Source organism: Mesosutterella faecium, assembly GCF_022809315.2.
Classification (GTDB): domain Bacteria; phylum Pseudomonadota; class Gammaproteobacteria; order Burkholderiales; family Burkholderiaceae_F; genus Mesosutterella; species Mesosutterella faecium.
The window spans coordinates 1,244,741-1,302,411 of sequence record NZ_JAKZJU020000001.1; the positions used below are offsets into that span (position 1 = coordinate 1,244,741).

Here is a 57,671-nt window from a genome sequence, read left to right on the forward strand (position 1 = left end):
AAGGCCATGCGGGTCGCTTTGGGGATCGAGTACGACGGCCGGCCTTTCAACGGCTGGCAGGTGCAGCCGGATCTGCCGACGGTGCAGGCCGCCCTTGAGCGGGCGCTCTCGCGCTTCTGCGGAACGGGGCAGGCGGTTGCCACGATCTGCGCGGGCCGCACCGACACCGGGGTGCACGCCACGGGGCAGGTGGTTCACTTCGACGCCCCGGTCTCGCGCCCGATGAGCTCCTGGGTGCGGGGCACGAACGCCTTTCTGCCTGAAACGGTCGCGGTGCGCTGGGCGCGCGAGGTGCCGGAGGATTTTTCCGCCCGCTTCTCCGCCTCCGAGCGCACCTATGAATACTGGATTCTCAACGATCCGGTGCGCTCCCCGCTTCTGGCGGGCCGCGCCGGATGGTGCTTCCGGCCCTGCCGGGAGGAGCTCATGCGCGAGGCCGCGCGGCCGCTGCTCGGCCGGCACGACTTCACGAGCTTCCGGGCCGCGGAGTGCCAGGCGAAAAGCCCCGTGCGGACGCTGCGCGAAGTGACGATCGCGCGGCGGGGCCGGCTCATCGGCATCCGCCTTCGCGCCGACGGGTTCCTGCAGCACATGGTGCGCAACATCGTGGGCAGCCTCGTCTACGCGGGGATCGGGCGCGTGCCGCCCGAATGGGTGGGCGAGGTGCTCGAAGCCCGCGACCGCAGCAAGGCCGCCCCGACCTTTTCGCCCGCGGGGCTCTATCTCACCGGCGTGCTCTATCCGGGCCGCGGCCTGCCTGAAAAAGGCGAAAGTCCCTTCTGGCCGCTTTGACGGCCGGCCTCTTCGTTTCCTTTGAAAAAAATTACTGACTGGGCTTTCTTTTTAAGCGGGGAGTTCCCGCGCGAAAGCCCCTGGAGTGCATGATGCAGGGCAGCTTCTTAAAAAATTTGAGGGCCGGGCGCGTGCAGGTGAAGATCTGCGGATTCACCCGCCCGGAAAACGTGCGCGAGGCGGCGGCGCTTTCAGCCGACGCCTTCGGGTTCGTTCTTTTCAGGAAAAGCAGGCGCTTCGTTCCCGAGGAGGCCCTTGAGGCGCTGCTCGCGGAGGTCCCGCAGCGGATCACGCCGGTGCTGCTGCTCGTCGACCCCGAGCCGGAGCAGGTGCTGAGGCTTTCAAAAAAGTTTCCCCGCGTGATGCTCCAGTTCCACGGGGGCGAATCGAGGGCGCTTTGCGAGCTCTCGGGCCTTCCCTACATGAAGGCCGTGCATTTCAGACAGCCGGGCGACCTCGCGCGGGCCGCGCGGGACTATCCGACGGCCTCGGGGATTCTCGCCGACTGCCCGGCTCCGGACGCAGCGGCGGCCCCGGGCGGCAACGGCGCCGCCTTCGACTGGGAGGCGGCCCGCGCCGAGGCTGCGGGGCTTCCCCTCCCGCTCGTGCTCGCGGGGGGGCTCAACGCCTCGAACGCGCCGCGGGCCGTGCGGCTGCTGCGGCCCGCGGCGCTTGACGTGAGCAGCGGGGTGGAAAAATCTCCCGGAATTAAGGATATGATTAAGGTAGAACAATTTCTGGTTTCGGCCCGGAGCGCAGCGAACCTCGCGTGAGGCTTCAGGCCGTCCTGCCGGTCGGGAAAAAAGGAATTTCCGGCCGTATTTTTCAGTCGAAAGAGGAATCATCCATGTACAACATGCCGGACAAGAAGGGGCACTTCGGCCCCTATGGCGGCGTATTCGCTTCTGAAACGCTAATCAGCGCGCTCACCGAGCTCAAGCAGGCCTACGAGCGCTATCGCAATGATCCTGATTTCGACCGAGAGTGGCGCTACGAGCTTGAGCACTATGTGGGCCGCCCCTCCCCGATCTACTACTGCGAGCGGCTCTCCGAGATGACCGGCGGCGCTCAGATCTACCTCAAGCGCGAAGATCTCAACCACACCGGGGCCCACAAGGTGAACAACACCGTCGGGCAGGCGCTTCTCGCGAAGCGCATGGGCAAGAAGCGCGTGATCGCCGAGACGGGCGCGGGCCAGCACGGCGTGGCCGCGGCCACCGTGGCCGCCCGCTACGGCATGAAGTGCTGCGTCTACATGGGCGCGAAGGACGTCGAGCGCCAGGCCCCGAACGTGCTTCGCATGAAGCTGCTCGGCGCGGAGGTGCGCCCCGTGACGACGGGCTCCGGCACCCTGAAGGATGCCCTGAACGAGGCGATGCGCGACTGGGTGACGAATGTGGACGACACCTTCTACATCATCGGCACCGTGGCCGGCCCCGCTCCCTATCCGGAAATGGTCCGCAACTTCAACGCGATCGTCTCCGAGGAGACGGTGAAGCAGTTCCCGGCTATGACCGGCTCGGAGCCCGACTACGTGGTCGCCTGCGTGGGCGGCGGCAGCAACGCGATCGGAGCCTTCTACCACTGGATCGACCACAAGAACGTGAAGCTCGTGGGCGTCGAGGCCGCGGGCCGCGGCCTCGAGACGGGCGAGCACTGCGCCTCGCTCGAGCGCGGCACGACCGGCGTGCTGCACGGCAACCGCACGGCGCTTCTCATGGAAAACGAGGGCCAGATCAAGCCCGCCTATTCCATCTCCGCGGGCCTCGATTACCCGGGAGTGGGTCCCGAGCACGCGTACCTGCGCGACATCGGGCGCGCCCAGTACGTGGCGATCACCGACAAGGAGGCGCTCGACGCCTTCCACAAGCTCTGCCTGATCGAGGGCATCATCCCGGCGCTCGAGTCGAGCCACGCGCTTGCCTACGCGCTCAAGATCGCTCCGACGCTGCCGCGCGATAAGAAGATCCTCGTGAATCTTTCGGGCCGCGGCGACAAGGACCTGGAAGTTGTGCTGAAGACCATGGGCGAAAAGGAGTAAGAAGAAATGTCACGTCTGGAATCCAGTTTCAAAGAGCTCCGCGAGGCGGGCAGGAAAGCCCTGGTTCCCTACATCTGCGCGGGAGATCCGTCGCTTGAGGCGACGGTGCCCCTCATGCACGCGCTCGTCGCGGCCGGCGCCACGGCGATCGAGCTGGGCATGCCGTTTTCCGATCCGATGGCCGACGGCCCCGTGATCCAGCGCGCCTCCGAGCGCGCGATTGAAAACGGCGCGAACCTCGACTACGTCTTCGAGTGCCTGAGGAAGTTCCGCGAGACCGACAGCCGCACGCCTGTGGTGCTCATGGGCTACGCGAACCCCGTCGAATACCGCGGGCAGGAGAAGTTCATTGCGGACGCGAAGGCCGCGGGCGCGGACGGGATCCTCATCGTCGACTATCCCTACGACGAGGTTCCCGAGTTCTACGAAGCGGTGAAAAAAGCCGGGATGGATCCGATTTTCATGCTCGCGCCCACCTCTGCGGAGTCCCGCGTGAAGGAGGTCTGCGCCCTGGCGACCGGATACCTCTACTACGTGTCCCTCAAGGGCACCACGGGCGCGGGCACGCTCGACGTCGGCTCGGTGCGCGAGAATGTCGCGAGAATCGAGAAGTACGCGAAGTGCCCGGTGCTCGTGGGCTTTGGCATCAGCAGCGGCGAGACCGCCCGCGCGATCGCCCAGACCTGCAGCGGGGTCATCATCGGCTCGGCCCTGATCCGCTACGTGACCGCGCACCGCGAGGACGCCGTCGAGGCCGCCGGCAGCTGGATCTCCGAGATCCGGCGCGCCCTTGACGCGGCCTGATGCGGGCCTTCGGTTTTTTTGGGTAATGAAAACGGCCCGGGAGGAAAGCTTCCGGGCCGTTTCTGCTTTATCCTTACCACCTGACAGGATCAATCACGGAGTCACTGAAGATGAGCTGGATTGACCGGCTTCGCCCGAAAATCAAAACCGAGAACGTCCCCGCCCAGAGCCGGGTCCCCGAGGGACTGTGGAGCAAGTGCCCGAACTGCGAGCAGGTGATCTACAGCCACGAGCTCGAGGCCTCGCTCAACGTGTGCCCGAAATGCGGCTACCACATGCGCGTGGGGGCGCGCTCGAGGCTTGAGAATTTCCTCGACTACGAAGGGCCCCGCGTGGAGATCGGCCGCGAGATCGTCTCGAAGGATCCGCTGCATTTCGTCGACTCCAAGCCGTACCCGAAGCGCGAGGCCGACGCGATCGCGAAGACCACTGAAACGGAGGCCCTCGTGGTGATGGCCGGCGAGCTCAAGAGAAACCCGGTCGTGGCCGCCGCCTTTGAATTCGGGTTCATGGGCGGCTCCATGGGCTCGGCCGTGGGCGAGCGCTTCGCGCGCGGGGTCGGCTACTCCATCGACCACGGCTGCCCCTTCATCTGCTTTGCCGCCTCCGGCGGGGCCCGCATGCAGGAGGGGCTGCTCTCGCTCATGCAGATGGCGAAGACCTCGGCCGCCGTGGCGGAGCTTTCGAAGGCGGGCCAGCCTTTCATCTCGGTCCTGACCGATCCCACCATGGGCGGGGTGTCCGCTTCCTTTGCCTTCGCGGCCGACATCGTGATCGCAGAGCCCGGGGCGCTCATCGGCTTTGCAGGCCCGCGGGTGATCGAGCAGACGGTGCACGAGAAGCTCCCCGAGGGGTTCCAGCGCGCCGAGTTCCTGCTTGAAAAAGGCGCAATCGACATGATCGTGGACCGCCGCGACATGCGGAGCGTGATCGGGCGGATTCTCGCCATGCTCGCCGGCCGGCCCCCGAAGGGCTCGGCCGCCCGTGAGACGGCTCCGGCCGAATCCGAGGTGCAGGCGGCTCCCTGGTAGAGCGCCGGTTCTTAAAATGCACGGACGGCCCCGGAGTTGAGCAGGGCCGTCTTTTTCTTTCCTTTTTGTCAGAAGGCTGCGATGGCAGAAAAATCCCTTTCCGAGTGGCTCGCCTACATCGAGGACATGCACGGCGGCATGCAGGTGATCGACCTGGGGCTTGAGCGGATGCAGGAGATGATCCGGCGGCTCGGCATCCGCTTTTCGATTCCGGTTTTCACCGTTGCCGGCACAAACGGCAAGGGAAGCACCTGCGCGATGCTTGAGTCGGTGCTCAGAAGCGCGGGGCTTCGCGTCGGCATGCACACGTCGCCCCACATGCTGCGCTTCAACGAGCGGGCCTGGCTGCTCGGGCGCGAGGCGACCGACGACGAGCTCACTGCGGCCTTCGGCGAGGTCGAGGCCGCGCGCGGGGACCTGAAGCTTTCCTACTTCGAGTTCACGGGGCTTGCGATCCTGAGGCTTTTCCAGAAATCGCACCTTGACGCCCTCGTGCTTGAAATCGGGCTTGGCGCGCGGCTTGACGCGATCAACGCGATCGATCCCACGGTCTCGATCGTGACCACGGTGGGCATCGACCACACGGCTTTCCTCGGGCCCGACCGGGAGTCGATCGGGCGGGAAAAGTCTTTCGTCTACCGCGGGGGGCCGGGCCACGCGGCGGTCTGCGCAGACCGCGATCCGCCCGAGAGCCTGCTCGCGCACGCGCGCGAGATCGGGGCGGACCTGCGGGTGCTCGGGCGCGATTTCGACGTCGTCGAGCACGGCGACGGGACCTTCGACTACCGCGGCCCGCTTTGGGACCTGCGGGGGCTGCCGCGTCCCGCGCTCGCGGGCGAGATGCAGCTCTCGAACGCCGCCGGGGCGATCGCGATGCTCGAGGCTGCGGCGGGACTCCGGCTGGGGCTGCCCGTGACCCGGGCGGCGCTTGAAGAGGGGCTGCGGCGCGTGGCGATCACGGGGCGCTTCCAGACCGTCTCCGTTTCCCCGAGGATCATTCTCGACGCGGGCCACAACCCGCACGCGGCTCGCGAGCTGCTTCGCAATCTCCGGGACTCGGCTCCCCGCGAGGGTGGCCGCACCATTGCGGTGGCGGGGATGCTGCGCGACAAGGACCGCCGGCATGTGGCCGGCATCGTGAAGGACGAGATCGATCTCTGGCGGCTTGCCTCGCTCACCGGCCCGCGCGCGAGCACGGCGGCCGACCTTGCCGCCGAGTTCGAGGCCGCGGGCGTGCCCGCTTCCCGCGTGAAGCTTTTCGATGACGTGGCCTCGGCGCTTGATTTTTCAATCGGCGAGGCCTCGGGCGCTGATAGAATTATCGTATTCGGTTCATTTGTGACGGTTTCGGCCGCCATCGAGGCCCTTCGCGCCCGCGGCATCGCGGTGGCGGTGGTTCCTTAAAAAGAGAAAAGCCTCAAGGGCAGGAAGGCAGCAGAGCATGGGATTTGGTTTCTGGAAGAAAAAGGGCGAAGGGCCCGAGGACGAGAAGCGCCGGGCAACTCCTCCGCGCGAGGCGAAGTCTCCGCAGGAGAGCGACTTTCAGGTGCGGCTTCGCCGCATCGCGATCGGGGCCGCGGTCCTGCTCTCGGCCCTGGTGATCGCTGGTCCCTTTTTTGTGAGCCACCGGGCGATTGAGGCCGAATCCCCGGCGAAAACCGAGATTCCCCCGGCTCCTTCGGCCGCGGCTTCCGTTCCGAGCGAGGCGAGCGCGGTGGTGAAGGCTCCGGAAACAAGCGTTCCGGCGGCTCCCGCCGGGGCTCAGCCGATGGCGGGCTCCGGTCAGGGCGCTTCGCCCCAGGCGCAGGCACCGGCCGCCCAGCCCGCTCAGCCTGCTCAGCCCCAACCGGATGTGAAGAGCCCGAAGATCGCCTCGGCCGAAGATGCGGCCCGCGCAAAGGCGAAGGCTGATGCCGAGGCGAAGGCCCGGGCTGCGGAGATAGCCAGGCAGAACGAACGCGCGAAGGCCGCGCTCGACAAGAAGGCGAAAGAGGCTAAAAAGCAGTCCGAAGACCAGCTGGCGGCCGCGATTCAGCGCGAGTCGGGCCGCAAGGGCGCTGCGGCCGATGCCAGGGCTTCGAAGGACCAGAAGGCCGCGGGCGGCGCCTGGACGATGCCGCTGGGGGCCTTCTCGGATCCGGCCGCGGCGAAAAAAGTGGCGGCCACCGCGCGGGCGAACGGCGTGCCTGTGTCCGTTTCAACGGCTAAGAGCGGGGGCAAGGCCCTCACCCGCGTCACGGCCGGCCCCTTCAAGACGCGCGACCAGGCGGCCGCGGCCGAAGGGCGGCTTGCAATGGCGGGCCTGCGCGCCGGCGCGCCCCGCCAGTCGAAATAAGGAACAAGCGCACGGCCGACGGCCTTTCTCGAGCGGAGTAAACCCGGATGGATTTTTCTGCCTTTAACCAGATCGACTGGGTGATCGCGGCCGTGATGGGCCTCTCGGGCCTGCTCGGGCTGTGGCGCGGCGTGGTGCGCGAGGTCGTCTCCGTGGCCGGGTGGATCGCAGCCGTGATCCTGGTCTTCCGCTATGCGGCGGAGCTGGCCCCGCACCTCACGTTTTTCACGGCTTTCGGCGACATAGGCCGGGTGGCTGCGGCAGCCGCGGTGATTGCGTTTGCCACCGTGGCCGCCTTCGCTGTGGCCGGAGCGGTGCTCCGGCTTCTCATCAAGGCGGTCTCCGCAGGCCTGGGAGACAGCCTCCTGGGGCTGCTCTTTGGCTTTGCCCGGGGTTTTCTCATCGTGGCCCTCGGCGTTTTTGCCGCGAGCTTCACCTCAGCGCCCGAGGGGCTGTCCTGGCAGAAAAGCGCGCTGCTGCCCTACGTTGAAAAGGGGCTGTCGCTCATGCGCCCGCTCATGCCCGAGGCGCTTGTGCAGATGGAAGAGCTCGCGCAGCGCAGGCAGCGCGCGGCCCGCGCCGCCTGGGAGGCCAAGTTCAAGCTCTAGGGGCCGTTGCTTTCCAAAGGGCAGTCCCGCATGAAGGCGTCCAAATTTCAAAGGCCCGTCGCGCTTTTTAGTTAAAATGAGCGACGTTCGCTTTTTCTACCTTTTCGAGGACTCGACAAGTTATGTGCGGCATTGTGGGAATGGTTTCCGACTCTCCTGTCAACCAGCGTCTGTACGATGCGCTGCTTCTTCTGCAGCACCGGGGGCAGGACGCGGCGGGCATCGCGACTCTGGACGGGCTCACCTTCCACCATCACAAGGCTCTGGGGCTCGTGAACGAGGTGTTCCGAACCCGCAACATGCGCAACTTGAAGGGCAACGCGGGCATTGGCCACACGCGCTATCCCACCGCAGGCTGCTCCTCTTCTTCGGATGAGGCGCAGCCTTTTTATGTGAACGCGCCTTACGGCATCATGTTCGCGCACAACGGCAACCTGACCAACGCGACCGCGCTCAAGCAGGAGCTTTACGAAAAGGATCACCGCCACATCAACACCTCCAGCGACAGCGAGGCGCTTCTCAACGTGCTGGCCGACGAGATCAGCCGACTGGTGCAGGGCTCTTCGCTCACGGCCGACAAGGTGTTCGAGGCGGTGCGCGGCGTCCACCGCCGCATCCGCGGCGGCTACGCCTGCGTCGCGCTCATTGCCGGCAAGGGCCTGCTCGCCTTCCGCGATCCGAACGGCATCCGGCCGCTCTGCTACGGCTCCTACGTGAACGAGCGCGGCTTCACCGAATACATGGTCGCCTCCGAGTCCGTGGCGCTGATCGGCACGGGCTTCACGATGGACGGCGACATCGCCCCGGGCGAGGCGATCTGGATCGACATGCAGGGGCATATGTCGCGCTGCCAGTGCGCGGACAACCCGAAGCTCACGCCCTGCGCTTTCGAGCTCGTGTACTTCGCAAGGCCCGACAGCGTGATAGACGGCATCAGCGTGTACGGGGCGAGGCTGCGCCTGGGCGAGTATCTGGCCGATGAAGTGGCCCGCTCGATCAGCCTCAAGGACATCGACGTCGTCATCCCGATCCCGGATTCGGCCCGTCCCTGCGCGCAGCAGCTCGCTGCGAAGCTGGGGCTGCCCTACCGCGAGGGGATCATCAAGAACCGGTATGTGGGCCGCACGTTCATCATGCCGGGCCAGGCCGTGCGCAAAAAGAGCGTCCGCCAGAAGCTCAACGCCATGCCGGTCGAGTTCCGCGACAAAAACGTGCTGCTGGTCGACGACTCGATCGTGCGCGGGACGACGATGGGGGAAATTGTGGCGATGGTGCGAAGCGCGGGGGCGAAGAAGGTCTATGTTGCGTCCTCGGCTCCCCGCGTGTGCTTCCCCAATGTCTACGGCATTGACATGCCGACCCGCTCGGAGCTGCTTTGCGGCGACGGCAAGGGCGAGGACGAGGTGGCCCGCATCATCGGGGCGGACAAGGTGGTCTATCAGAGCGTCGACGGACTGCGCGGAGCGCTCTCGGACATGAATCCGTCGATCCCTGACTTCGACTGCTCCTGCTTCGACGGGCACTATGTCACAGGCGACATCGACGAGGCCTATCTCGAAAAGCTGGAAGCGGAAAAGCGGGCGGCCAAGGAAGCCGACAAGGCGCGGAAGGCTGAAGAGGACTGATATATCCGCGCCCCAGGCCTCGGGCACTGGCCCTTGCGCCTCTGAGCGCGGAGCGCCGCCCCAGGGGCGCGGCTTTCAGGGAGAAAAAAGAAGTGGAAAGCGAGCCTGAGAAACAGCGCCCGGCCGTCGTGGACAGCCTCGATCATCTGGTGCTTACGGTGGCGGATCCGGACGCGAGCGTGCGCTTTTACTGCCGGGTGCTCGGCATGAGGCGCATGGTCTTTGGAAACGGGCGGCTCGCCCTGGGCTTTGGCTGCCAGAAGATCAATCTCCATAAAAAGGGAGCGGAAATCGCCCCCTTTGCCGCGAAGCCCACGCCCGGCTCGGCCGATCTGTGCTTTCTCACGCGCTCGCCCCTGAAGCGCATCGAGGAAGCCCTTGAAGCCTGCGGCGGGAAGCTCGAGCTCGGGCCCGTGCGCCGAACGGGCGCGCAGGGGCCGTTGCTCTCGATTTATTTCCGGGACCCCGACGGCAACCTGATCGAGGTCTCGAACCCCCTTTGAAGAAAAGAGGCGCAGCCCGGCGGCTCATCGCCCGTTTGGGGCGCAAAGCGGCGGGCCGGAAGACGAGTCTGCCCGAAGCCTCCTTCGCAAGCGCCCGGAAAGGTGCTCTTTTGGGAAAGCCGTTTTTTTCGGTTTTCGCCGCCTTTAAAAGCAGCTTCTCTGAACGGATTGCCCGGCAAAGCCGCCGGGCCAGGCCCTCTCATAGCCCCCAGGTTTTCCGCGGCATTTTCCTTTTGCTCTGACAGTATTTGCTTTTTCATTGTTGGAAAGTGTATATTTTTAAACATTGGCTTTGACAAAAGCCATCCAGCGTCATCTTCCCGTCTTTACCGGGCCGGGCCGCGTTGACGAAGCTATTGGTGACATGACCGTTTTCTGGCCACAAGCCGGAAGCAGGTCCTCCAGTCAAATTCATTGTCCGAATTTGAAAGGAACGAATTCATGAACTCAAGCGAGCCGGCTCAGAGCCGGGCCGACGCCCCCATCACAGGGGCTGAAATCGTCTGTCGGGCTTTTGCGGCCGAAGGGGTGACCGAGGTGTTCGGTTATCCGGGCGGAGCGGTGATCCCGATCTACGACGAGATTTTCAAGCAGAACAAATTCCGGCACATCCTCACGGGCCACGAGCAGGGTGCGGCGCACGCCGCCGATGCCTACGCCCGGGCGACGGGACGCCCCGGCGTGCTGATCGTGACCTCGGGCCCCGGCGCGACGAACGCCGTCACAGGCATTTCCACCGCCTACAGCGACTCGATCCCCATGGTGATCATCACCGGCCAGGTGGGCACCGACATGATCGGCACCGACGCCTTTCAGGAGTGCGACACGGTGGGCATCACCCGCCCCTGCGTGAAGCACAACTTCCTCGTCCGCAGGGTCGAGGAGCTTGCCGAAACGATCAGGAAGGCCTTTTATATCGCGACCACGGGGCGGCCCGGTCCCGTGCTGATCGACATCCCGAAGAACATTCAGACGTCGCGCTGCGTGTTCCGCTACCCGGAACAGGTGAGTCTGCCCACCTACAAGCCTGTCGTGAAAGGGCACTCCGGGCAGATCAAGAAGGCGCTCGCCGCGCTTCTCGATGCCCAGCGGCCGCTCATTCTCGTGGGCGGCGGGGTGATTCTCTCAAACGCAGCGGATCTCATGAACCGCTTCGCCAACCTCACCGGCATGCCCGTGATCTCGACCCTCATGGGGCTCGGGGGCTTCCGCGGCACGGACCGCAAGTTCCTCGGCATGGCCGGCATGCACGGGACGCTCGAGGCGAACCTCGCGCTGCAGAACTGCGATGTCCTCATCAACTTCGGCTCCCGGCTGGAAGACCGGCTGATCTCGGACGTGAAGGATTTCGAGCGGCTGCCCCGCACGGTGATCCACATTGACGTGGATCCCTCTTCGATTTCAAAGCGCGTGACCGCGCACATCCCGATCGTGGGCGACGTGCGTTCGGTGCTCGCGGATATGGTGCGCCTGCTTGAGGAGGAAGACGTGCAGCCCGATACCGAGCAGCTCGCCCCCTGGTGGAACCAGATCGACGAGTGGCGCTCGCGCCGCAGCCTCGACTACCCGAAGACGGACGGGGTGATCATGCCCGAGGCCGTGGTGGAGCACACGCAGGCCGCCGCCCCCGAGGGCACCATTTACACGACCGACGTGGGCGAACACCAGATGTACGCGGCTCAGTACCTGAAGCTTGACCGCCCGCGCGAGCTCCTCACGAGCGGCGGCCAGGGCACGATGGGGTTCGGACTGCCCGCCGCGGTCGGAGCCTCGATCGCGAAGCCCGGCAGCCCCGTCGTCTGCTTCACCGGCGACGGTTCGATTCAGATGTGCATTCAGGAGCTCATCACCTGCAAGCGCTACGGGCTCGCCCCGAAGATCGTGATCTTCAACAACGGGTACCTTGGCATGGTCGCCGTCTGGCAGCGGCTGTACTGCGGCGGGCGGCTCTCGGAGACGACGCTCGACCCGCAGCCTGATTTCGTTGCGCTCGCCCGCGCCTACGGCCACGTGGGCTACCGCTGCAAAACCTACGAGGAGCTCGACGCGGCGCTCTCCGACGCGTTCGGCGCCCACAGGGACGACTGCTGCGTGCTTGACGTGCACATCAGCCGCGACGAGCCCGTGATCCCCATGGTGGGGCCGGGCGAAGGCCTCACAAGCATGATTCTGCGGGAGGGAGCCAAATGACCAGCGAACGCCATGTCCTATCCGTGCTCCTGGAAAACAAGGCGGGAGCGCTCTCGCGCGTGGTGGGGCTTTTCTCCGCCCGCGGCTACAACATCGACAGCCTTACGGTCGCGCCGACCGAAAGGCCCGATTTCTCGCGCATGACGATCGTGAGCCACGGCGACGCGGACCTGCTCGAGCAGATCACAAAGCACCTGAACAAGCTGATCGAAGTGCTCAAGGTGGTCGACCTCACCGAGGCTCCGTACGCCGAGCGCGACCTGATGCTCGTGAAGGTCCGGGCCTCGGGGCGGGAGCGCGACGAAATGATGCGGCTTGCGGACATCTTCCGCGGCCATATCGTCGACGTGACCGACAAGTCCTTCACGATCGAGATCACCGGCGACTCGGGCAAGCTCGACGCCTTCCTCGCGGCGATCGATCCCAAGCAGGTGCTGGAGACCGTCCGTTCGGGCGTCCTCGGCATCGGTCGGGGTGAGCATATTCTTAAAGTTTGACCGTTTTTTCTTTTCTTTTTTCGGGCCGGGGAACCGGACCATCTGGCGGGGGGCGCTGCGCCCCTTAGGAGATACTTACATGAAAGTCTATTACGACAAGGACTGCGACCTTTCGATCATCAAGGGAAAGAAAGTCGCCATCATCGGCTACGGCTCTCAGGGCCACGCACATGCCCAGAACCTCCATGACTCCGGAGTCGACGTCGTGGTGGGCGTGCGCGAGAACGGCGCTTCCTGGAAGAAGGCGACCGCCGCAGGCCTCAAGGTCGCTCCGGTCGAGGAAGCCGTCAAGGGCGCGGACGTCGTGATGATGCTGATCCCTGACGAGAACATCGCCAAGGTCTACCGCGAGCAGGTCGAGCCCAACATCAAGCAGGGCGCGGCTCTCGCTTTTGCGCACGGCTTCAACATCCACTACGGCCAGGTGATCCCCCGCGAGGACCTCGACGTCATCATGATCGCCCCGAAGGCCCCGGGCCACACGGTCCGCTCCACCTACAAGGCGGGCGGCGGCGTTCCGCAGCTGGTCGCCGTCTTCCAGGACAAGTCCGGCAAGGCCATGGATCTCGCGCTGTCCTACGCCAGCGCCAACGGCGCTGGAAAGGCCGGCATCATCGAGACCACCTTCCGCGAGGAGACTGAAACCGACCTCTTCGGCGAGCAGGCGGTGCTCTGCGGCGGCCTGGTGCAGCTCGTGAAGACCGGGTTCGAGACGCTGGTGAAGGCTGGCTACGCGCCTGAGATGGCCTACTTCGAGTGCTTCCACGAGATGAAGCTCATTGTCGACCTCATGTACGAGGGCGGCATCGCCAACATGGACTACTCGATCTCGAACAACGCCGAGTTCGGCCAGTACTGGACCGGCCCGAAGGTGGTGGGCCCCGAGGCCCGGGCTGCCATGGAAAAGTGCATTGCGGACATCCAGAGCGGCGTCTACGCCAAGGCCTTCCTTGAGGAGTGCGCCCTGGGCTACCCGGTGCTGCGCTCGATGCGCGCCCAGACTGCCCGCCATCCCATCGAGACCACGGGCGCGAAGCTGCGCGCCATGATGCCCTTTATCACGGCGCATCGCCTGGTCGACAAGAGCAAGAACTAAGTTTTTGAAAAAATGCGCTCCGGGGACCGCCTTCGGGCTCCCCGGACACGTTTTGTTTCAGGTCCGGGGGCCAGGCTTCCGGATCTTTTTGTTTTCCAGAGTAAAGTGTTCTCCTTATGAAGCGGGTCTCGAGCGCGCCGGGGGACGGCGCGGGACGCTTCCTTTTTGTTTTTTGGAGCACGAATATGGCCTGGAAGGCAAGTTTGATCGCGGCGGCCGCCGCTTTGTCGATTTCGCTGCCCGCTACGGCGCAGCCGGTTCTTACGCCCGCGCGCGGCGCTGAAATCTCCTGCTCGGTCACCGTCACCCGGCCGGTGGCAAACGACGAGGCGGTGATCACTCTCTCGCTGACCCGCCAGGCCAGGACGGCCCGCGAGGCTCAGGACAAGCTCCTTTCAGCGATGGCCCCCGCGATGCGCGCTATCCGGGGCTCCGTTCCGTCCTCGGAGGCCGAGTTCCAGACCGGGCAGCTTTACACGAACGCGAACTACAGCCAGAGAAAGCCTGGCGAAGCCTCGAAGATCGTTTCCTGGACCTCGCGCCAGAGCGTGACGGTAAGGCTCAGCAACCCCTCGCGGGCGGGCTCGCTCATTGAGGCGGCCACTCCGCACTTTGAATTCACGGGCCTCTCCTTCCAGGTTTCCAAGGGCGCGTCGCGCCAAAACCGCAGGGAGCTGATGGCTGACGCCCTGCGCGAGCTCGCCGACCGGGCCTCGGTCATCGCGCGCTCGATGAACCTGCCCGCTTCTGAAGTGAAGCTGCAGAAAGTGAACTTCGGGTCGACGGGAGGCCCCGTTCTCTATCGGCCGGTCCGAATGATGGCGATGGCGAAGGCCGAGGGCGCGGCCAATCCGGCGCCTGATCTCGCCCCGGGCCAGTCGGATGTCGAGCTCACGGCTTCGGCGGTCTTTTCGATCGGAGAGAAGACTGAGGTGCGGAAGTAGAACGGGTTTCCCGGAGCGGCCCGCCTGAATGTGCGCCCGCACCGGGGCTGTTAAAATGATCCCCCAACATTAGTGCTTTTTTGTCCTTGGAGTCTTTACATGGATAAGCGCATCTATCCCCATCCTTTCATCGCGAAGGAAGGCTGGCCCTTCATCGCGGGCACGGGTCTTGTCGCACTTGTCGTGACCGCTCTTGACTGGGATTTCCTGTCCCTGATCTGCTGGGCGCTTTTCGTTCTGGTGCTTCAGTTCTTCAGGGATCCCGCCCGTGAGATTCCGCAGGGCGAGAAGCTGGTGCTCTCGGTGGTCGACGGCCGGGTCCTCAAGGTGGAAAAAGCAGTCGACCCTTATACGGGGCAGGTCTCGCTTCTGATCGCCGTTTTCATGAATCTCTTTAACGTCCACAGCCAGAGGTTCCCGGTCAACGGCACGGTTCTGAAGAAGGTGTACCGGCCCGGAAAATACTTCAACGCATCGCTGGACAAGGCAAGCGCCGAAAACGAGCAGTGCGGGCTCGTGGTGCGCGCCTCCGATGGAAATCAGCTCACGTTTGTCCAGATTGCGGGGCTCGTCACGCACCGGATTCTCAACTACGTGAAGGAGGGCGACGTTCTCAAGGCCGGAGACCGCTACGGCTTCATCCGTTTTGGAAGCCGCGTGGACATGTATCTGCCGCTTAACGCCCATCCGAAAGTGGTGATCGGCGAAAAAGTCTGGGCGACAACCACCGTTCTCGCAGTGCTTGACGAGCCGGCAGGCGGCGAGCCCGCCCCCGAGCCGGAGGTGAGGATCACAGGCGGCGAGGAGGCAAAGCCCGAGGCCCCCGCCGAGACCATTGTGGTGGATGCGGGGAAAACCGAGGCTGCTTCGGCAGCGGCTGAGCCTGCCGCTGCCGGGGAAAGCGGCGCCTCCGGACAGAGCGCCGCTGCGGCCGTAGCAGAGGAGCCCGAAGCCGGGGCTGCCGCTTCTCCGGAGTCTCAGGAGCCGAAGGCCCCGAAGGACTCGGAGGTCCGCTAAGGCCGAGGCAGATCCGTCCCGCAGGCGGATTTCTACTGCGGGACTCTGATAGTGTTTTTTAAGTTTAATTTTTAGATTTAAAAGAATCTCAAGATGCCCAATGAACGTGTTCCAGGCCAGCGTGTCCCGTTGACTGAAATTGGCAAGCGCAACATCAATATGGTGCGGACCCGGGGGATTTATGTTTTGCCGAATCTCTTTACGACCGCATCGCTTTTCTGCGCTTTTTACGCCATTGTTCAGGCTTTGGGCGGGCACTATGACGTCGCCTCTCTCGCCATTTTCTTTTCCATGCTCTTTGACGGCTGCGACGGACGCGTCGCCCGCCTCACTCACACCGCAAGCGAGTTCGGCGTCCAGTACGACTCGATCGCGGACATGACGGCCTTTGGTGTGGCTCCCGCGATCGTGATCTACCAGTTTGCGCTCTCCGGACTTGGGAAAATCGGCTGGGCCGCGGCGTTCATCTACTGCCTGGGCGCCGGGTTGAGGCTGGCGCGCTTCAACACGAATGTCGGTGTTGTTGACAAGCGCTTTTTCCAGGGGCTTCCGAGCCCTGCGGCCGCAGCTCTCATCGCGGGGTTCGTCTGGCTCGCGGTGGACAACAGGCTGCCGCCCTGGATCGTGGACGCCCTGCCCTGGGTCGCGGCCTTCCTGTCGGTGTACGCGGGACTCACGATGGTCTGCAACGCGCCTTTTTTCTCCGGCAAGAACCTCGCCGTCGTAAAGACCGTGCCGTTCTGGTTCCTGCTTGTGGCCGCCGTCCTGTTCATTCTGATTTCGAGCAACACATCGCTTTCCGTCTTCATCATCTTCTGCATCTATTCGGTCTCGGGGTATGTCTACCAGGCCTGGCTGTGGTGGAGGGGAAAGCCGAACCCGGTGAGGCCCGAGCGCACTGAGTAAAAGCCGCGGCTTCGCGGGGAAAAGTTCTGACGCCGGATCTGTGCGCGGTTCCGGCGTTTTTCTTTCGCGCTGCAGCCGCTAAAATGCAGTTGTCTTCCTTGAGGAGTCTGCCATGCCGTTTCTTTTTGCACCGCCCGCTCAGGCCGTGCTGCCGATAGAAGGCGAAAAAGATCTGTATTTTCCCCTCCACCGCGTCTACCACATCGGACATAACTATGCGGAGCACAACAGGGAGCTTTCCGCTCCGGACGAACCGGTCATTTTTTTAAAGCCGGTGGACGCCGTGGTGCCGATGGTCTCAGGCCGGACGGCCGAAGTGCCGTATCCGCCGGAAACCAGCAATTTCCAGCATGAGATCGAGCTGGTCGCAGCACTGAAGGCGGGAGGCCGGAACCTGTCGGCGGAGGAGGCCCGGGCCTGCATCTATGGCTTTGGCGTCGGCATCGACTTCACCCGCCGCGACCTGCACCTCGCGCTGCGGGGAAAAGGACAGCCCTGGGAAAAGGGCAAGACGGTCGATGACGCGCTTCCCGTGACCGAGCTGCGCCCGATTGAGCGCACTCCGGAAATGGACAATCTGGAGATCTGGCTCTATGTCAACAATGAGAAGCGTCAGAGCGGATCGACCTCTCAGATGATGTTTCCGGTGCCGGAGCTTATAGCGCACCTCTCGAAGTACTGGGAGCTCAAGCCCGGCGACATCGTCTTTACGGGGACGCCGGCCGGTGTGGGTCCGGTGCAGAAAGGGGACGTCCTCAAGGGCGGGATTTCAGGAGTCGGGACTTTTGAGCTGAAGATTGTCTGAGCCGAATCTGCGGGGCCGGCCGCTGCGGGACGGTCATGACGCTGCCGAAGAGCTCTGCGCCATTTCCGAGGCCTCCTTGTCCATGGAGGCCGTTTCTATTTCCTGGGCCAGATCGGCAACGGCGCTCGCATAGAAATAGCTGCGGTTATAGGAAAGGATTGCTGCGAAATTGCGGGTTCCCAGGCGGTATTCCGTCATGAGGTTCCCGTCCGGATCCTTGGTGGGAAGATTGACGACAAGCAGCGGCTCGTCATCCGGAAGATCGATTTCTAGATCCGGGACAAAGCCGTTTTTGAGCACCTCGCCCAGCGTGGTGTTGGGCTGAATGCCTCCCTTCACGAGGCCCAGGTTCGCGCCGGTTTCGGGCGTGCAGGTAAAGTAGGCGGGCAGGCCCCGCACCCAGCCGCTGTTTGCCAGATAGTTCGCCACGGAGCCCACGGCGTCAGCCGGCGAATTCACCAGGTCGATCTTTCCGTCATGGTCGTAGTCGACCGCGAGCTTTCGCACCGATGAGGGCATGAACTGCACCATGCCGATGGCGCCGGCAAAGCTCCCGAGAACGGAGGTGGGATCCAGATTCTGTTCGCGGACCAGAAGAAGAAACTCGGTTAGTTCTTTGCGGAAATAGTCGGCCCGCCGTTTGTAGTCAAAAGACAGGGTACAGAGGGCGTCCAGCACCCGGAAGCCGCCCTGATTGCGCCCGTAGACCGTTTCGACGCCGATAATCGCGGCAACAAAATCGCGCGGCACTCCGAACTGGTCTTCCGCATCGGAGAAAGCCTGTTCGTTTTCATCCAGAAAGAGGCACCCGCCCTGGATCCTCGTCCGATTCACCATGCGGCGGCGGTACGCGGCCCAGTTGCTTCGTGGCGCGGCGCCCGACGCTTTGGGCTTCGGGGTCATCAGTTGCTCGACTCGCGGAGAGTAGGTGGCCAGATCCAGGGTGCCAGCGATGAAGTTTTTGGGCAGCTGGGTCGCGGCTGACGTTTCATCGATATAGGCCTGCACCTCTTCAAGGGAAGAGTAGGGAAGAGACTCGCTTGACTGCTGCGACTTGAGGCTCAAGTCCGACACCTGGGCGCAGACGATCGCTGGCAGCCCGGGTATCGCGGCTGTCAGGGCAAAAGTCAGCAGTTGCCGTCTGGTCAGAGTCATGCCTTAAAGTCGAAATCGTCAAGATATTTCAATTATAGAGTCGATTGACAGAACGATAAGCCCGTTCAGCTCACGGATAGAGCGTTCTGAATTTTTTTAAGAAAATTAGAAATTTCTAATCTGCCCCTACGAAGAACTAATTCAAAAATTCCATGTTTTTAAAGGATGTAGCCATATGCATAGAACAATGGCGTGACTGTTATTGATGGTACTTTGGGAATATCCCCAAAACCAAACGAAGCGAATTGAAACGGCAAATTAGCTGAAGTACTGGTTATGGAAAAAATTAAAGCTTGGTTATCTGAGATGAACCGCTTTATGTTGTGTAGATTTGATGACAGGCTATCTTGACAAAAGAAGAGAAATTGGTAAAATTTCAAATCTCATGCGGGAGTAGCTCAGTTGGTAGAGCGCAACCTTGCCAAGGTTGAGGTCGCGAGTTCGAGACTCGTCTCCCGCTCCACTTTCTAGAAATAGAAAGCAAGGACGGCGCGATAGCAAAGCGGCCATGCACCGGATTGCAAATCCGTAGACGGCGGTTCGACTCCGCCTCGCGCCTCCACATCAAATTGCGGGAGTAGCTCAGTTGGTAGAGCGCAACCTTGCCAAGGTTGAGGTCGCGAGTTCGAGACTCGTCTCCCGCTCCAATATTGGTTCGGGCATCTCCTCGTTGTGTAAACCTTTTTATCCAATTGCAGAGGCTTACTGATGGTGGGGGTTATTTTCAGCAACTAATGAAAGTTTTTTCCCATATTCGACCCCTGGCTGATCAAAAGGATTAATGCCAAACAAGGCTCCCAACATCGTAGTTTTGTGCTCATACATTGCCATCAGAGAGCCAAGCCTGCGTGGGGTTAGTTCATCAATTGCGATCGTTGTTACACCATTAAAGTATGGTGTTAGGGGGTCTCGAGCGACCAATGCCTCTGCTTGTGCTCTAGCGTTAGATAAAAGAACTTTATTCAGTACTGAATGATTGTGCCCTGGTTTTTCACACCAGATAATATCGACACTAGTCTTACCTGTTCCTTCCCTAAGCCACTGGAAAAAAGAGTGTTGAGACTCGTCGCCGTGTCCTCCCCACACGCCCTGTCCAGTACTACCAATCACTGGCATTCCGTTAGTTTGACGAGATTTACCAAGGCTTTCCATTTCTAGTTGTTGAACCCAAGAAACAAACATCCGAATGTTAGAGCAAAGGGAAAATGTCACATGCCAGCACAACGGGACTATGTCACACCCTAGCAAAGCGATTATGACACCAAAAATTCTCCGCCAAAGACAGAAATTGAGAGCCCCCTGGGGCCCTTTATCGTCTTCATGGAGAACACCCTGCCCACGCTCTGTCGGGCGCTCGCCTCAAATGGGCTGAAGCCCGTGCGGGCTGTGGGCAGGTTGGGAAAAAAGATCTTCTGAGAGCCTGTGTTGATTTCATTATTTGCCAGATCTGTTTTTCCGCTGCTTCAGCTTTTCTTCGAGTTCACGGGCCTTTTGGTCACGCTCTTTTCTCTGGGCCTGCCGTTGCTTCGCTTCAGCCATTTCGCATTCCAGCTTCATGACGAAGCCGTTGGGTCGCAAATCTTCCTTCTCAATGATTCGATCCAGGCATGCGTCTATGGTCTTCGATGACTCAAGGTATTCCGTGCGCTCGAGCGTTTTTCTTTTCCGGGCTTCAAAGCAGAGCAGATGTTCTTTGCCCCGTGCATCCCGGTAGACCATTTCCGGCGCACGGCCATCCGGGTACTCGATGACGCTGACTTTCTTGCCCATCAGCTCAAACTTCCGAGCGCTCGCATTCTTGAGCTGCAGGATCGACCCCCCGAAGGAGACGCTCAGAGATTTGCTCAGAACGCGTTCGTGCCACCAGGCGCATATGCGTTCAATCTCGGGCATACTTTCTTCAGCCACCGCACAGTTTGCGCTCAGGGGTTCTCTTGGGTCGATTCCAAACCGCTGATTGAAATCCCTGATCAGTTCGTCCATGCGCTGATTGGCGGTGGCCATGTCTTCGATTCCCATGACCCTGAACTCATGCGGCCAGCGCCCCTGCAGCGTCTTGAACAGGCGTTCTATCCGGCCTTTTGCCTGCGGGCTCTGAGCGAATATCTGCTCGATCTGAAGCTTGTCGCAGACTCTCTGAAACTGTGTGCCCTCTACATTTTTGGACCGGCCCTGAGCCAACGCGCGGAAAGTGCCGTGCCGATCGCTGTATAGCGCAAGGGGGATTCCGTGCGCCCTGATGTATTGGAGCAGCACGGTCATATAGCCCGCCGCGGTCTCCGAGGGAAAGAACCCGGCAGCGGCGATTCTGCCGGTCGCATCGTCAATGAACGCGATTAATGAGCACTCTTTCTGACCGGGGCCGAACCATCTGTGCGGGCTGCCGTCGATCTGAACCAGCTCGCCGAACCTTGACCTTCTGCGCCTCAGAAAATGACCGGCTCTTCTGAGCCCCTGCTCTGAGGCCTGAGGGCTGAGTTCTCTCAGAATCTTTCGAACAGTTTCCTTCGACACTTTGATCCCTTCGTTTTTCACAAGGTACTGAGTCAGGAGCGTCGGAGGGAAATCCTGATATTTTGTAACTGCCAGTTCTATGATTTTTAAACGAATATCGTCTGGCAGGCGGTTGCTCGGGGGCCGCCCTTTGTTGCCATGGGGCGGATCTGCGGCTTCGCCCCTTTTCCAGGCGGCCAGCCTGCGATAGAACTGGCGAATGCTCAGCTTCATCGCTTTGGCTGCCTCCGGCACCGAGAGCAGGCCGTAGGCGACCTGTTCGAAAATCTCCTCTGTGCCGGTCTGGGACTTCGGGGCTCTTTCAGGAAGCGAGTTTTTCATGTGCGACTCCTAAAAAACAGGCTCTCTGAAGTGATTGTGTGACAAAATCGCTTTGCCGGGGGCTGTCATGCAGATTGCCGGCTTATGACAGAGTCGCGTTGCCGGACCATGACATAGTCCCGTAGTTTTCCGTGACATTATCGCGTTGCTCTAACAAGAAACAAACATCCGAATGTTAGAGCAAAGGGAAAATGTCACATGCCAGCACAACGGGACTATGTCACACCCTAGCAAAGCGATTATGACACCAAAAATTCTCCGCCAAAGACAGAAATTGAGAGCCCCCTGGGGCCCTTTATCGTCTTCATGGAGAACACCCTGCCCACGCTCTGTCGGGCGCTCGCCTCAAATGGGCTGAAGCCCGTGCGGGCTGTGGGCAGGTTGGGAAAAAAGATCTTCTGAGAGCCTGTGTTGATTTCATTATTTGCCAGATCTGTTTTTCCGCTGCTTCAGCTTTTCTTCGAGTTCACGGGCCTTTTGGTCACGCTCTTTTCTCTGGGCCTGCCGTTGCTTCGCTTCAGCCATTTCGCATTCCAGCTTCATGACGAAGCCGTTGGGTCGCAAATCTTCCTTCTCAATGATTCGATCCAGGCATGCGTCTATGGTCTTCGATGACTCAAGGTATTCCGTGCGCTCGAGCGTTTTTCTTTTCCGGGCTTCAAAGCAGAGCAGATGTTCTTTGCCCCGTGCATCCCGGTAGACCATTTCCGGCGCACGGCCATCCGGGTACTCGATGACGCTGACTTTCTTGCCCATCAGCTCAAACTTCCGAGCGCTCGCATTCTTGAGCTGCAGGATCGACCCCCCGAAGGAGACGCTCAGAGATTTGCTCAGAACGCGTTCGTGCCACCAGGCGCATATGCGTTCAATCTCGGGCATACTTTCTTCAGCCACCGCACAGTTTGCGCTCAGGGGTTCTCTTGGGTCGATTCCAAACCGCTGATTGAAATCCCTGATCAGTTCGTCCATGCGCTGATTGGCGGTGGCCATGTCTTCGATTCCCATGACCCTGAACTCATGCGGCCAGCGCCCCTGCAGCGTCTTGAACAGGCGTTCTATCCGGCCTTTTGCCTGCGGGCTCTGAGCGAATATCTGCTCGATCTGAAGCTTGTCGCAGACTCTCTGAAACTGTGTGCCCTCTACATTTTTGGACCGGCCCTGAGCCAACGCGCGGAAAGTGCCGTGCCGATCGCTGTATAGCGCAAGGGGGATTCCGTGCGCCCTGATGTATTGGAGCAGCACGGTCATATAGCCCGCCGCGGTCTCCGAGGGAAAGAACCCGGCAGCGGCGATTCTGCCGGTCGCATCGTCAATGAACGCGATTAATGAGCACTCTTTCTGACCGGGGCCGAACCATCTGTGCGGGCTGCCGTCGATCTGAACCAGCTCGCCGAACCTTGACCTTCTGCGCCTCAGAAAATGACCGGCTCTTCTGAGCCCCTGCTCTGAGGCCTGAGGGCTGAGTTCTCTCAGAATCTTTCGAACAGTTTCCTTCGACACTTTGATCCCTTCGTTTTTCACAAGGTACTGAGTCAGGAGCGTCGGAGGGAAATCCTGATATTTTGTAACTGCCAGTTCTATGATTTTTAAACGAATATCGTCTGGCAGGCGGTTGCTCGGGGGCCGCCCTTTGTTGCCATGGGGCGGATCTGCGGCTTCGCCCCTTTTCCAGGCGGCCAGCCTGCGATAGAACTGGCGAATGCTCAGCTTCATCGCTTTGGCTGCCTCCGGCACCGAGAGCAGGCCGTAGGCGACCTGTTCGAAAATCTCCTCTGTGCCGGTCTGGGACTTCGGGGCTCTTTCAGGAAGCGAGTTTTTCATGTGCGACTCCTAAAAAACAGGCTCTCTGAAGTGATTGTGTGACAAAATCGCTTTGCCGGGGGCTGTCATGCAGATTGCCGGCTTATGACAGAGTCGCGTTGCCGGACCATGACATAGTCCCGTAGTTTTCCGTGACATTATCGCGTTGCTCTAACAAGAAACAAACATCCGAAGCCTTTCGTCATATGGCAAAATACATTGCAGCATAATCCCTAATCGAGTTGCATTCCAGTAAGAAATTAATGCTAAAAGGGCGGCAAAATTCCTGTTTAGGGGGGAATTAGCGACATGGCAGTCCATATCATATGCACCAGCTAGGAATTCGCTAAAAATTTCTGGCCCTAAAGCAATGACATCTGGAAGGCCGACAGATCCCCAGACTGAAAATCGTCCTCCCACCCAGTCCCACATAGGGAAAAGATTTTCTTTTGGTAAATTTAAAATATTTGGCGCCTTAGGATTAGCTGATACAACCACAATATGTTTAGCTCTGTCTGTTCCTTTAATACCAGATTCCTGAAGCCATTTATCTATTTCTGCGGCATTGACTAGAGTTTCTCTAGTTTTAAAGCTTTTACTAGAAACAATGATCAAAGTCTTGTAAGGGTTAACTGTACCAACGATTCTGTCAAAAATAATTCCATCTACACTGGATAGAAAATGAATCTGAATTTTAGGATTGACTTCATGAAATGCATGGTACAAAGCTTTCGGGCCCACCTCTGAACCGCCAATTCCAATATTAATAATGTCAGTAAAACTATCTCCTTTACAGCCTTTTAATTCTCCAGATCTAATTTTTTTGGCAAACAAAAACATTTTCTGTTTAGCTTGATTTATTTCTTGATAGTGAGGGGCATTGGCGGTTTGAGAACGTAATGCTGTATGAAGTGCTGCCCTATTTTCAGTACGGTTTACTAAATTACCATTCATCATAGATAAGAAATTTTCCATTAATTTCCTATCTTCAGCAAAAGAAATTAATCGGTTAAGGTCAGACATAGTTAGCCTTTGGCGACCAAAATCCAACCTTATTCCACAATCTTCAAAAGAGACAACTCCATCTCCATCTCTTAAGAAAGGAAGTACCGTTACGGGTGATGAGGACATTCTGTTAATTTTTCCTTTTTATTCGTATTCTAATTTCAATATTAGATATTTTACAATAACTAAAATTTTTAATTCTTGCAAATTTATTCATTGTAATTTCTTTGGTGCAAGATATGCAAGAAAAATTTTAGTAAACTATAAAAGAAAGCAGTTTATTTTATTTACGAATCAGAAAAATTCCCTTCAACAAATATAATTTATTAAATATGAAGTTTCTTATGATATCTATAACAAAACAAATAAAATAGATAGACACTGTTGCAAATACATACCATATAATAAAATAATTTTTATCAAAAAAATTTTCAGGGTTAAACAAACGCCTAAAAAATATTGGATAAAGCATGCCGCAGTGGATAAGATAAACGGGAAAAGATTTCTGTGATAGTAAGTCAATAAAAGATGGAAGTTTTGGCTTTAGTGTAATACAGATCGAAAATAACAATACAGTTAGAATGATGATAGGTGATTTCTCAACTGTCCATATAAAAAAATCTGGAGAAATGCTTTTTGTATATTTAGCAAAAAGGAACTCAGAAAATAAAATTAATGAAAAAATAAGGCAAGCTAAAAATATTAAAACTTTTCTATATTTTATAAGATATTCTATTTTTTGTTCATAAATATATATTCTTATAAATCCACCAACTAAATAAAGAAGAATGAAGATATCAATTTTGCTATTTATATTAAAGTAGTTTTGAAGAGTAAAGGTTGGAATAATAGAAGAAATACAAAAAATTAAGAGTATTAATTTTAATATTTTATCTTTAAAATTTAACAAAATACTGTTAATGAATGGAACGAAAATAATTAACAAAAAATATGTACTCATGAACCAATATTTAGCTGTTATTATTGGGAAAAATTGTGAAAAAAGTCCATGAGGAACAAATTTCAAGTGTGCGGAAATGTAATAAGAAAAAATAGAATAAAATAAAACAATTGAATAAAGAGAAAAAAGGTGACTTAAATTTAATTTGTTTTTTTTACAAAGCAAAAATCCTGAAATTAAAACAAAAACACAATTTCCAATTCCGCCTCCCATACGAGCAATCGCAAAAAACCACCAATTTAAACTAATAGAATGTAATGAATTAAAATCAACAGGACTATGATCTGTAAAATGAAAAGCGATTATTCCTAGCATAGCAAATATTCGCATATATTGAATCGATGTGATCTTGTCTTTTACCGAAGCCATTGTTATGATATTTAAAAATAATTTATATAAATATCAAATTCATATCATAATAAAAAATATGAACTGATATGGTTCACGAATAAGTGTTTAGCGCTTAATGGTAACACATAAAATGATATATAATATTTGAATATTATAAAACGATAGGTTCTTGTTATGAAGATATTTTTAACAGGCGGTGCAGGATTTATCGGTTCTCATACCGCAGTTGTGTTGCTAAAAGCTGGCTATGAAGTTGTTATTTATGACAATTTTTCAAATTCTCAACCATCAGTAATTGATCAAATAAGCAAAATTGCAGGGAAAAGACCAGAAACGATTGAAGGGGATATTAGAGATAAAGAAAAGCTACTGCAGGCTTTAGCTAATGTTGATGTTGTTATTCATTTTGCGGGTTTAAAAGCCGTAGCTGAGTCAGTCAAAGAACCACTTAAGTATTATGAGAACAATGTCAATGGAACTTTAGTATTATTAAGAGCAATGAATGAAAAAAAGATAAAAAGAATAATCTTTTCTTCTTCCTCTACTGTTTATGGTATTCCAGATAAATTGCCTTTAACAGAAAATTCACCTACTGGAGGTGTTTCAAATCCGTATGGGAGAACAAAACTTCAGATCGAAGAGATCTTAAAAGATATTTGCGCGGCAGATCATTTATTTAGTGCGGTATGTTTAAGATATTTTAACCCTATCGGTGCTCACGAATCTGGATTAATAGGTGAAAATCCAAATGGTATTCCTAATAATCTTTTGCCGTATGTAGCTAAAGTTGCGCATGGAATATTGCCTTATGTTCGAGTTTTTGGTTCAGATTATCCAACTTTAGATGGAACTGGGGTCCGAGATTATATTCATGTTATGGATTTAGCAGAAGGCCATGCTTTATCTATTCCTTACATAGTTAAAAATTTAGGATGGAAAGCCATTAATTTAGGCTGTGGTAAAGGATATAGTGTTCTAGATATTATTCATGCCTTTGAAAGAGCAAGTGGGAAAAAAATACCATATAAGTTTTTGCCAAGACGGCCTGGAGATATAGCAGCAAATTGGTGTGATCCATCCTTGGCCCATACTTTGTTACATTGGGTTGCGAAAAGGGATTTAAATGATATGTGTAGAGATTCTTGGAATTTTGAGCTTCAATATCAAAAAAAATAAATCTTCTTAAAAAAGTTTCAACGCATATAGCGTTGAAACTTTTTTTATTTAAAAATCAGATAGCTTTTGCATACGATTTAATTCTTAACAAGGGAATGTTAAAAATTCGTAAAGAACGTTCTTCTGGAGCTTTTCTCCATTCAATAATCTTGAATAAAGAAATAGTAAAAAATACTTTATTTGGAGTCAGATATTTTATGTAGAGAAAAGGTATACCTAAAATTTTTGTTTTAATACGAGTTTGTTCTATTTTTTTCGTAAAAATAGGTATTATTTTAAAAATACTGATGCGGAAAGTATCAACAATATTTTTGTTTAATGAGGTGTTAGATAAAGAAGGGTATTCATTTATTTTTTTATAATTATTTGCAATATCGAACCAAATTCCTACAGTTGAAATATTAGACCTGTCAAAATCAGTTCCTCCTAAAGCAAGCCATTCTAAATGATTTCTGAACCATTCCGGATATGATTGAAGCAGTAATTGATTATTCCATGGCTTTTGATTAGTACCAAAATGTACCATTTTAGCTAAAGGTGCATAGCCATGATGAGCGTGGCAGACGAATTCATTCCAAGAAAATTCGTTAGGTTTGATGTTTTTATCTTGGTAAAGCAGTTGAATAACAGCTTGGTCTAAATTTTTCAGATGATTAGCCCATTTCATAGATAGAGAATAGCAGTAAGCAGCTAAATCTTTATAGTTTGGGAGATCATCGTTGACGACCATTACGGCATTTATGTGGCTGTCCCGTACCATGTCATAACCAGGAACGGGTTTAATGAACTGATCACCAACTGTCCATACTGTATTCCAATTTAAGTCTTTTGCTTGTCCGATCGGTCCGTATTTCTCTAATTCAGATATGTCGCCTTGTACACATATATCACAATCAAGCCAAATGACTGTTTTATATTCATCTAGAAGATTAAAAATTTCAAAATGGGCCGCTGTTAGTAAAGAATTAGGATTAGTCCATCTACCGTTTTTTGGTAATCCTTTATCAGACAGCATAAATTTTTGGAAAGAAGGGTCGAAACTAAATTCCTTCAAAATTACGCGTGGAATTTTTTCTAATGCTTTTATATTTTGAGTTTGAAGTTTTGTATGATATATGACTATGTCAAACTCTTTATGTGGCATATACTTATTTAATCCTAATGCCACATTCCCTGCTGCAAAAATAATATTATCAGAGCAAATTAAAAAATAAGCTAATTTTTTTTTCATTTTCTCACCTTTTAATCAGTCTCTGTAAAAAGCTTGATCACACCATAGTGTAGCTTTTGAATGTAAAAAGTCTTCAAGTTTATTGGCAGGATTGGATTCGGCTATTTCTGTTTGAATAATATTAGAGCGTGTTGATAATTTATCAAAATTATTTTTTATAGCCTTAATAATGTCAGAACTTTTAATGTTTCGCACGCATTTGTAATTATAAAAACACGGTTGATGTTGAGGATCTCTTAAATTTTTTGCGCATAAATCACAATAGTCTATAGCTTTGACTAGTATATTATTTTTATAAAATGTACAACTGATAGGTTCTCCGGTTGACTGGAGAACTAGAGAATTACAATTTGCTGCCTTTGCTAAATGAATCAAGCCCCCTACACCACCAATAAAAAATAATGAATTCTTTAATAATCTTAAAGAGTCTAAAATATCTAAACCGCGGCAATCCTTTACAGATTTTAATAATCTATCTTTTTTCCCGCCGAGCTGAACGAAAGAAACTTTATCTGAAAAATAGTCTATGATAGGTTGCATAATTTCACAAGGAATAGCTTTATAGTTCTGGAGCCCGCCCGTCATAATACATATATATTGATCTTCTTTATTTTTTATTGGGAAACCGAAGTCTAATGGTATCTTTATTTCTATTTCTCCAGACAGCCCCATTCTTTCACAATATGTGGTAATCATATGTTTTCTTGGCCAACAAGTAACATTATTTTTAAAAGATGGAGCAAGATATTTATAACTGCTAGCAGTAATAAACGTTGGCTCTAAATCTTCAACCATAGCCTGTTCTATAAGCTTCGATCCTTCATTGCTGTTCAATTTATTGAAAGTAAACCAATCGATAGCTTCAACATAAGGGCATAGTTTAGTTAAGTTCTTAAAATTTGTACCAATGATAGCTTTTTCACCAGTTAGTTTAAAATAATTGTAGGCTGCGGCTAATAAGACAAGATTATCTCCCATGCCTGACCAAGTAAAAAATAATTTTTTCAATTTGAATTTCCTTGTCTTTTAGAAAAGTAACAATGTATTATACACGGCGAGAATTTGATGATAATCTGCAACTATATTAAAAAAGTAATTAATAGAGCAATTCATGCCGAAGGCTAACTCTGTTTTGCCGAACAACAGCTGAATTACTGATTAAAAATAGTTATACTACAGTATTATGTAAATAGCATATAGGTTGTTTGTATGGTTGATTTTACAATAATGCGACGAATGAATCGAAGGAGACGCGGACAAAAACCTAGATGTAATCGAGTATCATAATATGCCTGACCATTGCTTTCACACAGAAAGGGGATACGGACGTTTTTCTGGATTGTCAAGCGTATGTCGATTTGCCCCCCAGGGGAGGAGATGCGGACGTTTTTCTGGACCAAATTAATGTACTAAAACCCGCCTTTGACGGAACTCCAGGGGACTGAGTCCACCTAGTGAAACCTTGATTCGTTTTCGGCAGTACCAGCGCATGTACGCCTCGAGGTGATTGATAAAGTTTTCCAGCGTGACGCCTTCCCAGCTCCTGTTGTATACGTGGTCAGCCCAAACTGTTGAGGCGTAGTTTCCCTAACGGGGCATGCGCAAGCATGCCCCAACTTTAAAAATCTCAATTAAAAAGCTCAAATCGAAGAATCAGCATCGAGCCGCCGCACCAGTGCGCGCATGATCAACACTTGCGCGCACCCATTATTGCGGCGGCGAGCGTCGAATTTCATCTGCCGCCACAACCTGATTCCCATAACCATTCCTGCCGATGCACTTGTAGCGCCAGCTCTTCGTGTGATGAGGAGGCTTCACAGCAATACGTCCGCGGTCGTCATGAGGAAGGTTTTCTCTTCCTCGCCGCCTAGTGATATTCGGGTGCGGCGGGAGCGCACTATAAAAAACGCAGTTTCATAGACTTGAACTATTGCATTTTCCTGCGTTTTCCCGCCGCCTTGAGCCGGATCGTCACTACAACATTGGCCTTCGTGGTCCTGAGAAAATATTCTTAGCTGCTCTCCGACTTAAGCCGCAGCCCTCGATCTGCCGGCTTTGATAGGCTGAGGCCTGTATTCCATGCCTTTCTCACAGAGTATTCTCCAGGCGATGCGGGCGAGCTTTGCCGCGATGGCGCAGACCTTGACGCCGTATTTCTTTCCGGACGCCTTGATCTTCCGGACCCATTCGCCAAGAGTTCCCTCGAGCCTGTCAGCCATGATCATCAAAGCCGCGGCCCCCTGAACTAACATGGATCTGGGGTGTTTCGGCCCTCTCTTCGTAATGTGGCCCAGGGTGTCCCTGTCTCCGGTCGAGTTCTGGCGGGGCACAAGGCCGAGAGACGCCGCAAACTGCCGGCTGTCGCGGAAGCGGGAGGCTTCCCCGCAGTGCGTGAGGAGAGCGCCGGCGCATTTGGGGCCAATGCCCGGAATTGTCATCAGACGCTTCGAGTCCTCGTTTGCACGCACGAGTTCGTCATACTTCTGTCCGGCCTTTTTCTCCCATTCAGAGGCCTCGAGCCAGGAGTCCCGCAGCATCAGGAGGGCTTCCTCGGCCAAAGGCGTCAGATCTTTCGTATGCGTCTCTATGAACTCCGGCAGGTGTTCGGCTATGAACCGGCTGGTTTGAGGACTGCTTAAACCATATTCGAGCAGCAGGGCGTGAATTCGGTTTCCGAATTCTATGCGGGTCTTCATGTAGCCCTGATAGATGCGCTGCAGGGACTGGAGATCCTGCTGCGCCTGGGTTTTCGGGACCACAAAGCTGATGCCCGGAATGTACCAGGCCCAGGCGATGTAGGCGGCATCAAGCATGTTGTTCTTCTGATGTCCGCATCTGATCCGCTTCACATCCCCGGGGTTCAGGAGGCGTCCGTCGTGCCCCAGCGCTTTCACCTTGCGGACGAAGCAGTGGCTTCCGCCGCAGGCCTCCATCAGAACGGAGGCCCGGGGCATGTTCGCAAGCCTTTCCAGCAGCTTTTCCTTCGAAATGCGGGGCAGCTTCAGGGCTATCTTCCGATCTTTGTCAAAACCAACAACATCACAGTGAGTTTTGGCAAGGTCGATGCCGATGACAACAGCGGGATTGTTTGAGAGGGTAGAATTCATGGCGGAGCGCTCCTTGGTTTTGGATACCTCAGTTATAACCCCGGGCGGGGTTGTGTTCTGAGAAGCAAGGGCGCTCTTTTTGTTTTCAGCTACAGTTTTCATGATGGATGGTCACCGCGAGTAAGGCCCCGCCGTAGGGGGCTGACCATCTCATTAACATCTCGTTTTTCAGCCTCCCGAAAAAGCCTTCGCAGGCGGAATTGTCCGGGCTGCACCCCTTTCGGGACATGGATCGGACAAGGCCCGCGTGCTGGGTCAGAGAGATCCACTCAGGCCAGCGATAATGGCACCCACGATCCTAATGAATCACCGGGTGTTCTCCTGCCTTCAGAATTGAGATTGCTTTCTTAAGCATCAGGTTGGCCAGATCCGAGCTTGGGCTGGTTCCTATGGTCCAGGCCACTGGCATCCCGTCAAAGCAGTTGATAATCGGAGATAAATAGACCTTCCCTGCGGGAATTGCGAACTCAGTGATATCCGTCAGCCACAGTGCGTTTGGGGTGGAAGCGTGGAATTTCCTCTGCACGATGTTTGGGACTTCAGGCGTCAGTTCTCCGCGATAGGACGAATATTTCCTTTTCCTCGGCGTATACACGTAAAGTCGATCCTGCCGCATGATCCGACGAACTACTTTCTCAGAAAGACGGATGCCAGCCCGCTTCAGAAGCCACCACAGCCGCCTGTAGCCATAGCTGCGGTAATTCTCTGTGAACAGCTGAAAGATCAGACCTCTGGCCTCTTTGTACTTGTCCGGCTTGTCAACTGTGGCCTTCTGGTAGAAATAGCTGCTTTTCGAAAGGCCAAACGCTGCTAAAAGGGGGGTGCGGACGTTTTTCGGGACCACAAAGCTGAGGCCCGGATTTTACCAGGCCCAGGCGATGCAGGCGGCGTCAAGCATGTTGTTCTTCTGATGTCTGCGCACCGTATGCGCTTCACATCCTTGGGGATCGGAAGGCGTCCGTCGTGCCACAGCGCTTTCAATTTGCGGAAGCTGTGGTCCCCACCGAAGGCATGCATCAAAACGGAGCCCCGGGGCATGTTCGCAAGCCTTTCCAGCAGGTTTTCCTTCGAAATACGGAGCAGCCTCAGGTCTATTTTCCTGTTCTTGTAAAACCAACGATATCACAGTGAGTTTTGGCAAGGCCGATGCCGATGACAGCAGCGGGATTGTTTGTGAGGGTAAAATTCATGGCGGAGCGTTCCTTGGTAACGGATACCTCAGTTATAACCCCGGGCGGGGTTGTGTTCTGAGAAGCAGGGGCGCTCTTTTTGTTTTCCGCTACAGTTTTCATGCTGGATGGTCACCGCGAGTAAGGCCTCGCTGTACAGGGGCTGACCATCTCATTAATATCCAAGGCTCTACGAACAGTATTCGCTTAAGTAAGTAGTTGCTAAGCGAACTGATGAACATTCAGATGTTGTCCGGGGAGGGCATCACGCCTCTGCTCTCCGAAATCACGCAGAAGCACCTACAAATATTTGACTGCATGGTTGTGCCAAGGCACTCCATTTGACCTGCACAGTATATATTTCGCGGATTTCACATTGGTAATAATTACAGTTTTTTTGAAGGGGCAGGTCCATGTAGTTTTGGGAAAGGCGTGTTTGAGTGCACTTTTTTTATTCATACAACCTCGTATCCCCACCCTAGGAGGTTTATTCGTAGTACGCTCGGTTGTACTTAGTTTTATAATTGCTTTAAGACATACCATTATCATGAAATTTCAAATGTTAGAAACTACAAAAAGATATATTTATTTTTTCCTGAAATGCCAAATTCTATTATTAAAGATACTTCTGACGAGAAGTAAAACTAAACAACTCATTTTAGTAGATAATGTCAAGAATTTTATAAGCTTTTCTAGGAATTATCGTAAAATTAATTGCGACATTATTGCTGTAATTGCAGATGGAGGGGTAGGAGATTGCTTAATATACTTAAATTATATTTATCATTTATATTTAAAATTAAATAAAAAAGTATTAATAGATTTTTATTTCAAAAGCAAGAAAACGCCAATAAATTTGTATAAAGTAGATGAAAATTATATTCACACATTTTACGACAAAAAATTCATTAAGTTTTCTAAATTTATTTATCCTGTGATTATTCAGATGAAAGAGCGGTTTCCTAAGGTCATAAAGTGTGATAAATCATATATCAGAAGTGAACAATTAATAGATATATTAGAAAAATATAATAAATTTTATATAAATAATAGATTTTATTATGACTATTCACCTAGAATTGATGGTCTCTCTGCTCAATTTTCTCTGGCAGCGGGGTATAACAGAGTAACGCAACCAGACTTATTTCATTTGGTATCAATTAATGACATTGAAATTACAATTGGTGTAGAAAACGAAAGAAAAATTCTAGAAAAATTTAAGCTTTTGAACTCAAAATTTATAACTTTTAATAGATCGGTAGATGCTGATAATAATTCAGAAAATTCTACAAAATTATGGCCTAAATTTTATTACATTGAATTAATAAATAAAATAAAAAAATATTATCCTAATTTGACTATTGTTTTCCTAGGACCAAAATACGAGGATTTACCGCTTGAAGGCATAAAGAATTTGAGCGGAAGAACAGATTTTAATGAATTGAAAGTATTGCTAAAAAATGCGATAATTCACATCGGGCCTGAGGGGGGGATGATTCATTTACGACACGCTTTATCTAGAAAAGTTTCGTGTGTACTTTTCGGGCCAACATCAAAGTTGTTCTATGGTTACCAAGAAAATATTAATTTGCTAAATGAAAGTGTTTGTAAAGTTTCATGTGAATGGCTAATTGAAAATTGGCAAAGATTATGTTTAAATAATTGTACAAACGAATGCAATAAATTATTAAACCTTAAACCTGATTTCGTGTTTTCTAAAATAGATAATGCTATTAAATTAGCAGGTGTTAATTAACATAAAATTTGAAAATAACCTGTTATGATAAAAACAATAAAGCAATTTGTATTGTCAAAAATTGATCCCGATATTCGGAGGTTAATGGGTTATTTTCCCCCTTATAAGTGGCGTATTATATTTTCTGTCATATTCATGATATTGGCAGGACTGGGTTCTTCTTTAATTGCTAAATTATTAGGTTTACTTACAAATGTTGGTTTTTACGATCAGAAGGCATGGATAATTATTGCGGCTCCTATAGGCCTGATTTTCATAGCATTGCTCAATGGTGGAAGTATGTTTATGAGCAATTATTTGTTGGGAGAAGTCAGTCAGGCAGTCCTACAAACTATTAGAAGCCAGATTTTCCATAGAATTCTTCGCTGGCCTAGCTCTTTGTATCAGACAAATTCTACGGGGATGGTTAGTTCTAAATTTGTTTTTGAGGCGAATTTTGGACTGTCAAATGCAACAAAGGCTTTCATCGTTCTGGTTAGAGATTCTTGTCAGGTTTTTGCTCTTACATTAATGCTAGTTTGGCATAACGCACTTTTGTCTATAGTGTGTTTGATTATAGGGCCTATGGTTATTTATTTGTTGAGGTTTATATCTTCCAAATTGAAATCAATTATGGCTTCAAGCCAAATGTCTATAGCAGTGTTGCTAGTCCGCGTAAAAGAAGCTTATGAAGCTCACCAGTTGATCAAAGTTTCTGGAACTTATCCAGCTGAAATCGAAAAATTTTCAAAGATAAATAGAGAAATAAAAAATTTAAAATTAAGAATGACACGTGTGAGTTCTTTAGGAACTCCTGCTACTCAATTTATTTGTATGTTTGGAGTTGCTGTTGTTTTAACTATGGCAATGATTCAAACACAACTGGGCATGTTGACTTTGGGTGATTTCGTTACTTTTCTTGCTGCTTTGCTTTTGATAATGCCTCCCCTTAGACATTTGACAGGGCTCAACTCAAGCTTTGTCATGATGAAAGTAGCTGCAAATAGTATTTTTGATACCTTAGATCAACCTTTAGAGCCTGATAATGGTCAAATTTCGATTTCATCGGCTAAAGGAAATCTCGAGTTTAAACATGTATGCTTGAAGTATCCTAACTCTACTGATTACGCAGTCCATGATTTTAATTTAAAAGTTAATTCTGGAGATTGTATTGCATTGGTTGGTTTATCAGGCTCGGGGAAGTCTTCTGTAGTAAATTTAATACCTCGATTTTGGAATCCATCCTCTGGGAATATTTACCTGGATGGGATTGATACTCAGAATATTTCGTTGAAATCATTGAGAAATCAAATATCAATAGTATCTCAAGATGTAATACTATTTGATGACACAATTAGGGCAAATATTGTTTATGGATCTCCTAATGCTACTGAGGAAGAAATAAACGAAGCAGTAAGAGCCTCAGCACTAGAAGATTTTATTTCTTCCCTATCTTTAGGTCTCGATACACCAATAGGTGAAGCTGGTGATAGATTGTCTGGTGGACAAAAGCAACGTATTTCAATCGCTAGGGCCATTCTGAAAAAAGCTCCAATTTTAATTTTTGACGAAGCTACCAGTGCGTTAGATAGTGTGAGTGAAAACCAGATAAAAACTTCTTTATCTCGCCTAATGAAAGGAAAGACAACATTTGTTGTAGCACATCGTTTATCAACTATCGATATTGCAGATTATGTAGTAGTTATGTCTAAAGGAACTATTGCTGAATTTGGGAAACCTTCCGTTTTATTTAATAAGAATGGTCTGTTCACGCATCTGTGTAAGCTTCAAAATATTAAAATATTTTGATTATATAAAATGAATTTTATATTAAATAAAATAGATCCTGTTCTCATACGTCTTTTTAGGTATTTGATACCATATAAAAAGCAATTGGCTCTTTCCGTTATATTTTTAATAGGTAGCGCTAGTACTTCGTCTCTAACTGCTACTTTACTAGGAAAACTAACAGATTTGGGATTCTATCAACAAGAAAAGTGGGTTATTGTAGCTGCGCCCATTGCTTTGCTGATAGTTTCATTTTTATATGCTTTCTGTACAGTAATGAGTTCATATGTAATGACAGATATAAGTGAGTCTGTCCTTGTGGGTCTTCGAACAAATTTATTTTCTAATATTTTAAATTGGCCTTCTGTTGAATATCAAAATCATAGTACAGGACTTGTTAGTTCGAAGTTTGTAAATGAAGCGTCTATTGCTCTTGGTGGAGCAACAGAGTCTCTAATTATTTTAATTAGAGATTCTCTGCAGGTACTTTCATTGTTGTGTGTTTTATTTTGGTATAACTGGCAACTTACGCTTGTTACTTTTATTGTTGGCCCTGGTTTAGTTTTTATCCTAAGAAAAATATCTAAGCGTATGCGAAAAATTGTAAAAGAGAGTCAGTCAACTTTAGCCATAATGATTGGAAGGGTACAAGAATCTTATTCGTCGGAAAAATTAGTGAAAATCTCGAATACCTATGATGTTGAGGAAAATAAGTTTAAATTTATAAATGAAGGAATAAAAAAATGTGCTATTAAAACCATAAAAATGCAGAGTATAGGTACCCCCTTAACTCAAATATTAACTATGATTGCTGTTGCATTTGTTGTAGCCGTTGCTTTAACTGAAGCACATAACGGATTACTTTCTATCGGTGATTTTATAACCTTTTTATCAGCTATGCTTTTAATGAAGGCACCGATCCAACACCTCGCGGGTTTGAATGCAACCTTTGCAAGTATTTCTGTAGCAGCAAAAAGTATTTTTGAAATGTTGGATACAAAAACAGAAAGCGATGACGGAACGATCAATTTAAATAATTGCAAAGGTGAATTCTCTTTTGAACATGTTTTCTTAAGATATCCTGGCCAAACTGATTATGCTTTAAATGATATTAATTTAAAAGTTTCTTCTGGAGAGCACGTTGCACTTGTAGGTCTTTCTGGCTCTGGAAAATCTTCTTTTGTGAACTTGCTTCCTCGTTATTGGGACGTTTCTTCAGGTGAAATATTTTTAGATGGAAGAAACATTAAAGAATATACTTTAAAAAGTTTACGGAGTCAGATTGCAATTGTTTCTCAGGACGTTATTCTTTTCGACGATACAATTAGGAACAATATTACGTATGGATGTAATTCTGTCTCAACTGATACCCTGAATAAAGCTATTGATGGTGCTTCTTTAAGAGATTTTATTAATAGCCTGCCTCAAGGCTTAGACACACCTGTTGGCGAGGCTGGTCATTTATTATCCGGAGGTCAGAAACAGCGTATTTCTATTGCACGTGCTCTGCTCAAAGATGCCCCTATTCTTATTTTGGATGAAGCCACCAGTGCGCTTGATAGTGAAAATGAATATACCATCAAAAATGCATTAAAGCTCTTAACTAAAGGTAAAACTACTTTTACGGTGGCCCATCGATTATCTACAATTGACGATGCGGATAAGATTGTTGTTCTGTCAAATGGAAGGATTTCTCAAATTGGAACGAATGAAGAGCTATTACAAAATAAAGATGGTATTTATTGGCAATTATGTCATTTTCAAGGCCGTATTTAAATATGATTAATAAATTACAAAATTTTGAACTTTGGCTTTGTCAACTTTTAAAATATATTAATAAAAAGCGCTTATTCTTTTTTAGAAAAATTCGTCTATTTTTTTCAGATAATTTTCATAGAATCAATCACTCTTTTAAGGCGCCGGCCACTTCTGTTTTATTAATAACTGTTAATGAGCGCTTTGGTGATGAACTTTACGTTAAAGGTCTTGCATATTCACTTTCTAAATGTGGTATAGATGTTTCTATTGCTACATTATCTTCAGTCTCACCACGTTTTATTACGTTACCTTTTATTAGCTATGTTTTTGTTTTAGATTCTTTCAAAGATCTGAAATATTTAAAAACAAAAAAATTTTCTGTAGCTGTTGATTTAGAGTACATAAATTGCCGGCATTGGAGAGAAAGGCAACCGCTATTAAATAACTTAGATTGTTATACAATTACCACTTCAGAATTATGCTCGTCATTGAATTTATTTGATGATTTTATTTCTTATCGAGCGGTACCGCATATATCACAGCGATTAAACTTGATTTATAAAAGGCTGACTTTAGATCTATCTTTATCCAAAATCTCTCCCTATATAGATTTTTCTAGCGATGATTATTGCTGGGCTAAAAATTTTATAAAGAATATTAATTCCAAACGTGTTATTTATTTTAATACTGTAGCTGGTGATAATGATAGATGGTTTTCAATTCGTCAAATACATTCAATGATTCAATCAATTGCTAAATTTAATAATTATAATGTTATTTTAAATTCAAGTTTTTTTGATCAAAGAGAATTGCCAAAAAATTACTATTTATTGCCAAAGATTTCTTTTCCTAAATTGTGTGCATTAATTAAATTCTGCTCCGTTGTTATAACACCCGACACTAGTGTTACTCATATAGCCAACGCTTTTAATATACCTTCATTTGTTGTTTTCCCACCCAATGATAGAGATTATTTTCATGAATATTCCGCTGCACAAGCTTGGGGATCTTTTTCAGATCATTCAGTTACCTTGACTACTGATGATGATAATTTGATAATTGACCCATTTGGGTTTGGCTATCCTAACCGTAAAGCTAGACCCTTAAATACTGTTGATAGTACTTATCTATGCAGTAACTTAGAAAGATTTTTATCAAAAATAAATGAGGTATATGTTCATGAAAAAATTTGATTTTTCCAATGTTAAAGTATTGGTTTGCGGTGACGCAATGTTGGATCGATATTGGTTTGGTGATGCCGACCGTTTATCCCCGGAAGCACCGGTTCCGATTGTAAAAATTGTTAGAGAAGAAAAAAGATTAGGTGGAGCAGCAAATGTTGCGTTAAATATCGCTAAACTGGGGGCTAAATGTATTCTCCTTTCAGTTTGTGGCGAAGACAATGCAGGAAAAGAATTTCGTAATTTATTGAATGTTGATAACGTTACACCTTCTTTAATAGTAGATCACACTGTTCCAACGATTGAAAAACTTAGGATTATTGCCCGTCAACAGCAAATGCTTCGTGCTGATTTTGAGCAGTTGCCTTGCGAGGATGCTTTAATCGGGATAAGTCAAAATTTTAGAAAGCTAATATCCCAAGTTTCTATTGTTGTTTTATCGGATTATAGAAAAGGCGTTTTATCTAATGTTGCATCGATGATTACATCGTGCAAAGAAAAGAAAATACCGGTACTTATTGATCCCAAAGGAGATGATTGGTCAGCTTATAGAGGTGCAACTTTAATTACACCAAATAAAAGTGAACTAAAAAGAATTGTTGGGTCCTGGAGATCTGAAGCGGATTTGCGCTTAAGAACACAAAGACTCCGTGAGTCTCTTGAATTAGAGTACATCCTTCTGACTCGTTCAGAAGAAGGCATGACTCTTTTTTCTGCTGATGAAGAAATTAATTTCAAAGCTCAAGCACGTGAAGTATTTGATGTGTCTGGGGCTGGAGATACCGTTATTGCTGTTCTAGCCACTTTGCTCGGGGCAGGTGTTCCGTTGCATGAATCTGTGAGGCTTTCTAATAAAGCCGGTGGAATTGTTGTCGGGAAATTGGGTACAGCTGCTATAACCTTAGATGAATTGATGGCTGATGAGCCTGATACTTTGGGTGTTTAAAGTGTCTGTAAATTAAGTGTACAATGTTAAAAATTTATGCTTTTAAGCCGTGCGCCCCGTAAGCGAGAACTCCGTTTTTCTCCAACGGGACCGTTTTTTGTGGAGAATTAAGTGAGTTTGCTTATTCAGGACAGCCGCCCGCAAGCAGTTCTGGCTCTTGGCGATGGGACAACTTTTATTGGTCGTTCCATTGGTGCTCCTGGCAAAGTCATTGCGGAGGTTGTGTTCAACACCGCCATGACCGGATATCAGGAAATCTTGACAGATCCTTCCTACACCGGTCAAATTGTCAACCTGACGTACCCTCACATCGGCAATGTGGGCGTAAATTCAGAAGACGTTGAATCGTCTAGAGTTTATGCCTCCGGGCTTGTGATCGAGGCCTTGTCTCCTGTTGTTTCAAATTTCAGGGCGCAATCCTCTCTTTCCGACTATCTAAAAGCATCAGGCGTAGTCGGCATATCTGACATTGACAACAGGGCTCTCACACAGATCATTCGTGACAATGGCGCCCAGTCCGGCTGTATCCTTGTGGCTGCTAACGGCTCTTTGACTCAGGAAGAAATTGACGAAGCTGTCGATTCGGCGAAGAGCTACGGCGGAATGGTAGGTCAGGATCTTGCTCAGAAAGTGACGACGGATAAGCCTTACGACTGGACCGAAGGGACATGGCAGTTTAACAACAAGGACGGGTCTACGAGTTACAACCACCCGGAGCTTCCCCTTCACATCGTCGCCTACGATTTCGGCATCAAGACCAACATCCTTCGCCTTCTGGCAGACCAGGGCATGAAGGTTACGGTTGTTCCGGCCAAGACTTCGCCGGAGGACGCTCTGAAATACAATCCGGACGGCATTTTCTTCTCGAACGGTCCCGGTGATCCGGAACCCTGCACCTATGCCATTGAAGCCGCGAGAGTCTTCCTTAAAAAGAAAATCCCGTTTTTCGGCATCTGCCTCGGCCATCAGATTCTGGGACTGGCGCTGGGCGGCAAGACGGTCAAGATGAAGTGCGGGCATCACGGCGCCAATCATCCGGTTGTAGATCTCGAAAACAAGAGGGTTTACATCACCAGCCAGAATCACGGATTCGCCGTTGATGCGGACTCTCTGCCCTCCAATGTCAAAGTCACGCACAAGTCTTTGTTCGACGGAAGCCTGCAGGGCATTGAGGTGACGGACACCCCGGCTTTCAGCTTCCAGGGGCATCCGGAAGCGAGTCCTGGACCTCAGGACATCCGCCCGCTTTTCCAGAAATTCGGGCAGATGGTCAGAGAATACGCAGCCAACAAACAGGCTCAGCAGGGCTGAGGCCATTGAACAGGACAGTAAAAAATGCCAAAGCGTCAAGATATCCATTCCATCCTGATCATCGGTGCCGGCCCCATCGTGATCGGCCAGGCCTGTGAGTTCGATTATTCAGGAGCCCAGGCCTGCAAGGCCTTGAAGGAAGAGGGCTACAGGGTCATTCTGGTCAACTCCAACCCCGCCACGATCATGACGGATCCGGGGCTTGTGGACGCGACCTATATCGAGCCGATTACCTGGGAAGTGGTCGAGCGCATTATTGCCAAGGAGCGGCCCGACGTCATTCTCCCCACGATGGGCGGCCAGACGGCTCTGAACTGCGCGCTGGATCTTCGCAATCACGGAGTCTTGGACAAGTACCATGTCGAGCTGATCGGGGCTTCGCCTAAGGCGATCGAGAAGGCCGAAGACCGCAAGCTCTTTAAGGAGGCCATGCAGCGCATCGGCCTGGAGTGCGCCCGGTCCGGAATCGCCTACAGCATGTCCGAGGCTCTGGAGGTGCAGAAACATGTGGGCTTTCCGACGATCATCCGCCCGAGCTTCACGCTTGGCGGCTCCGGCGGCGGCATTGCCTACAACATGGAAGAGTTCATGCAGATCTGCCAGCGGGGCCTCAAGCTTTCGCCGACCCATGAGCTGCTGATTGAAGAGTCGCTGCTGGGCTGGAAGGAGTATGAGATGGAGGTAGTCCGCGACCATGCGGACAACTGCATCATCGTCTGCTCCATTGAGAACCTGGACCCGATGGGCATTCATACAGGCGACTCCATCACGATCGCCCCCGCCCAGACGCTGACCGACAAAGAGTATCAGATCATGAGGAACGCCTCGATCGCGATTCTGCGCGAGATTGGCGTTGACACGGGCGGCTCCAATGTTCAGTTCGCCGTCAATCCGAAGAACGGCCGCCTGATCGTGATCGAAATGAATCCGCGCGTTTCCCGCTCCTCGGCCCTTGCGTCCAAGGCCACGGGCTTCCCCATTGCCAAGGTGGCTGCGAAGCTTGCTGTCGGCTACACGCTCGACGAGCTGCGCAACGAGATCACGGGTGGAAAGACGCCGGCCTCCTTCGAGCCGACCATCGATTACGTGGTGACCAAAGTCCCGCGTTTTGCCTTTGAAAAATTCCCCCAGGCCGACGACCGTCTGACGACGCAGATGAAATCGGTGGGCGAAGTGATGGCGATCGGCCGCACTTTCCAGGAATCATTCCAGAAGGCTCTGCGCGGCCTGGAGACCGGGAAGGACGGCCTCAACAGCAAGACCACGGACCGCGAGCAGATCCTCTATGAGATTTCGGAAGCCGGCCCCGAGCGGATTTTCTATGTGGGCGACGCCTTCAGAATCGGGATGTCGCTTAAGGAAGTTCAGGAGGCGACCAACATCGACCCCTGGTTCCTGATCCAGATTGAAGAGCTGGTCGATATTGAAAAACGTCTGAAGGGCAGGACTTTGTCCTCGCTTTCCAAAGAGGAGCTGCTGTTCCTTAAAAAGAAAGGGTTCTCCGACAGGCGCCTTGCTCATCTGCTGAAAGTCTCCGAAGACGAAGTGCGGTCAGACCGCTGGAAGATGGATATTCATCCGTCCTACAAGCGGGTGGATACCTGCGCGGCTGAGTTCAAGACCACGACGGCTTACCTTTACTCGACTTACCACGGCTTTTCCGAGGCCGCTCCCGACGACCGCAGGAAGGTCGTGGTGCTGGGCGGCGGTCCGAACCGCATCGGGCAGGGCATTGAGTTCGACTATTGCTGCGTCCACGCCTCCCAGGCTCTGCGGGAAGACGGCTATGAGACCATCATGGTCAACTGCAACCCGGAAACCGTGTCGACCGACTATGACACGTCGGACCGCCTGTACTTTGAGCCCGTGACGCTAGAAGACGTGCTGGAAATCTGCCGGGTCGAGAATCCTTTTGGCGTGATTGTCCAGTACGGCGGCCAGACTCCGATCAATCTCTGCCGCAAGCTCGAAGCCGAGGGCGTGCCGATCCTCGGCACCACTCCGGATTCCATCGATATCGCCGAAGACCGCGGCCGCTTCCAGAAGCTGGCAAACGATCTCGGAATCAGGCAGCCGCCGAACCGCGCGGCGCGCACGGAAGAGGAAGCCTACAGGATGGCTGACGAAATCGGCTATCCCCTGGTTGTGCGCCCATCTTACGTTCTCGGCGGCCGGGCGATGGATATCGTCCACAGCCGGAAAGACCTTGAAGCCTACATGCGCGAGGCGATCAAGGTAAGCAATGACAGCCCGGTGCTGCTGGACCGGTTCCTTGACGATGCGGTTGAAATGGACGTTGATGCCATCTGCGACGGCGAGGAAGTGCGTATCGGCGGGATCATGCAGCATATTGAACAGGCGGGCGTCCATTCGGGCGACGCGGCCTGCTCGCTGCCGCCCTACAGCCTGAGGCCGGAAATCATCGAGGAAATCAAGAGGGAAACCAGGCTGCTCGCAAACGCCCTCAAGGTGCGCGGCCTCATGAACGTGCAGCTGGCGGTTCAGCACGCTTATTCGGAAAACCCGGTCGTGTACATTCTGGAGGTCAATCCCCGGGCTTCCAGGACGGTTCCTTTTGTTTGCAAGGCGACCGGAGAGCCGCTTGCCAAGATCGCGGCCCGCGTGATGGTGGGGCAGAGCATGAAGTCGCAGGGCGCCCGCGTGGAGGTGACTCCCAAGTACATGAGCGTCAAGGAAGCGGTCTTCCCCTTCACCAAGTTCCTGGGCGTCGATCCGGTCCTGGGGCCGGAGATGCGCTCCACCGGCGAGGTCATGGGAACCGGCAAGACCTTTGGCGAAGCCCTTTACAAGGCGGAGCTTGGAGCCGGCAACCGCCTCCCGAAGACCGGCACCGCGTTTATTTCTGTCCGCGACGTCGACAAGCCCCGTGCGGTTTCTGTCGCCACGCATCTTCGCGACCAGGGCTTCCAGATTGTCGCGACGCGCGGCACGGCTGCGACGCTGCAGCACGCGGCCATTCCCTGCAAGATCGTGAACAAGGTGTCCGAAGGCCGCCCCAATGTCACGGACATGATTAAAAACGGCGATCTTCAGCTCGTGATTACGACTTCCAACGAGTCGAGGACTCAGATCAGCGATGCGAGGTCCATTCGCCAGACGGCTCTGGCGCAGCTGGGAGTGGTCTATTACACGACGATTTCCGGCGCGGCGGCCGCAGTGGAAGGCCAGAAGCACGCGGGCGAAGTCGAAGTGAGGAGCCTGCAGGAGCTGCACAAGCTGAACGCCTGATCCTGCGATTAAAGCGAAACCTCATCCGGCCAGGGCTCCCTTCATGCGGAGAGCCCTGGCCTTTAAAATTTCGGGAACAAAACCATTTAGAATGATTCAGCTTCATTAAAGCCCTGTTCCCGCTTGTTTCCTCCTGGCCGGCTCGATGAAAATTGATAGCAAAAGAAAAGAACAATTAAAAAAATATGCTGCGGCCGCTCTGGCGCTTTGCCTGCTGGCAGTGTTTTATCTGGGAAGCGCGAAGCTGCTGAGCTCTGGCGCCCCACGGGTTCTTTTCAACGTATCGCAGAGCGAGCCCTCAGGCGAGCTGTCCAAAACCGTTGCCTCCAACAGCGCTCTGGCCCATCCTTTTTTTGCCAGAGCTGCGATCGCTCTCGCTTCTTTCCGCGCTCCCGTGAAAACAGGCTGGTATTCCATAGAAAAGGGGGATACTTTCTTTTCTCTGCTGACGAAATTAAGCAGCGGCGAGCAGGCGACATCAGCGTTCAGGATTCCGGAAGGCTTTACTTCCCGGCAAATTTTTGAGCTTCTTGGGAAAAGGGACGACCTGAAGCACGAGGCGGAAGACCTCTCGCGCGATGAAGCGAAAGCCGCGGGTTCCGAGAGTTTTCAAAAAATCCTGGCTTTCCAGAATGAAATCGGGGAGCCTGCCCAAAACGGGAAAAGCCGCGAGGCTTCGATCGAAGGACTCCTTGCGCCTGACACGTACTTCTATATCGTCGGTCAGACCGACACGAAGCTTTTGCTGCGGTCGGTGAACCAGCAGCGCAAAATCATCAATGAAGAGTGGGAGAAAAGGAAACCCGCGGTCAACGACGTCCTGCACTCCAGGTACGAAGCGCTGATTCTTGCCTCCGTCATTGAAAAAGAATCCGGGGTCAAGGCAGACAAGCACCTGATATCAAGCGTTTTCCATAACCGGCTGCGGATCGGGATGCCGCTTCAGTCCGATCCCACGGTCATTTACGGAATGGGCGGGCGCTATCGTGGCAACCTCACGAAGGCAGACCTCAGAACCCCGACTCCCTACAACACGTACACCATGAAGGGGCTGCCTCCTACCCCGATTTGCGCGCCCTCGCGCGAGTCCATCAACGCTGCGCTCCAGCCCGCCGATACAAAGTATCTCTATTTCGTGGCAAGGGGAGACGGCTCCAGCGAATTTTCCGACAACCTCCAGAGCCACAACCAGGCCGTTGACAAATATCAGCGCTCGGTCATAAAAAACGGGAGTTCGAAATGAAAGAAGCGGTTTTCCCGTGGCAGACAGAGCTTTACGGCAGGCTTCTAGCCCTTCGCAGGCACCTGCCCAACGGGCTTATCGTGGCGGGTCCCCGCGGACTCGGCACTTTTGAGCTGGTGCATCGCTTTGCAAAGGATCTGCTCTGCGAGAATCCCCGGCCTGACGGCAGCGCCTGCGGCGTCTGCGCCGGCTGCAGGCTCGCGCAGGCCGGCAACCACCCGGACCTCAGGTACATCCTTTCCGAATCGGAGGCCCTGGCCCGGGGGCTTCCTTATGAGCCTCCTTCGGGGGCGGCCTCCCGGCGGAAGCCTTCCGAGGACATTCTCATCCACGAGCCCCTGTCGCTGGAAAATTTCCTCACGCTTTCCTCTCATCGCGGCGAGCACCGTGTCGTCTTAGTGTATCCGGCCGACCGGATTCGTCCGGATGCGGCTTCCGTCTTTTTGAAAATGCTGGAGGAGCCGCCCCAGGACCTCATTTTCCTTCTGGTGGCCGAGGATCTGGACGCCATTCTCCCGACGATTCGATCCAGGTGCCTGATTTTCAGGGCGCTGCCTCCGATGCGCGCCACGGCCGTCAAGTGGCTCAACGAGCAGGGGCTGCCAGCCCCGGAAACGGCTCTTGCAGAGGCAGGGGGGATGCCGCTTCTTGCGCTGGCTCTCGCCCGGCTTGACGCGAAGCCGCGTGAGGAACTCGCATCTCTGCTGGGGGCCGTGCAGGAGGGCGCGGGCTGGGTCGGACGGGTGATTGCCGCCGTCCCCAAGGACGCAGATCAGGCCGAGGCGGTCTGGTTCCTCCAGCGCTGGGGATGGGACCTGCTGGCTGTGAAGCAGGGGCTCGCACCCCGATATTTCCCCCGCCAGAGCCAGGTCCTGCAGACTCTTGCGGCAAGCGCGGACGCGGAAAAGCTTTTCCGGTGGATTCACGAGCTGAACCGCCTGCGCGAGGCGGCCGGCCATCCCCTCAATGCCAAGCTTTCGACGGAAAGGATCCTCTTCCTGTATCAGGGGATCTTTGCCCGCCGCTGATTTTTCAAAGCGGCTTGATTTTTTTCATGCCTTCGGCCATCTTCTGTTCGGTGGGCACGAGATAAAGAGAAGTTGTGGACAGGGAGGCGTGTCCCAGCGCGGTCTGGACGACGTTCACCGGCATTGCATCCAGGGCCACGGCCGCGAAGGTGTGCCTGAGCCAGTGGGTCGATGCCTCCCGCAGCTTCGCTCCGTCCATAGGATCTTTTTTCTCGGCTTCGGCCGCTGCGTCTTCGAAAAAAGCCTTAAGGATTTTATGAAGCCCGGATCTCGACAGGGAAGTTTCTCTGTTCTCCGCTTTCCTGCCTCTTCCCAGCCGCGCAAGCAGAGGCGTGTCCGCCGGGCAGGCCCCGATGGGCTGCAGCCCCCGCGCTGACAGATACAGGTTCAGGATCCTGAGGTGCTCCTGCTGCAGAGGCAGCCGCCGTACTTTGTCGCCCTTGCCCACGACTTCGATCATCAGCAGGCTGCGGCTTCCGAGTTTTCTTTTCCGGATCCAGCCTGCTCGGGAGGCAAGCATTTCCGAAGCGCGCATGCCAAGCCCTTTGCCCATCATGAGGATCGCCTCGAGCCTTGCCTTTTCCTCCCCTTCGGGCAGCCCGCGCAGCTGATCGAGAATGTCCTCCCACTGGTCGTGCGAAAGGGATCTGTCGGCGAACTGCTCCGGGGCTCCCTCTCCAGGCAGGAACGGAATCTTCGGTGACACCTGGTCGAAGGGGTTGTAATTGAGGTAGCCGGTCTTGACCAAAAAATTGAAAAGGAGCCGGATCACCGTCATGGCCTGCCTGCGGCTTGCGAAGGAAAGCGGACCGTTGAACGGCTTCCAGCCGGGGTCTGTCCTCTCAACGTTTTTGGGGCCGATCCAGATGCTCTGAGGCACGTTCCACCGCTCGGCCCAGGCTTTGTCGGAGAGCCGCCCGAGGTCTTCGAGCCATCTCAGGTATAGCGACGCCCCTTCCATGGTCAGCGAGCTCAGGGCCGTCCGGCGTTCAATAACACACCAGAGCAGGAACCGCTCCGCTTCTTTTCTGTAAGCGCTGAAAGTGTTCGGATTGGCTGCGCGGGCGTTGAGCCAGGCCCGCAGGGCCTCCAGGTCGTTGCCGGCCTTGAGCGAACTGCGGCCTGAGAGACTTCGGTTGGTGCCCTGGGAGCCGCTGAGCTCGCCCTTGATCTGGCACTGCTCGAGCGGCACCACCTGAAGGGCGGAGCCGGGGTCAAGGCGGCCCGCTGCAGCATCTTCAGAATCGCCGCCGGGCTTCTTAGAAGAAAAATCCGCGATTTTCTCTGCCTTTTTTCTCTGCATGCTCATCTTGGGTCAACTCTTGCGCCCGTCTGACGTTTGAAACCGCGTACAATTGCGCGGACGATCCAGCAACGCTTTATCATTGTAAGAATTATCACCGCGGGCATGAGGCGGCTACGCCGCATTCGCCCGCGCCAGCCGCTCCCTGAAAAGTTCCGGAGCCCCTTTCATTCGAAGTTGTCAGAAGGTTGAGCAGCCATGATTGCAGCATTTGACATTGAATTTTCCGGCATCCGCAAAGTTGAGACCACAACGACCAACCAGCCTGTCGCGCAGGCGATCATAGGAGTCGATCAGCTTCTCACGACGGGTTCCCGGGCCCTGTACGGCTATCTTGTGGATCCGGAAGTGGACGTGCGCCGCAATCCCGACGAGGCTTCCTACAGCGTTGATCTGGGCTTCCGGAAGAATTTCGGCATGTCCCGCCGGGCCTCGCTTGCCGGCGTGAAGGAATTTATCGATCCTCCGGAAAAGTCTGTCGGCGTCGCCCTTGGATGGCTCAGGGCAGAAAGCGGCGAGGGTCTCCTCGGGCTTTTCCAGCTCCTGAAGGCCATCGCCGGCCGTACGGTGACCTCGGTTTCACTGGGCGATGATGATGTGACGGTCTGCGCCGGCGCTGACAGCTTCCATGTCTCGTACCACACCTACAAGCTCTTTCGCCATATCGGCGTGCGCAAGGCTGTCGAGTTGATGGCCCGCGTGTTTAAGGATCCGACGGTCAAAGAGCTCGTCATCCGCGACAGGACCACGGGCGAGTCGCTCGCCTCGGTAGCCAGGGACGAGGCTTCTTATTTCTACATGCCGGAAATCGACGAAGTGGTGCTGGTCGACCACGTGGTGACCCAGGCTCTGATGCTGCCTTCCTCGAGCTTCCGCGATGACCAGATCTGGACCTTCTTCGACGGCGAGCAGACGGTCCGCGCCCGCATGAACGACAAGGATTTCCTGCGCGTCATTGACAACGGTGTTTTCCGCCTCAACGCGGATGATGTTCTGATTGTCAGAATGCACGTCCGGACCCTGCAGACGGTGGCGGGCCTTGTGAGCGACTATGAAGTGGTGAAGGTCCTGGACCATAGAAAGCCCGGCAAGCACCTCCCGGTGCCCGGGGTCTGAGGGCCCGGCAGGTGAGGGCGTTTTAATGAAACGGATGCCCCGCCTTTTAGAAGAAGCCTTCCGGCAGGCACGATCCTTTCGGAAGGCTTTGTCGTGTCTGTGCGGTGCGAGGCCTGCAGTTTCGGCCTGGGCTCTTTTTCTTTCGCTTGTTTTTCTTTTTCAGCCGGCCGCGGCGGAGCCGATAGCCGATGACATTTTGCTCTCGCCCGCCGTTTCTCCGGCCGGACGCGCCCCCTCTGCAAGGGAGGAAGCCCGGAAGGAGGCCGAGGCAGGGACAGAAGGCGCATCGGAAGAAAGTTTCCGCGACAGCCTGGCCGCCCGGCGCGACGACCCTTTCAGCCTGGCGCTGCCTCCCCTGATCCGCGTCGGAATTCAGCAGTCGGCCATTTCCTTTCTATCCGCTCCGGACCCTCTTTTTATCGAGAAGACGAAAGACGCGATCCGGAAGGCCTTTGGCAGGGAACAGGTGGATTTCCGGCCCATGTCCCGGGGAGATCTCGCTTCTGCGGTTCGTTCGGGGGAAATCGATTTTGTGATCGGCGAGGCGGATTTCATCGCACAGTCTCAGATGGACAACAACCTGAGGCTTCTCGCTTCCCTGTGGCCCGCAGCCGCCCGGGATGTGAACAGCGCGGTGTCCGCGGTTTTTTTCGTGAAGGCGGAGAGCCTGGCTGTTCAGTCGCTTTCCCAGATGGGAAACCACCCCGTGGCGGCCTCCAATCCCTCCTCCTTTGCGGGCTATATCCTGCCGCTTTACGAACTCTCCCGCCGGGGCTATTCGGCGGGGTTCCTCTCTGAGCTCTACTTCTCCGGATCCAACGAAGGCGTTGTGAGCGACGTGCTGTCCGGCAAGGCCGCGGTCGGCATCCTGCCCGCCTGCGTTCTGGAGTCGATGGAGCAGGCCGGAAAAATTCACATGGAGGATTTCCGGATCATTAATCCAAGGCGCGCCAATGAGCTCAAATGCGCGCACTCGGCGGACGTCTTTCCTTCGGTGACCGTGGCCGCCCTGCCTAAGACGGATCCGATGCACGAAAAAGCCGTGATGACTACGCTGCTTGAGATGCCCGCCGCCGACGGCCAGCCGCAGTGGGGGCTGCCGGCTTCAATGCAGAAGGTCTTTGACCTGTTCTACGAGCTCAAGATCGGCCCCTACCAGTATCTCGCCCAGTGGAGCCTGCAGCGGTTCATGAGAGAGAACTCCGGAGCGGTGGCGATTGCCCTGATTCTCACCATCATGATTCTGTCCTACGCGGCCATGCTGCAGATGATGGTGAAGAAGCGCACGGAGGCCCTGAGGCAGTCGCTGGAAGAGCGCGAGAGAATCGAGGCGGAAGTGACCGCTTCACGAGAGCACATTTCGGCCCTGGAGCGCACGGGCATCATCGGGCAGATGTCCTCGATGATCGCCCACGAACTCAAGCAGCCCCTGGGGGCCATCAATAATTTCGGCAACGGCCTCCTGCGGCGCGTGGCCCGCGGCCAGATTGATCCTTCGGTTTTCAAGGAAGCGCTCGAGGAGATCGTAGGGCAGGGGACCCGGGCCGCTGAAATCGTGGACCGGGTCCGCAGCTACGCGAAGCACCCGGAACCTGTCATGCAGGTGAGGGACATGCGGAAGGTGCTTGAGAAGGCGATTACAGAATTCCGGCACAGCCACCCCGAGGCTCCTCCCATCACATTGCGCTGCAGCCCCGGGTCGTGGGCTGAGGTTGATTCCTGGGAGATTCAGCTCGCGGTGATCAATCTGCTCAAGAACGCCTCGGAGGCTCTGCAGAAATGCCCCGGCCCCGCCATCGTCGTGTCCTTAAAGCCTGTGGACGGGCAGTGGCATCTGTCAGTGGCGGACAACGGCAAAGAGATCACTAAGGAGAAAACGGATCTCTTTTTCGAGCCGCTGCACAGCGGGAAAATATCCGGCATGGGACTCGGGCTTTCCATTGTGGCCAACATTGCCGAGCGGCACAAGGGACACGCATTCGCGAGGCCGAACGACGAACTGGGACATGGCTGCATCATGGAAATCGTGATGCCGATGTCTGAAGCGCCTGGCGCAGCCCGGGGTACTGCGCAAAAAGATCCTGCGAGTCCGTTACAATGATTTTTAAGCCAGATGGTCAAAATGCAGGGAGCATAGATTGGATCCGGAAAAGCTCAAGAAGATTTTTTATGAAGTTCTGAGGGTCGTTGCGGCCATCATAGTGCTTTATTTCATCTGGGACGTGATGAAAACCCAGGTTTTGTTCTTTCAGGAAGACGGGCCGGCTTTCGGAGTTCCGGCCGCCAGCTCTCCGTCTGCGTCCGATGCGGGCTCTCCGGCGCGGCGCTGATGGTCCGGCTGAGATGCCCCTGAAAGATGGATCGCAGACCGAGGGCTGGAGGAGGCGCGAAATGGCTCACCACGGGAAAAATACACTCAAAATGGCGCTGGCCGCATTCTCTGCAACGGCGCTTTCCGCCTGCTCATCCGTCCCGATCTGGGAGCCCCCCGGAGACTCGGCGGCGGCCTCGGGAGGCGGAGCTCCCATCATCGAGAAATCAACCGGCGCCTCAAGCCGGGCGGCTGCCCGGCCCAGGCCTTCTGTTCAAGCGCCTGAGGCTCAGTCCGTGCCGCTGGGAATCGACCAACCTTCCCGGGAGGAAGCGCCTGATGCTTCCACGGACGAAACTTCCTTTGAGAAAGAACTGAAGGCCGTTCAGGGCCAGTCTCAGGCGATGCAGCCCGGTTTTGTCGTGACCGGCGCGCAGAGCGAAGGAGAGGACGGCGTTGAGATCACCCTGCAGGCTAGAAACCAGGGCGAGAGCGCGCTGGTAAAAAAGATGGTGATCCGTGTGCCCGCCACGCTGATGAGCCGCATTGGGATCGAAACGCCGGACGGCGTGAGGTCGCTCACCCAGTGGTTTACCTCCGGTGCCAGAACTTCGCTTAAGGCAGGCGGGGACGGGGACGCCTCGGAAGGCGCGGCGCTTCAGGTGAGGGCCAAGTCCATCACATTTGCGGACGGGGCGCCTGGATTTGCTGTTGATATCAGCAACACCAGAACCCCGGGGCGCAGGGACGTGATTTTTGCTCTCCGGGAGGCCGATGCCAATTTCGTGCAGGTGGAAAGCGAGGACTCGGATTTTTCAAAGATGAGCCTTCGGGACTGGCTCACGCTGCGGGCGGACGTGCGCTTCAAAACGCCTGCTTTGCCTCTGGCCCCGCTTTCTGACAGCGCCGTTGAAAGCTGGGCCGCGTTCACTTCCGTTAAAAATTTAAAGTCAGCGGGCGGCTTAAGCGATTCGGAAGCCAGGGCGCTTCTGCCTAAGCTTCAGTTCAGCCTGGTTCCCGACGGACTCTCTGGGGCCGGCGTTCTCAAAATTGGATCGATCAGCGCCCGGGTGATGCGCTGCCGGACGGCTTCGTCAGGCGACTTGTCGGGCGGGCTTCCTGTTTGCTCCTGGGATACGTCTGCGCTGGAAAGGACCGCGCGCGTTTCCTCCGGTGCCTCAGACCCCGAGTTTGCCGAGATTGCCCAGACGAAGGGGCTTCCCGCCGGGATCGGAGGCATTCTTCTGAAAGCGGGCGACACGCTCCTTACGGCCGACCAGGGGCGGATTTTCTTTTGGAAGAAAGTCTCGTCCGAGTCAAGGGATAACTCCCGGGTCTTCGAAACGGTCAGCATGGACACGACGCGCTGACCCCTTCAGTTTCGCGGGGGCGCCGCACTATGATTTTTACCAAAATTACGGACGAAAACGCGGCTCTGCTCCTGGTTTTTGAAGAGGCCTCCTGCCCGCCGCCGGAAAGCCTTCTGCCGTTCCTGCAGCCTTCCCAGCTTGAAAGATCCCTTCGTTTTAAAAGGCCTCTCAGGCGCAGCCAGTACCTGTGGTCAAGGCTCATGCTTGCGGCTGCCGTCCGTGCGGCTGCAGATCAGTCCGGGCGTCCCCGGGCCGAGATTGAGGAAAAGCCGCCCCAGGCCCCGGTGATTCGGCTGGGAAGCGGCGAGGTTTTTACCTCGGTCTCACACAGCGGCGAGAGGGTTCATTGCCTGCTCTCGGCGAAGCCCTGCGCCGTGGATGTCGAGCGATATGCGCCGGAGCGCCCGCTTGAGCGTTATGCGGAAGCGGCTTTTTCCGCAGAAACTGCGGCTGAGCTTAAGAAGGAAGCGGATCTTCCGCATGCTTTTTTCAAGGCGTGGGGCGCTTATGAATGCGCGGTCAAACTGGGCCGCCCCCGCGAGTTCATCTGGGTCAGGCACGAGCCCGTCATTGCGGGGTTCCGCGTTGAATCGAAATTTGAAAACGGCTGGTCGATGACAGCCGTGCTTTCCCCCGAGGTATCCCAGGTGAGGAAAATTCGCCTCACCGCGGCCGCGCTTCAGGACCTTTTCGCCCGCGGGACGCCCCTGTTTTCAGAGACCGGCCTCAGCTGAGCTTTCTGCCGGCTTCAGCCTGTCGCCGTAAATCCTTCAGAATGAAGTTCCTCGCGAGCTTCTCCGTGCCCCAGAAGATAAAGCCGAGCGCCCAGGACATCAGCCCGTTCCAGAAAACCCACGATTTCATGTTGCCCCAGAAGCAGGTCAGCGTGCCGACCGCCGCGATCAAGGCGAAAAAGCACATCCAGACGATGGAAAGGGCCCGGCTGTAAGCCCTCACGGGGTCATCGGGAGCCTTGCCTTTGGAGACAGCCCTGCAGACCATGCCGTCGTCGTGCCCGAGCCCGATGAAAAGGGCGATGAAGACGAGGATGTACAGCCCGACGGGCCAGAATTTCAGAACCGTCACGCTCTGCAGGACTGCCGCAGCTATTCCGATGACCGCTGAATACATGGTGATGAAGGCTGTCAGGGCTGAGGGACGGTCGAGAATCCTCAGGAATGCAGCGATGATCAGGCCGACAGCGATCACTGCGATATCGCTGCGCGGGAGGCTGAAGTATGTCCATATCGGGTAGGTAGCCATCAGGATCGTGCCTGCGATGAAGCCGATCCTTTTTAAGAGGCCGGCAGGGTTATTGCCCGAAGAGGAATTGGCGGCAGAACTGGTCATGAAAGTGTTCCCGGACGCTGCCTCGGCAGCGATGATGCTTGAAGTTCTGCAGGATTTTAATTCAAACAGGTCCGGGGCACAGCAGGCCGCGCCGGCGCGCGGCGAAGCCTGCCAGTCCGGGGTCCGGGACAGCGTGCAAAAGATCCTGCTCCATCCCTTTTTTAAGGGATGGAAATCGGCTGCTTCTGCGAAGCCTCTGTCCCAAAACTGACAGAAAATGAATAGGCACCGGCTCCATGAGCCAGCGGAACTGCCTGCCCTGAATTTTTTGCTATCGGGCATTCCTGCGCCAGGGGCGGGTTTTCCGGACACAACAGCGAGGTCTGCCTATGCTCGATTTTGATCCTCTTCATTATCCTTATGCCTCGACCCGCAGCCTGGTTTATTCGCGAAACGGCATGTGCTGCGCCGGCAATCCGACCGCCGCTTCCGCCGGGCTCCAGACGCTTCTGAAGGGCGGAAACGCCGTCGATGCGGCAATCGCCATGGCGCTCACGCAGCCCCTGGCCGAGCCGACGGGCAACGGCCTGGGCAGCGACTGCTTTGCGATCGTCTGGTTCAAGGGCCGGATGTACGGCATCAACGGCTCCGGTCCCGCGCCGCGCTCCATTTCCATTGACGCTCTGAAGGAGCGCGGACTGAAGGAGGTTCCGAAGCGCGGCGTGGAGTCGATTGACGTGCCGGGCGCTGTGGCCGCCTGGTGCGCGCTCCACGAACGCTTCGGGAACCTCGAGCTCGAGGAAGTCGCGGCTCCCGCCGTGGCCTACGCCGAACAGGGCTTCCCCGTTTCCCCGAACATCAGCAGGCTGTGGTCTGACGGCTGCAGGCTGTTTGTGCCTCTTGCTTCTGCCAATCCGGCTTATCAGGGCTGGATGGAGACTTTTGCGCCCGCCGGCAGAGCTCCGAAGGCGGGCGAGATGTTCGCAAGCCCGAGGATGGCGGACACCCTGCGCTCCATAGCCCGGACAAACGGCCGCTCGTTCTATCAGGGAGCAGTCGCAGAGAAAATCGACGCCTATATGAAACGGACGGGCGGTTTTCTCTCGGGAGAAGATCTGGCCGCCTACAAGCCGGAATGGGTGGCCCCGATCTCTCTCAATTACCGGGGCGTCGATGTCTGGGAGCTTCCTCCGAATGGACACGGCATCACGGTGCTCATGGCCCTGCAGATTCTCAAAGGCATGGAGCTTGGGGACCGCGAGGACCCGGAGACCGTTCATCGGCAGATCGAAGCCCTGAAGCTCGCTTTTTCAGACACCATGGAATATGTGGCGGAGCCCGCCTGCATGAAAGTTTCGGCAGAAGAGCTCCTGTCGGAGAAATACGCAGCCCGCAGGCGCTCACTCATCGGGGAGCGCGCTCTGGATCCGAAAGCGGGAGATCCGCGCTACGGTTCGACCGTGTATTTCTGCACGGCAGACCGTGACGGCAACATGGTTTCCATCATTCAGAGCAATTTCCATGGGTTCGGCTCCGGCATCGTGGAACCTCAGACCGGGGTCTCTTTTAACGACCGGGCTTTTAATTTCCGCTTTGATCCCTCGCATCCGAACGGCCTGAAGGGGGGAAAGCGCCCCTATCACACCATCATCCCGGGATTTCTGACTCAAAACGACGAAGCTCTGGGGCCGTTCGGCATCATGGGCGGCTACATGCAGCCCCAGGCTCACGTCCAGTTTCTTATGAATCTCCTTGACTGGAAACTCAATCCCCAGCAGGCCCTTGACGCTCCCCGCTGGCAGTGGGTGGGAGGCCGCCGGGTTCTGGTGGAGCAGGATATGCCGAACGCCCTGATCCGGCAGCTCCAGAGGCGGGGTCATGAAATCACCGTTGTCGCCGACCGGGTTGCCATGGGCAGGGGCCAGGCGATTATCCGCGGCAAAAATGGCGTTTATGCCGGCGGGACGGAAAAGAGGACCGACGGACAGATCATGTGTTATTAAGGCGCAGGGCCGGCAAAAATAATGCCGCCCGCTTTTCTGCCGGCGGGCGGCTTTGGAAACGAGGCCTCACGGCCGGGGTCACTTGGGAACGTTCAGCCGTCCCTCCCGGATGCCCTCAAGCTCGGCCTTGACGTAATCGTCCGCATGGCGCGAACGCGCCTTGTTGAGCTTTGACTGGAACTCGAGGCTGGAGTCGCGGCTCTCCTTTTCAAGGTCGCCTTTAGGGGCTCCGGCCGCGCTGCGTGCGGCCTCGTCCTGCAGCTGCTGGCGCGCGGCTTTCCTTGCCGCGATATCCTGCTCGTTTCTTTTGAGAAGCTGCAGCTGCTCGTCAAGCGAGAGGTGGTCGGCTTTGGGCTTCAGGTCGTCTCTGACCGCCGAAGCGCCGGCCGCGGCGGCAGAAGCCGCCGGCTGATAGTCCGGGGGGACGGCGGAGGCCATGGTGCTCTGCGAAGCGGCCGGCTCCTGATAGTCAGGAGGAACCGCTCCGGCTGCAAAGGCGCAGGACGACAGAGCAGACAATGCGAGTGCAAAAACTCGTTTCATAATCATGTGCTCCACAGGCGGCGAGAGACTTTTTTACTTGGTCTCGGTGCCGCAGCCGCCCGGATTGTTCGGCTGGATCCTGGATTCGTTGGCGCTCTGGCGCACCAGCGTCGCGGTTCCGAGCTTGTACTCGCAGGAGTTCCCGAGCTGCACCGAGGTGTACATCTGGTCGTTCATGCGGTAGGTGAGCTGAACCCCGTTCTGATAATCGGTCCCGCCGGCAGCGAGATTGGCCGCCCGGTTGCCGAGAACGCCGCCCGCGACGCCGCCCACGATGCGGGAGTTCTGCCGGCTGTGCCGGCCGTGCCCAAACTGGTTGCCGATGACGGCGCCGGCCACGGCTCCGGCCACCGTGCCGGCAAGCTGGGCCGTAGAGTTTTTAGTTTCGTTCGGCAGGGCGACCTTAGCCGGCTGAATGGACAGAATTTCAACCGTGCTGACCTGCTGGACCTGATTGAGCGAGCCCGGGCCGTAGACATCGGCGCGGTACCTCTGGTTATCGTTGGCGCAGCCGGCCAGGGCCAGAGTGGCGCAGAGGGCTGCAGCGGCAGCGAGTTTCGTGTTCATTGTCTTTCACCTTTAAAATCTGCTGAAGGAACGCCGGAAGATACGGGCGCTCCAATCCGAAATTATTGTAAGTTCCCATTTACAAACCGAATGCAAACATTTTCGGCAATGCATTACGGTTTGTTACCGTGAAGGCCTCTCCGCGGCAAGGCCCCGGCTTTGGAGGCCGGCGGCAGATCAGTAGTTTTTCAGGACATGGTCAAAAGTCGCCCTCAGGTCCTCTTCGGAGATGAAGCCCGAATGCGCGTCAAGAAGCTTGCATTTCCTGTCAAAGAGAATCTGGGTGGGCACAGCGCTGATGCCCAGCGCGCGGGCGATGTCGGGGTGTTCGTCGATATCGATGTGAACAAAGGAAATCTTCCCTTTGTAGTCTTTTTCGACTTTTTCCCAGGCCGGCTTCATCATTTTGCAGGGGGTGCACCAGCTTGCCTCGAAATCAACGATTGAAATCCGCCCCTGCATCGGGCAAAAGGCCGTCGATGAAGTTTTTGCAGAGGCCTGCGCAGAGCCGGAAAGCGCCAGGGCGCAGGAGAAGAGGACTGCGGCGGCTGCTAATTTTCGAAACATCTTTGTGCACCTGTAGAAAGACGCGGGACGAAGTGTCCTATTGTAAGGTTTTTCCCTGAATGAAATGAGATTGCCCGTTTTTTTCGGGTGAGTCTCCGGTCTGCGCATCCCGCAATTAGGTGGTGGGCCACAAAAAAATTTGCGTTTCAGGAAAGCTCGTGTAGAATACGCTCCCGTGTTGCGGGAGTAGCTCAGTTGGTAGAGCGCAACCTTGCCAAGGTTGAGGTCGCGAGTTCGAGACTCGTCTCCCGCTCCAAAGATTTTTGGAGGGCTGTTTTCTTTAAAGAAAACAGCCTTTTTTCTATTTGGTTTTTCCGTGGTCGCGCCGGTAGAGCTCCCATTCCTCCACAGAGGAGCCGTCGGGCAGATGGCAGACGC

General features: G+C 53.9%; 47 protein-coding genes, 4 tRNA genes and 3 pseudogenes (1 of these 54 cut by a window edge). 37 read left to right on the top strand and 17 right to left on the bottom strand.

Annotated elements, in window-relative coordinates; translation table 11 throughout:
• Positions 1 to 6: 6 nt before the first annotated feature.
• The 17 genes and pseudogenes from truA (at position 7) to MUN46_RS05895 (ending at position 17,194) form a co-directional block, all read left to right on the top strand.
• Positions 7 to 792 carry a tRNA pseudouridine(38-40) synthase TruA gene (gene truA, locus MUN46_RS05815; protein ID WP_243377522.1) on the top strand — a complete coding sequence of 262 codons (786 nt, stop codon included), beginning with the start codon at positions 7 to 9 and terminating at the stop codon, positions 790 to 792.
• A gap of 89 nt (positions 793 to 881) precedes the next feature.
• Positions 882 to 1,565 (top strand): phosphoribosylanthranilate isomerase, encoded by a 684-nt coding sequence (locus tag MUN46_RS05820; RefSeq protein WP_243377521.1) that lies wholly within the window; start codon positions 882 to 884, stop codon positions 1,563 to 1,565.
• A 74-nt stretch (positions 1,566 to 1,639) separates the two neighbouring features.
• Complete coding sequence (gene trpB / locus MUN46_RS05825) at positions 1,640 to 2,833, top strand: tryptophan synthase subunit beta (RefSeq protein WP_243377519.1); 1,194 nt, start codon at positions 1,640 to 1,642, stop codon at positions 2,831 to 2,833.
• A 6-nt stretch (positions 2,834 to 2,839) separates the two neighbouring features.
• Positions 2,840 to 3,637 (top strand): tryptophan synthase subunit alpha, encoded by a 798-nt coding sequence (gene trpA / locus MUN46_RS05830; RefSeq protein WP_243377518.1) that lies wholly within the window; start codon positions 2,840 to 2,842, stop codon positions 3,635 to 3,637.
• A 110-nt stretch (positions 3,638 to 3,747) separates the two neighbouring features.
• Positions 3,748 to 4,668, top strand: a complete 921-nt coding sequence (gene accD / locus MUN46_RS05835) for an acetyl-CoA carboxylase, carboxyltransferase subunit beta (RefSeq protein WP_243377517.1) — start codon at positions 3,748 to 3,750, stop codon at positions 4,666 to 4,668.
• Between the two features lie 81 nt (positions 4,669 to 4,749).
• Complete coding sequence (folC, locus tag MUN46_RS05840) at positions 4,750 to 6,072, top strand: bifunctional tetrahydrofolate synthase/dihydrofolate synthase (RefSeq protein WP_243377515.1); 1,323 nt, start codon at positions 4,750 to 4,752, stop codon at positions 6,070 to 6,072.
• Between the two features lie 37 nt (positions 6,073 to 6,109).
• Positions 6,110 to 7,003 carry an SPOR domain-containing protein gene (locus MUN46_RS05845; protein ID WP_243377514.1) on the top strand — a complete coding sequence of 298 codons (894 nt, stop codon included), beginning with the start codon at positions 6,110 to 6,112 and terminating at the stop codon, positions 7,001 to 7,003.
• A gap of 47 nt (positions 7,004 to 7,050) precedes the next feature.
• Entirely contained in the window at positions 7,051 to 7,611 is a 561-nt protein-coding gene (locus tag MUN46_RS05850; RefSeq protein WP_243377513.1) for a CvpA family protein, read from the top strand.
• A 122-nt stretch (positions 7,612 to 7,733) separates the two neighbouring features.
• Entirely contained in the window at positions 7,734 to 9,236 is a 1,503-nt protein-coding gene (purF, locus tag MUN46_RS05855; protein ID WP_243377512.1) for an amidophosphoribosyltransferase, read from the top strand.
• 92 nt (positions 9,237 to 9,328) lie between these two features.
• Positions 9,329 to 9,739 (top strand): VOC family protein, encoded by a 411-nt coding sequence (locus MUN46_RS05860; RefSeq protein ID WP_243377511.1) that lies wholly within the window; start codon positions 9,329 to 9,331, stop codon positions 9,737 to 9,739.
• 441 nt (positions 9,740 to 10,180) lie between these two features.
• A complete protein-coding gene (gene ilvB / locus MUN46_RS05865; protein ID WP_243377510.1) occupies positions 10,181 to 11,929 on the top strand; it encodes a biosynthetic-type acetolactate synthase large subunit in 1,749 nt (582 codons plus the stop codon).
• A complete protein-coding gene (gene ilvN / locus MUN46_RS05870; protein WP_237978045.1) occupies positions 11,926 to 12,426 on the top strand; it encodes an acetolactate synthase small subunit in 501 nt (166 codons plus the stop codon). Before ilvB ends, ilvN begins: the two co-directional genes overlap by 4 nt.
• Positions 12,427 to 12,505: 79 nt before the next feature.
• Entirely contained in the window at positions 12,506 to 13,522 is a 1,017-nt protein-coding gene (ilvC, locus tag MUN46_RS05875; RefSeq protein WP_237978044.1) for a ketol-acid reductoisomerase, read from the top strand.
• 185 nt (positions 13,523 to 13,707) lie between these two features.
• Positions 13,708 to 14,466: an SIMPL domain-containing protein gene (locus MUN46_RS05880; protein ID WP_243377508.1), complete on the top strand. Its 759-nt coding sequence runs from the start codon at positions 13,708 to 13,710 to the stop codon at positions 14,464 to 14,466.
• A 99-nt stretch (positions 14,467 to 14,565) separates the two neighbouring features.
• Positions 14,566 to 15,213, top strand: a pseudogene (locus tag MUN46_RS05885) (phosphatidylserine decarboxylase); the annotation flags it as partial.
• A 429-nt stretch (positions 15,214 to 15,642) separates the two neighbouring features.
• A complete protein-coding gene (locus MUN46_RS05890; protein ID WP_237978226.1) occupies positions 15,643 to 16,389 on the top strand; it encodes a CDP-alcohol phosphatidyltransferase family protein in 747 nt (248 codons plus the stop codon).
• 112 nt (positions 16,390 to 16,501) lie between these two features.
• On the top strand, positions 16,502 to 17,194 hold the full coding sequence (locus MUN46_RS05895; RefSeq protein ID WP_243377507.1) for a fumarylacetoacetate hydrolase family protein: 693 nt from the start codon (positions 16,502 to 16,504) through the stop codon (positions 17,192 to 17,194).
• A 33-nt stretch (positions 17,195 to 17,227) separates the two neighbouring features.
• Here MUN46_RS05895 and mltB read toward each other — a convergent pair whose 3' ends face one another.
• Positions 17,228 to 18,349 (bottom strand): lytic murein transglycosylase B, encoded by a 1,122-nt coding sequence (gene mltB, locus MUN46_RS05900; protein WP_243377506.1) that lies wholly within the window; start codon positions 18,347 to 18,349, stop codon positions 17,228 to 17,230.
• A 387-nt stretch (positions 18,350 to 18,736) separates the two neighbouring features.
• Between mltB and MUN46_RS05905 the strand changes: the two genes are divergently transcribed.
• From MUN46_RS05905 to MUN46_RS05915, 3 genes are all read left to right on the top strand, one after another.
• A tRNA-Gly gene (locus MUN46_RS05905) sits at positions 18,737 to 18,812 on the top strand.
• Positions 18,813 to 18,837: 25 nt separating this feature from the next.
• A tRNA-Cys gene (locus tag MUN46_RS05910) sits at positions 18,838 to 18,911 on the top strand.
• A gap of 9 nt (positions 18,912 to 18,920) precedes the next feature.
• Positions 18,921 to 18,996, top strand: a tRNA-Gly gene (locus MUN46_RS05915).
• A gap of 55 nt (positions 18,997 to 19,051) precedes the next feature.
• On the opposite strand, the gene MUN46_RS05920 is transcribed toward MUN46_RS05915, so the two are convergent.
• The 5 genes from MUN46_RS05920 to MUN46_RS05940 all read right to left on the bottom strand — a co-directional run bounded on the left by MUN46_RS05920 (position 19,052) and on the right by MUN46_RS05940 (position 25,319).
• Positions 19,052 to 19,561, bottom strand: a complete 510-nt coding sequence (locus MUN46_RS05920; protein WP_340309678.1) for a glucose-6-phosphate isomerase — start codon at positions 19,559 to 19,561, stop codon at positions 19,052 to 19,054.
• A gap of 222 nt (positions 19,562 to 19,783) precedes the next feature.
• On the bottom strand, positions 19,784 to 21,184 hold the full coding sequence (locus MUN46_RS05925; protein ID WP_285230533.1) for an ISNCY family transposase: 1,401 nt from the start codon (positions 21,182 to 21,184) through the stop codon (positions 19,784 to 19,786).
• A 420-nt stretch (positions 21,185 to 21,604) separates the two neighbouring features.
• Positions 21,605 to 23,005, bottom strand: coding sequence for an ISNCY family transposase (locus MUN46_RS05930; RefSeq protein ID WP_285230533.1), 1,401 nt, complete (start codon positions 23,003 to 23,005; stop codon positions 21,605 to 21,607).
• 150 nt (positions 23,006 to 23,155) lie between these two features.
• Positions 23,156 to 24,115 carry a glucose-6-phosphate isomerase gene (locus tag MUN46_RS05935; protein WP_243377748.1) on the bottom strand — a complete coding sequence of 320 codons (960 nt, stop codon included), beginning with the start codon at positions 24,113 to 24,115 and terminating at the stop codon, positions 23,156 to 23,158.
• A gap of 157 nt (positions 24,116 to 24,272) precedes the next feature.
• A complete protein-coding gene (locus MUN46_RS05940; RefSeq protein WP_243377747.1) occupies positions 24,273 to 25,319 on the bottom strand; it encodes an acyltransferase family protein in 1,047 nt (348 codons plus the stop codon).
• Between the two features lie 156 nt (positions 25,320 to 25,475).
• On the opposite strand from MUN46_RS05940, the gene galE reads away from it, so the two are divergent.
• Positions 25,476 to 26,477: a UDP-glucose 4-epimerase GalE gene (gene galE, locus MUN46_RS05945; RefSeq protein WP_237978038.1), complete on the top strand. Its 1,002-nt coding sequence runs from the start codon at positions 25,476 to 25,478 to the stop codon at positions 26,475 to 26,477.
• A gap of 55 nt (positions 26,478 to 26,532) precedes the next feature.
• On the opposite strand, the gene MUN46_RS05950 is transcribed toward galE, so the two are convergent.
• The 5 genes and pseudogenes from MUN46_RS05950 to MUN46_RS05970 form a co-directional block, all read right to left on the bottom strand.
• Positions 26,533 to 27,708 carry a glycosyltransferase gene (locus MUN46_RS05950; protein WP_243377746.1) on the bottom strand — a complete coding sequence of 392 codons (1,176 nt, stop codon included), beginning with the start codon at positions 27,706 to 27,708 and terminating at the stop codon, positions 26,533 to 26,535.
• A gap of 15 nt (positions 27,709 to 27,723) precedes the next feature.
• Entirely contained in the window at positions 27,724 to 28,716 is a 993-nt protein-coding gene (locus MUN46_RS05955) for a glycosyltransferase family 9 protein (RefSeq protein ID WP_237978036.1), read from the bottom strand.
• Positions 28,717 to 29,109: 393 nt separating this feature from the next.
• Positions 29,110 to 29,253, bottom strand: a pseudogene (locus MUN46_RS05960) (IS3 family transposase); the annotation flags it as partial.
• 482 nt (positions 29,254 to 29,735) lie between these two features.
• Positions 29,736 to 30,815: an IS110 family RNA-guided transposase gene (locus MUN46_RS05965; protein ID WP_237978035.1), complete on the bottom strand. Its 1,080-nt coding sequence runs from the start codon at positions 30,813 to 30,815 to the stop codon at positions 29,736 to 29,738.
• A gap of 154 nt (positions 30,816 to 30,969) precedes the next feature.
• Positions 30,970 to 31,632: pseudogene (locus tag MUN46_RS05970) on the bottom strand (IS3 family transposase); the annotation flags it as partial.
• Between the two features lie 911 nt (positions 31,633 to 32,543).
• On the opposite strand from MUN46_RS05970, the gene MUN46_RS05975 reads away from it, so the two are divergent.
• The 9 genes from MUN46_RS05975 to MUN46_RS06015 all read left to right on the top strand — a co-directional run bounded on the left by MUN46_RS05975 (position 32,544) and on the right by MUN46_RS06015 (position 46,223).
• The gene (locus MUN46_RS05975; RefSeq protein ID WP_237979087.1) at positions 32,544 to 33,740 is read left to right on the top strand and encodes a glycosyltransferase family 9 protein; all 1,197 of its coding nucleotides are present in this window, start codon (positions 32,544 to 32,546) and stop codon (positions 33,738 to 33,740) included.
• 24 nt (positions 33,741 to 33,764) lie between these two features.
• The gene (locus MUN46_RS05980) at positions 33,765 to 35,528 is read left to right on the top strand and encodes an ATP-binding cassette domain-containing protein (protein ID WP_237979088.1); all 1,764 of its coding nucleotides are present in this window, start codon (positions 33,765 to 33,767) and stop codon (positions 35,526 to 35,528) included.
• A 9-nt stretch (positions 35,529 to 35,537) separates the two neighbouring features.
• Positions 35,538 to 37,283, top strand: a complete 1,746-nt coding sequence (gene msbA / locus MUN46_RS05985; protein WP_237979089.1) for a lipid A export permease/ATP-binding protein MsbA — start codon at positions 35,538 to 35,540, stop codon at positions 37,281 to 37,283.
• A gap of 2 nt (positions 37,284 to 37,285) precedes the next feature.
• On the top strand, positions 37,286 to 38,458 hold the full coding sequence (locus MUN46_RS05990) for a glycosyltransferase family 9 protein (RefSeq protein ID WP_237979090.1): 1,173 nt from the start codon (positions 37,286 to 37,288) through the stop codon (positions 38,456 to 38,458).
• A complete protein-coding gene (gene rfaE1 / locus MUN46_RS05995) occupies positions 38,445 to 39,392 on the top strand; it encodes a D-glycero-beta-D-manno-heptose-7-phosphate kinase (RefSeq protein WP_237979091.1) in 948 nt (315 codons plus the stop codon). The genes MUN46_RS05990 and rfaE1 overlap by 14 nt, the downstream gene beginning before the upstream one ends.
• Before the next feature lie 111 nt (positions 39,393 to 39,503).
• A complete protein-coding gene (gene carA / locus MUN46_RS06000; protein WP_237979092.1) occupies positions 39,504 to 40,703 on the top strand; it encodes a glutamine-hydrolyzing carbamoyl-phosphate synthase small subunit in 1,200 nt (399 codons plus the stop codon).
• A 24-nt stretch (positions 40,704 to 40,727) separates the two neighbouring features.
• Positions 40,728 to 43,952, top strand: coding sequence for a carbamoyl-phosphate synthase large subunit (gene carB / locus MUN46_RS06005; RefSeq protein ID WP_237979093.1), 3,225 nt, complete (start codon positions 40,728 to 40,730; stop codon positions 43,950 to 43,952).
• A 145-nt stretch (positions 43,953 to 44,097) separates the two neighbouring features.
• A complete protein-coding gene (gene mltG / locus MUN46_RS06010; RefSeq protein WP_243376277.1) occupies positions 44,098 to 45,195 on the top strand; it encodes an endolytic transglycosylase MltG in 1,098 nt (365 codons plus the stop codon).
• Positions 45,192 to 46,223, top strand: a complete 1,032-nt coding sequence (locus tag MUN46_RS06015; protein WP_243376276.1) for a DNA polymerase III subunit delta — start codon at positions 45,192 to 45,194, stop codon at positions 46,221 to 46,223. The genes mltG and MUN46_RS06015 overlap by 4 nt, the downstream gene beginning before the upstream one ends.
• A gap of 4 nt (positions 46,224 to 46,227) precedes the next feature.
• Here the strand turns inward: MUN46_RS06015 and MUN46_RS06020 are convergent, their stop codons facing one another.
• Positions 46,228 to 47,532 (bottom strand): tyrosine-type recombinase/integrase, encoded by a 1,305-nt coding sequence (locus tag MUN46_RS06020; RefSeq protein WP_243376275.1) that lies wholly within the window; start codon positions 47,530 to 47,532, stop codon positions 46,228 to 46,230.
• Between the two features lie 192 nt (positions 47,533 to 47,724).
• On the opposite strand from MUN46_RS06020, the gene MUN46_RS06025 reads away from it, so the two are divergent.
• The 4 genes from MUN46_RS06025 to MUN46_RS06040 all read left to right on the top strand — a co-directional run bounded on the left by MUN46_RS06025 (position 47,725) and on the right by MUN46_RS06040 (position 53,057).
• A complete protein-coding gene (locus tag MUN46_RS06025; protein ID WP_243376274.1) occupies positions 47,725 to 48,642 on the top strand; it encodes an LAPAL motif-containing putative phage structural protein in 918 nt (305 codons plus the stop codon).
• Positions 48,643 to 48,676: 34 nt separating this feature from the next.
• Complete coding sequence (locus MUN46_RS06030) at positions 48,677 to 50,743, top strand: sensor histidine kinase (protein WP_281069854.1); 2,067 nt, start codon at positions 48,677 to 48,679, stop codon at positions 50,741 to 50,743.
• Positions 50,744 to 51,063: 320 nt separating this feature from the next.
• Positions 51,064 to 52,323 carry a hypothetical protein gene (locus MUN46_RS06035; protein ID WP_243376272.1) on the top strand — a complete coding sequence of 420 codons (1,260 nt, stop codon included), beginning with the start codon at positions 51,064 to 51,066 and terminating at the stop codon, positions 52,321 to 52,323.
• Between the two features lie 29 nt (positions 52,324 to 52,352).
• Positions 52,353 to 53,057 carry a 4'-phosphopantetheinyl transferase family protein gene (locus MUN46_RS06040; RefSeq protein ID WP_243376271.1) on the top strand — a complete coding sequence of 235 codons (705 nt, stop codon included), beginning with the start codon at positions 52,353 to 52,355 and terminating at the stop codon, positions 53,055 to 53,057.
• Here the strand turns inward: MUN46_RS06040 and MUN46_RS06045 are convergent.
• On the bottom strand, positions 53,050 to 53,586 hold the full coding sequence (locus MUN46_RS06045) for a COG4648 family protein (RefSeq protein WP_243376270.1): 537 nt from the start codon (positions 53,584 to 53,586) through the stop codon (positions 53,050 to 53,052). The genes MUN46_RS06040 and MUN46_RS06045 overlap by 8 nt on opposite strands.
• 16 nt (positions 53,587 to 53,602) lie before the next feature.
• Between MUN46_RS06045 and MUN46_RS06050 the strand changes: the two genes are divergently transcribed.
• Together MUN46_RS06050 and MUN46_RS06055 are read left to right on the top strand one after the other, a co-directional pair.
• Entirely contained in the window at positions 53,603 to 53,884 is a 282-nt protein-coding gene (locus MUN46_RS06050) for a hypothetical protein (protein WP_243376269.1), read from the top strand.
• A gap of 118 nt (positions 53,885 to 54,002) precedes the next feature.
• On the top strand, positions 54,003 to 55,616 hold the full coding sequence (locus tag MUN46_RS06055; protein WP_243376268.1) for a gamma-glutamyltransferase family protein: 1,614 nt from the start codon (positions 54,003 to 54,005) through the stop codon (positions 55,614 to 55,616).
• Positions 55,617 to 55,694: 78 nt separating this feature from the next.
• Here the strand turns inward: MUN46_RS06055 and MUN46_RS06060 are convergent, their stop codons facing one another.
• The 3 genes from MUN46_RS06060 to MUN46_RS06070 all read right to left on the bottom strand — a co-directional run bounded on the left by MUN46_RS06060 (position 55,695) and on the right by MUN46_RS06070 (position 57,293).
• Positions 55,695 to 56,159: a hypothetical protein gene (locus MUN46_RS06060; RefSeq protein ID WP_243376267.1), complete on the bottom strand. Its 465-nt coding sequence runs from the start codon at positions 56,157 to 56,159 to the stop codon at positions 55,695 to 55,697.
• A 33-nt stretch (positions 56,160 to 56,192) separates the two neighbouring features.
• Entirely contained in the window at positions 56,193 to 56,726 is a 534-nt protein-coding gene (locus MUN46_RS06065) for an outer membrane lipoprotein (RefSeq protein ID WP_243376266.1), read from the bottom strand.
• Positions 56,727 to 56,903: 177 nt separating this feature from the next.
• Positions 56,904 to 57,293: a thioredoxin family protein gene (locus tag MUN46_RS06070; RefSeq protein WP_243376265.1), complete on the bottom strand. Its 390-nt coding sequence runs from the start codon at positions 57,291 to 57,293 to the stop codon at positions 56,904 to 56,906.
• A 180-nt stretch (positions 57,294 to 57,473) separates the two neighbouring features.
• Between MUN46_RS06070 and MUN46_RS06075 the strand changes: the two genes are divergently transcribed.
• Positions 57,474 to 57,549, top strand: a tRNA-Gly gene (locus tag MUN46_RS06075).
• A gap of 45 nt (positions 57,550 to 57,594) precedes the next feature.
• Here the strand turns inward: MUN46_RS06075 and MUN46_RS06080 are convergent.
• Positions 57,595 to 57,671 carry the final stretch of a putative hemolysin gene (locus MUN46_RS06080; protein WP_243376264.1) on the bottom strand. Its footprint extends 202 nt past the window's final position, so the window shows 77 of its 279 coding nt (coding positions 203-279); the start codon falls outside the window, past its right edge — the gene reads right to left on this strand; its stop codon occupies positions 57,595 to 57,597.

Excerpts from the sequence above, each read along its gene's own strand:
- truA (WP_243377522.1), top strand. The coding sequence starts at position 7 with ATGCGGGTCGCTTTGGGGATCGAGTACGACGGCCGGCCTTTCAACGGC.
- MUN46_RS05820 (WP_243377521.1), top strand. The coding sequence starts at position 882 with ATGATGCAGGGCAGCTTCTTAAAAAATTTGAGGGCCGGGCGCGTGCAG.
- trpB (WP_243377519.1), top strand. The coding sequence starts at position 1,640 with ATGTACAACATGCCGGACAAGAAGGGGCACTTCGGCCCCTATGGCGGC.
- trpA (WP_243377518.1), top strand. The coding sequence starts at position 2,840 with ATGTCACGTCTGGAATCCAGTTTCAAAGAGCTCCGCGAGGCGGGCAGG.
- accD (WP_243377517.1), top strand. The coding sequence starts at position 3,748 with ATGAGCTGGATTGACCGGCTTCGCCCGAAAATCAAAACCGAGAACGTC.
- folC (WP_243377515.1), top strand. The coding sequence starts at position 4,750 with ATGGCAGAAAAATCCCTTTCCGAGTGGCTCGCCTACATCGAGGACATG.
- MUN46_RS05845 (WP_243377514.1), top strand. The coding sequence starts at position 6,110 with ATGGGATTTGGTTTCTGGAAGAAAAAGGGCGAAGGGCCCGAGGACGAG.
- MUN46_RS05850 (WP_243377513.1), top strand. The coding sequence starts at position 7,051 with ATGGATTTTTCTGCCTTTAACCAGATCGACTGGGTGATCGCGGCCGTG.
- purF (WP_243377512.1), top strand. The coding sequence starts at position 7,734 with ATGTGCGGCATTGTGGGAATGGTTTCCGACTCTCCTGTCAACCAGCGT.
- ilvB (WP_243377510.1), top strand. The coding sequence starts at position 10,181 with ATGAACTCAAGCGAGCCGGCTCAGAGCCGGGCCGACGCCCCCATCACA.
- ilvN (WP_237978045.1), top strand. The coding sequence starts at position 11,926 with ATGACCAGCGAACGCCATGTCCTATCCGTGCTCCTGGAAAACAAGGCG.
- ilvC (WP_237978044.1), top strand. The coding sequence starts at position 12,506 with ATGAAAGTCTATTACGACAAGGACTGCGACCTTTCGATCATCAAGGGA.
- MUN46_RS05880 (WP_243377508.1), top strand. The coding sequence starts at position 13,708 with ATGGCCTGGAAGGCAAGTTTGATCGCGGCGGCCGCCGCTTTGTCGATT.
- MUN46_RS05890 (WP_237978226.1), top strand. The coding sequence starts at position 15,643 with ATGGTGCGGACCCGGGGGATTTATGTTTTGCCGAATCTCTTTACGACC.
- MUN46_RS05895 (WP_243377507.1), top strand. The coding sequence starts at position 16,502 with ATGCCGTTTCTTTTTGCACCGCCCGCTCAGGCCGTGCTGCCGATAGAA.
- mltB (WP_243377506.1), bottom strand. The coding sequence starts at position 18,349 with ATGACTCTGACCAGACGGCAACTGCTGACTTTTGCCCTGACAGCCGCG.
- MUN46_RS05925 (WP_285230533.1), bottom strand. The coding sequence starts at position 21,184 with ATGAAAAACTCGCTTCCTGAAAGAGCCCCGAAGTCCCAGACCGGCACA.
- MUN46_RS05930 (WP_285230533.1), bottom strand. The coding sequence starts at position 23,005 with ATGAAAAACTCGCTTCCTGAAAGAGCCCCGAAGTCCCAGACCGGCACA.
- MUN46_RS05935 (WP_243377748.1), bottom strand. The coding sequence starts at position 24,115 with ATGTCCTCATCACCCGTAACGGTACTTCCTTTCTTAAGAGATGGAGAT.
- MUN46_RS05940 (WP_243377747.1), bottom strand. The coding sequence starts at position 25,319 with ATGGCTTCGGTAAAAGACAAGATCACATCGATTCAATATATGCGAATA.
- galE (WP_237978038.1), top strand. The coding sequence starts at position 25,476 with ATGAAGATATTTTTAACAGGCGGTGCAGGATTTATCGGTTCTCATACC.
- MUN46_RS05950 (WP_243377746.1), bottom strand. The coding sequence starts at position 27,708 with ATGAAAAAAAAATTAGCTTATTTTTTAATTTGCTCTGATAATATTATT.
- MUN46_RS05965 (WP_237978035.1), bottom strand. The coding sequence starts at position 30,815 with ATGAATTCTACCCTCTCAAACAATCCCGCTGTTGTCATCGGCATCGAC.
- MUN46_RS05975 (WP_237979087.1), top strand. The coding sequence starts at position 32,544 with ATGTTAGAAACTACAAAAAGATATATTTATTTTTTCCTGAAATGCCAA.
- MUN46_RS05980 (WP_237979088.1), top strand. The coding sequence starts at position 33,765 with ATGATAAAAACAATAAAGCAATTTGTATTGTCAAAAATTGATCCCGAT.
- msbA (WP_237979089.1), top strand. The coding sequence starts at position 35,538 with ATGAATTTTATATTAAATAAAATAGATCCTGTTCTCATACGTCTTTTT.
- MUN46_RS05990 (WP_237979090.1), top strand. The coding sequence starts at position 37,286 with ATGATTAATAAATTACAAAATTTTGAACTTTGGCTTTGTCAACTTTTA.
- rfaE1 (WP_237979091.1), top strand. The coding sequence starts at position 38,445 with ATGAAAAAATTTGATTTTTCCAATGTTAAAGTATTGGTTTGCGGTGAC.
- carB (WP_237979093.1), top strand. The coding sequence starts at position 40,728 with ATGCCAAAGCGTCAAGATATCCATTCCATCCTGATCATCGGTGCCGGC.
- mltG (WP_243376277.1), top strand. The coding sequence starts at position 44,098 with ATGAAAATTGATAGCAAAAGAAAAGAACAATTAAAAAAATATGCTGCG.
- MUN46_RS06015 (WP_243376276.1), top strand. The coding sequence starts at position 45,192 with ATGAAAGAAGCGGTTTTCCCGTGGCAGACAGAGCTTTACGGCAGGCTT.
- MUN46_RS06020 (WP_243376275.1), bottom strand. The coding sequence starts at position 47,532 with ATGAGCATGCAGAGAAAAAAGGCAGAGAAAATCGCGGATTTTTCTTCT.
- MUN46_RS06025 (WP_243376274.1), top strand. The coding sequence starts at position 47,725 with ATGATTGCAGCATTTGACATTGAATTTTCCGGCATCCGCAAAGTTGAG.
- MUN46_RS06030 (WP_281069854.1), top strand. The coding sequence starts at position 48,677 with ATGCCCCGCCTTTTAGAAGAAGCCTTCCGGCAGGCACGATCCTTTCGG.
- MUN46_RS06035 (WP_243376272.1), top strand. The coding sequence starts at position 51,064 with ATGGCGCTGGCCGCATTCTCTGCAACGGCGCTTTCCGCCTGCTCATCC.
- MUN46_RS06040 (WP_243376271.1), top strand. The coding sequence starts at position 52,353 with ATGATTTTTACCAAAATTACGGACGAAAACGCGGCTCTGCTCCTGGTT.
- MUN46_RS06045 (WP_243376270.1), bottom strand. The coding sequence starts at position 53,586 with ATGGCTACCTACCCGATATGGACATACTTCAGCCTCCCGCGCAGCGAT.
- MUN46_RS06050 (WP_243376269.1), top strand. The coding sequence starts at position 53,603 with ATGAAGCCGATCCTTTTTAAGAGGCCGGCAGGGTTATTGCCCGAAGAG.
- MUN46_RS06055 (WP_243376268.1), top strand. The coding sequence starts at position 54,003 with ATGCTCGATTTTGATCCTCTTCATTATCCTTATGCCTCGACCCGCAGC.
- MUN46_RS06060 (WP_243376267.1), bottom strand. The coding sequence starts at position 56,159 with ATGAAACGAGTTTTTGCACTCGCATTGTCTGCTCTGTCGTCCTGCGCC.
- MUN46_RS06065 (WP_243376266.1), bottom strand. The coding sequence starts at position 56,726 with ATGAACACGAAACTCGCTGCCGCTGCAGCCCTCTGCGCCACTCTGGCC.
- MUN46_RS06070 (WP_243376265.1), bottom strand. The coding sequence starts at position 57,293 with ATGTTTCGAAAATTAGCAGCCGCCGCAGTCCTCTTCTCCTGCGCCCTG.